Annotated in this window: 56 protein-coding genes (1 of these 56 running past the window's edge); 23 read left to right on the top strand and 33 right to left on the bottom strand. The window is 67.2% G+C overall.

Annotated elements, in window-relative coordinates; genetic code table 11:
- Positions 1-1,117: the 5' portion of an NADP-dependent isocitrate dehydrogenase gene (gene icd, locus AC1RGU_RS09120; protein WP_062471491.1), read on the bottom strand. The gene continues 143 nt to the left of window position 1, outside the view; only the first 1,117 of its 1,260 coding nucleotides appear in the window; its start codon is at positions 1,115-1,117; its stop codon lies off the left edge, out of view.
- Positions 1,118-1,336: 219 nt separating this feature from the next.
- On the opposite strand from icd, the gene AC1RGU_RS09115 reads away from it, so the two are divergent.
- From AC1RGU_RS09115 to AC1RGU_RS09105, 3 genes are all read left to right on the top strand, one after another.
- Positions 1,337-1,675, top strand: coding sequence for a hypothetical protein (locus tag AC1RGU_RS09115; RefSeq protein WP_062471494.1), 339 nt, complete (start codon positions 1,337-1,339; stop codon positions 1,673-1,675).
- Between the two features lie 152 nt (positions 1,676-1,827).
- Complete coding sequence (locus AC1RGU_RS09110) at positions 1,828-2,016, top strand: hypothetical protein (RefSeq protein WP_070060553.1); 189 nt, start codon at positions 1,828-1,830, stop codon at positions 2,014-2,016.
- A gap of 91 nt (positions 2,017-2,107) precedes the next feature.
- Positions 2,108-2,578, top strand: coding sequence for a DUF192 domain-containing protein (locus tag AC1RGU_RS09105; RefSeq protein ID WP_492696061.1), 471 nt, complete (start codon positions 2,108-2,110; stop codon positions 2,576-2,578).
- Positions 2,579-2,647: 69 nt separating this feature from the next.
- Here the strand turns inward: AC1RGU_RS09105 and AC1RGU_RS09100 are convergent, their stop codons facing one another.
- The gene (locus AC1RGU_RS09100; RefSeq protein ID WP_095745206.1) at positions 2,648-3,229 is read right to left on the bottom strand and encodes a superoxide dismutase; all 582 of its coding nucleotides are present in this window, start codon (positions 3,227-3,229) and stop codon (positions 2,648-2,650) included.
- A gap of 50 nt (positions 3,230-3,279) precedes the next feature.
- Complete coding sequence (gene xseA, locus AC1RGU_RS09095) at positions 3,280-4,593, bottom strand: exodeoxyribonuclease VII large subunit (RefSeq protein WP_492696059.1); 1,314 nt, start codon at positions 4,591-4,593, stop codon at positions 3,280-3,282.
- A 312-nt stretch (positions 4,594-4,905) separates the two neighbouring features.
- Between xseA and AC1RGU_RS09090 the strand changes: the two genes are divergently transcribed.
- The 6 genes from AC1RGU_RS09090 (at position 4,906) to adk (ending at position 8,699) form a co-directional block, all read left to right on the top strand.
- On the top strand, positions 4,906-5,538 hold the full coding sequence (locus AC1RGU_RS09090; RefSeq protein ID WP_070060550.1) for a MotA/TolQ/ExbB proton channel family protein: 633 nt from the start codon (positions 4,906-4,908) through the stop codon (positions 5,536-5,538).
- Between the two features lie 14 nt (positions 5,539-5,552).
- Positions 5,553-5,978: an ExbD/TolR family protein gene (locus AC1RGU_RS09085; protein ID WP_062471507.1), complete on the top strand. Its 426-nt coding sequence runs from the start codon at positions 5,553-5,555 to the stop codon at positions 5,976-5,978.
- Positions 5,979-6,974 (top strand): tetraacyldisaccharide 4'-kinase, encoded by a 996-nt coding sequence (gene lpxK / locus AC1RGU_RS09080; protein WP_492696057.1) that lies wholly within the window; start codon positions 5,979-5,981, stop codon positions 6,972-6,974. It abuts the gene before it with no gap.
- Positions 6,955-7,137 (top strand): Trm112 family protein, encoded by a 183-nt coding sequence (locus AC1RGU_RS09075; RefSeq protein ID WP_013541700.1) that lies wholly within the window; start codon positions 6,955-6,957, stop codon positions 7,135-7,137. The genes lpxK and AC1RGU_RS09075 overlap by 20 nt, the downstream gene beginning before the upstream one ends.
- Entirely contained in the window at positions 7,134-7,907 is a 774-nt protein-coding gene (gene kdsB / locus AC1RGU_RS09070) for a 3-deoxy-manno-octulosonate cytidylyltransferase (protein ID WP_492696055.1), read from the top strand. Before AC1RGU_RS09075 ends, kdsB begins: the two co-directional genes overlap by 4 nt.
- Before the next feature lie 135 nt (positions 7,908-8,042).
- Positions 8,043-8,699: an adenylate kinase gene (gene adk / locus AC1RGU_RS09065; RefSeq protein WP_062471515.1), complete on the top strand. Its 657-nt coding sequence runs from the start codon at positions 8,043-8,045 to the stop codon at positions 8,697-8,699.
- Between the two features lie 30 nt (positions 8,700-8,729).
- On the opposite strand, the gene AC1RGU_RS09060 is transcribed toward adk, so the two are convergent.
- Complete coding sequence (locus AC1RGU_RS09060) at positions 8,730-9,716, bottom strand: asparaginase (RefSeq protein WP_492696053.1); 987 nt, start codon at positions 9,714-9,716, stop codon at positions 8,730-8,732.
- A 73-nt stretch (positions 9,717-9,789) separates the two neighbouring features.
- Here AC1RGU_RS09060 and lexA point away from each other — a divergent pair, with 73 nt between their 5' ends.
- From lexA to AC1RGU_RS09015, 9 genes are all read left to right on the top strand, one after another.
- Positions 9,790-10,473 (top strand): transcriptional repressor LexA, encoded by a 684-nt coding sequence (gene lexA / locus AC1RGU_RS09055; protein WP_062471522.1) that lies wholly within the window; start codon positions 9,790-9,792, stop codon positions 10,471-10,473.
- Positions 10,474-10,616: 143 nt separating this feature from the next.
- Entirely contained in the window at positions 10,617-10,997 is a 381-nt protein-coding gene (locus tag AC1RGU_RS09050) for a hypothetical protein (protein WP_492696051.1), read from the top strand.
- Positions 10,998-11,165: 168 nt separating this feature from the next.
- A complete protein-coding gene (locus AC1RGU_RS09045; RefSeq protein WP_062471528.1) occupies positions 11,166-12,173 on the top strand; it encodes a D-2-hydroxyacid dehydrogenase family protein in 1,008 nt (335 codons plus the stop codon).
- Positions 12,174-12,177: 4 nt separating this feature from the next.
- Positions 12,178-13,338: an MFS transporter gene (locus AC1RGU_RS09040; RefSeq protein WP_492696049.1), complete on the top strand. Its 1,161-nt coding sequence runs from the start codon at positions 12,178-12,180 to the stop codon at positions 13,336-13,338.
- A gap of 133 nt (positions 13,339-13,471) precedes the next feature.
- Complete coding sequence (locus AC1RGU_RS09035; protein WP_369647157.1) at positions 13,472-14,992, top strand: 3-hydroxyacyl-CoA dehydrogenase; 1,521 nt, start codon at positions 13,472-13,474, stop codon at positions 14,990-14,992.
- Between the two features lie 11 nt (positions 14,993-15,003).
- Complete coding sequence (locus tag AC1RGU_RS09030) at positions 15,004-15,783, top strand: oxepin-CoA hydrolase, alternative type (RefSeq protein ID WP_492696046.1); 780 nt, start codon at positions 15,004-15,006, stop codon at positions 15,781-15,783.
- A 60-nt stretch (positions 15,784-15,843) separates the two neighbouring features.
- On the top strand, positions 15,844-16,563 hold the full coding sequence (locus tag AC1RGU_RS09025; protein ID WP_062471540.1) for a Crp/Fnr family transcriptional regulator: 720 nt from the start codon (positions 15,844-15,846) through the stop codon (positions 16,561-16,563).
- Between the two features lie 12 nt (positions 16,564-16,575).
- Positions 16,576-17,682: a phosphotransferase gene (locus AC1RGU_RS09020; protein WP_159271910.1), complete on the top strand. Its 1,107-nt coding sequence runs from the start codon at positions 16,576-16,578 to the stop codon at positions 17,680-17,682.
- 33 nt (positions 17,683-17,715) lie between these two features.
- Positions 17,716-18,993, top strand: coding sequence for an acyl-CoA dehydrogenase family protein (locus AC1RGU_RS09015; RefSeq protein WP_139706559.1), 1,278 nt, complete (start codon positions 17,716-17,718; stop codon positions 18,991-18,993).
- 103 nt (positions 18,994-19,096) lie between these two features.
- Here the strand turns inward: AC1RGU_RS09015 and AC1RGU_RS09010 are convergent, their stop codons facing one another.
- The 5 genes from AC1RGU_RS09010 to AC1RGU_RS08990 form a co-directional block, all read right to left on the bottom strand.
- Positions 19,097-19,591 carry a GNAT family N-acetyltransferase gene (locus tag AC1RGU_RS09010; protein ID WP_492696044.1) on the bottom strand — a complete coding sequence of 165 codons (495 nt, stop codon included), beginning with the start codon at positions 19,589-19,591 and terminating at the stop codon, positions 19,097-19,099.
- Positions 19,588-20,925: a phosphoglucosamine mutase gene (glmM, locus tag AC1RGU_RS09005; protein WP_492696042.1), complete on the bottom strand. Its 1,338-nt coding sequence runs from the start codon at positions 20,923-20,925 to the stop codon at positions 19,588-19,590. The genes AC1RGU_RS09010 and glmM overlap by 4 nt, the downstream gene beginning before the upstream one ends.
- Complete coding sequence (gene folP, locus AC1RGU_RS09000) at positions 20,922-21,734, bottom strand: dihydropteroate synthase (RefSeq protein ID WP_492696454.1); 813 nt, start codon at positions 21,732-21,734, stop codon at positions 20,922-20,924. The genes glmM and folP overlap by 4 nt, the downstream gene beginning before the upstream one ends.
- A gap of 115 nt (positions 21,735-21,849) precedes the next feature.
- Positions 21,850-23,766, bottom strand: coding sequence for an ATP-dependent zinc metalloprotease FtsH (gene ftsH / locus AC1RGU_RS08995; RefSeq protein ID WP_062471558.1), 1,917 nt, complete (start codon positions 23,764-23,766; stop codon positions 21,850-21,852).
- 166 nt (positions 23,767-23,932) lie between these two features.
- A complete protein-coding gene (locus tag AC1RGU_RS08990; RefSeq protein ID WP_390344147.1) occupies positions 23,933-24,601 on the bottom strand; it encodes an RlmE family RNA methyltransferase in 669 nt (222 codons plus the stop codon).
- A gap of 33 nt (positions 24,602-24,634) precedes the next feature.
- Here AC1RGU_RS08990 and AC1RGU_RS08985 point away from each other — a divergent pair, with 33 nt between their 5' ends.
- Together AC1RGU_RS08985 and AC1RGU_RS08980 are read left to right on the top strand one after the other, a co-directional pair.
- Positions 24,635-25,114 carry a YhbY family RNA-binding protein gene (locus AC1RGU_RS08985; RefSeq protein WP_062471564.1) on the top strand — a complete coding sequence of 160 codons (480 nt, stop codon included), beginning with the start codon at positions 24,635-24,637 and terminating at the stop codon, positions 25,112-25,114.
- A 41-nt stretch (positions 25,115-25,155) separates the two neighbouring features.
- Positions 25,156-25,875: a glycosyltransferase gene (locus AC1RGU_RS08980; RefSeq protein WP_167395020.1), complete on the top strand. Its 720-nt coding sequence runs from the start codon at positions 25,156-25,158 to the stop codon at positions 25,873-25,875.
- A 34-nt stretch (positions 25,876-25,909) separates the two neighbouring features.
- Here AC1RGU_RS08980 and AC1RGU_RS08975 read toward each other — a convergent pair whose 3' ends face one another.
- The 21 genes from AC1RGU_RS08975 to rpsB all read right to left on the bottom strand — a co-directional run bounded on the left by AC1RGU_RS08975 (position 25,910) and on the right by rpsB (position 47,628).
- Positions 25,910-26,332, bottom strand: coding sequence for a DUF4149 domain-containing protein (locus AC1RGU_RS08975; protein ID WP_095947721.1), 423 nt, complete (start codon positions 26,330-26,332; stop codon positions 25,910-25,912).
- Positions 26,333-26,337: 5 nt separating this feature from the next.
- Entirely contained in the window at positions 26,338-26,814 is a 477-nt protein-coding gene (gene greA, locus AC1RGU_RS08970) for a transcription elongation factor GreA (protein WP_056518766.1), read from the bottom strand.
- Positions 26,815-26,880: 66 nt separating this feature from the next.
- Positions 26,881-27,750, bottom strand: a complete 870-nt coding sequence (gene kdoO / locus AC1RGU_RS08965) for a Kdo hydroxylase KdoO (RefSeq protein WP_492696039.1) — start codon at positions 27,748-27,750, stop codon at positions 26,881-26,883.
- 12 nt (positions 27,751-27,762) lie between these two features.
- Entirely contained in the window at positions 27,763-31,011 is a 3,249-nt protein-coding gene (gene carB, locus AC1RGU_RS08960) for a carbamoyl-phosphate synthase large subunit (RefSeq protein WP_095745193.1), read from the bottom strand.
- Positions 31,004-32,188 (bottom strand): glutamine-hydrolyzing carbamoyl-phosphate synthase small subunit, encoded by a 1,185-nt coding sequence (gene carA, locus AC1RGU_RS08955; RefSeq protein WP_062471578.1) that lies wholly within the window; start codon positions 32,186-32,188, stop codon positions 31,004-31,006. Before carA ends, carB begins: the two co-directional genes overlap by 8 nt.
- A 142-nt stretch (positions 32,189-32,330) precedes the next feature.
- On the bottom strand, positions 32,331-33,116 hold the full coding sequence (locus AC1RGU_RS08950; RefSeq protein WP_492696037.1) for a TrmH family RNA methyltransferase: 786 nt from the start codon (positions 33,114-33,116) through the stop codon (positions 32,331-32,333).
- A gap of 7 nt (positions 33,117-33,123) precedes the next feature.
- Positions 33,124-33,855: a ribonuclease HII gene (rnhB, locus tag AC1RGU_RS08945; protein ID WP_492696036.1), complete on the bottom strand. Its 732-nt coding sequence runs from the start codon at positions 33,853-33,855 to the stop codon at positions 33,124-33,126.
- Positions 33,827-34,975, bottom strand: coding sequence for a lipid-A-disaccharide synthase (gene lpxB, locus AC1RGU_RS08940; protein WP_095947873.1), 1,149 nt, complete (start codon positions 34,973-34,975; stop codon positions 33,827-33,829). Before lpxB ends, rnhB begins: the two co-directional genes overlap by 29 nt.
- A 10-nt stretch (positions 34,976-34,985) precedes the next feature.
- Positions 34,986-35,774 (bottom strand): acyl-ACP--UDP-N-acetylglucosamine O-acyltransferase, encoded by a 789-nt coding sequence (gene lpxA / locus AC1RGU_RS08935; RefSeq protein ID WP_492696035.1) that lies wholly within the window; start codon positions 35,772-35,774, stop codon positions 34,986-34,988.
- 25 nt (positions 35,775-35,799) lie between these two features.
- Positions 35,800-36,255, bottom strand: coding sequence for a 3-hydroxyacyl-ACP dehydratase FabZ (gene fabZ, locus AC1RGU_RS08930; RefSeq protein WP_056582588.1), 456 nt, complete (start codon positions 36,253-36,255; stop codon positions 35,800-35,802).
- 23 nt (positions 36,256-36,278) lie between these two features.
- Positions 36,279-37,256, bottom strand: a complete 978-nt coding sequence (gene lpxD, locus AC1RGU_RS08925) for a UDP-3-O-(3-hydroxymyristoyl)glucosamine N-acyltransferase (protein WP_070060532.1) — start codon at positions 37,254-37,256, stop codon at positions 36,279-36,281.
- 14 nt (positions 37,257-37,270) lie between these two features.
- A complete protein-coding gene (locus tag AC1RGU_RS08920) occupies positions 37,271-37,816 on the bottom strand; it encodes an OmpH/Skp family outer membrane protein (protein ID WP_070060531.1) in 546 nt (181 codons plus the stop codon).
- Entirely contained in the window at positions 37,817-40,249 is a 2,433-nt protein-coding gene (bamA, locus tag AC1RGU_RS08915; RefSeq protein ID WP_062471595.1) for an outer membrane protein assembly factor BamA, read from the bottom strand.
- Between the two features lie 38 nt (positions 40,250-40,287).
- Entirely contained in the window at positions 40,288-41,661 is a 1,374-nt protein-coding gene (gene rseP, locus AC1RGU_RS08910) for an RIP metalloprotease RseP (protein ID WP_492696033.1), read from the bottom strand.
- Positions 41,662-41,685: 24 nt separating this feature from the next.
- Positions 41,686-42,873 (bottom strand): 1-deoxy-D-xylulose-5-phosphate reductoisomerase, encoded by a 1,188-nt coding sequence (gene ispC, locus AC1RGU_RS08905; protein ID WP_492696032.1) that lies wholly within the window; start codon positions 42,871-42,873, stop codon positions 41,686-41,688.
- A complete protein-coding gene (locus tag AC1RGU_RS08900) occupies positions 42,870-43,715 on the bottom strand; it encodes a phosphatidate cytidylyltransferase (RefSeq protein WP_070060528.1) in 846 nt (281 codons plus the stop codon). Before AC1RGU_RS08900 ends, ispC begins: the two co-directional genes overlap by 4 nt.
- Before the next feature lie 24 nt (positions 43,716-43,739).
- Positions 43,740-44,465, bottom strand: coding sequence for a polyprenyl diphosphate synthase (gene uppS, locus AC1RGU_RS08895; protein ID WP_159271921.1), 726 nt, complete (start codon positions 44,463-44,465; stop codon positions 43,740-43,742).
- An 8-nt stretch (positions 44,466-44,473) separates the two neighbouring features.
- Positions 44,474-45,034 (bottom strand): ribosome recycling factor, encoded by a 561-nt coding sequence (gene frr, locus AC1RGU_RS08890; RefSeq protein ID WP_062471609.1) that lies wholly within the window; start codon positions 45,032-45,034, stop codon positions 44,474-44,476.
- Positions 45,035-45,045: 11 nt separating this feature from the next.
- Positions 45,046-45,768: a UMP kinase gene (gene pyrH / locus AC1RGU_RS08885; protein ID WP_492696031.1), complete on the bottom strand. Its 723-nt coding sequence runs from the start codon at positions 45,766-45,768 to the stop codon at positions 45,046-45,048.
- 99 nt (positions 45,769-45,867) lie between these two features.
- A complete protein-coding gene (gene tsf, locus AC1RGU_RS08880; RefSeq protein ID WP_447743828.1) occupies positions 45,868-46,791 on the bottom strand; it encodes a translation elongation factor Ts in 924 nt (307 codons plus the stop codon).
- 81 nt (positions 46,792-46,872) lie between these two features.
- Positions 46,873-47,628, bottom strand: coding sequence for a 30S ribosomal protein S2 (gene rpsB, locus AC1RGU_RS08875; RefSeq protein ID WP_062471618.1), 756 nt, complete (start codon positions 47,626-47,628; stop codon positions 46,873-46,875).
- Between the two features lie 205 nt (positions 47,629-47,833).
- On the opposite strand from rpsB, the gene AC1RGU_RS08870 reads away from it, so the two are divergent.
- The gene (locus AC1RGU_RS08870) at positions 47,834-49,156 is read left to right on the top strand and encodes an amidase (RefSeq protein WP_492696029.1); all 1,323 of its coding nucleotides are present in this window, start codon (positions 47,834-47,836) and stop codon (positions 49,154-49,156) included.
- 57 nt (positions 49,157-49,213) lie between these two features.
- Positions 49,214-50,467 carry a D-amino acid dehydrogenase gene (locus AC1RGU_RS08865; protein ID WP_095745186.1) on the top strand — a complete coding sequence of 418 codons (1,254 nt, stop codon included), beginning with the start codon at positions 49,214-49,216 and terminating at the stop codon, positions 50,465-50,467.
- On the opposite strand, the gene AC1RGU_RS08860 is transcribed toward AC1RGU_RS08865, so the two are convergent.
- Complete coding sequence (locus AC1RGU_RS08860; RefSeq protein ID WP_492696027.1) at positions 50,457-50,876, bottom strand: hypothetical protein; 420 nt, start codon at positions 50,874-50,876, stop codon at positions 50,457-50,459. The two genes, AC1RGU_RS08865 and AC1RGU_RS08860, sit on opposite strands and share 11 nt — an antisense overlap.
- Before the next feature lie 43 nt (positions 50,877-50,919).
- Between AC1RGU_RS08860 and AC1RGU_RS08855 the strand changes: the two genes are divergently transcribed.
- Complete coding sequence (locus AC1RGU_RS08855; protein WP_492696025.1) at positions 50,920-52,383, top strand: NAD(P)H-hydrate dehydratase; 1,464 nt, start codon at positions 50,920-50,922, stop codon at positions 52,381-52,383.
- A gap of 9 nt (positions 52,384-52,392) precedes the next feature.
- Here the strand turns inward: AC1RGU_RS08855 and AC1RGU_RS08850 are convergent, their stop codons facing one another.
- On the bottom strand, positions 52,393-53,157 hold the full coding sequence (locus AC1RGU_RS08850; protein WP_492696023.1) for an SDR family oxidoreductase: 765 nt from the start codon (positions 53,155-53,157) through the stop codon (positions 52,393-52,395).
- A 67-nt stretch (positions 53,158-53,224) separates the two neighbouring features.
- Positions 53,225-55,495, bottom strand: a complete 2,271-nt coding sequence (gene rnr / locus AC1RGU_RS08845) for a ribonuclease R (protein ID WP_070060522.1) — start codon at positions 55,493-55,495, stop codon at positions 53,225-53,227.
- Positions 55,496-55,587: the final 92 nt, after the last annotated feature.

Genomic DNA, 55,587 nt, shown 5'->3' with positions numbered 1-55,587 from the left:
TCCAGCCCATGTGGCGCAGCATCATTTCGGCGGACAGGATCTCGGAACCCGGGTTCACATAGTCCTTGCCGGCGTACTTGGGGGCCGTGCCGTGGGTGGCCTCGAACATGGCGACGGTGTCGCTCAGGTTCGCGCCCGGTGCGATGCCGATGCCGCCGACCTGTGCGGCCAGTGCGTCGGACACGTAGTCGCCGTTGAGGTTCAGCGTGGCGATCACGCTGTATTCGGCGGGACGCAGCAGGATCTGCTGCAGGAACGCGTCGGCGATGCTGTCCTTGACGGTGATTTCCTTGCCCGTCTTGGGGTTCTTGAACTTCATCCACGGGCCACCGTCGATCAGCTCGGCGCCGAATTCCTTGGCGGCCAGGTTGTAGCCCCAGTCACGGAAGCCACCTTCGGTGAACTTCATGATGTTGCCCTTGTGGACCAAGGTGACGCTGGGCTTGTCGTTGTCGATGGCGTACTGGAAAGCCTTGCGCACGAGGCGCTCGGTGCCTTCGCGCGAAACGGGCTTGACGCCGATGCCCGAGGTGTTGGGGAAGCGGATCTTCTTGACGCCCATCTCGTCCTGCAGGAACTTGATGAGCTTCTTGGCCTTGTCGCTTTCGGCTTCGAACTCGATGCCCGCGTAGATGTCTTCCGAGTTCTCGCGGAAGATGACCATGTTGGTCTTGTGCGGCTCGCGCACCGGGCTGGGCACGCCCTCGAAGTACTGGATGGGCCGCAGGCAGACGTACAGGTCGAGTTCCTGGCGCAGCGCCACGTTCAGCGAGCGGATGCCGCCGCCGACGGGCGTGGTCAGCGGGCCCTTGATGGACACCACGTAGTCGCGCACCGCATGCAGGGTTTCCTCGGGGAGCCAGACGTCGGGGCCGTAGACCTTGGTCGACTTCTCGCCGGCGTAGACCTCCATCCAGTGGATCTTCTTCTTGCCGCCGTAGGCCTTGGCCACCGCGGCGTCCACCACCTTGAGCATCACCGGCGTGATGTCCAGCCCGGTGCCGTCGCCTTCGATGAACGGAATGATCGGCTGATCGGGCACATTGAGCGAATTGTCAGCGTTGACCGTGATCTTCTGGCCTTCGGTCGGGACTTTGATGTGCTGATAGCTGGACATGAGGGGGCTTGACTCCGGGAGTGACGTAATTCGAACGACTGTCTGCGAATTCAGACAGCGAGGGAGAATCGCTGTACAGCGCGCTAACAAATCGCTGTACATTTTAGACGCAACCCATCAGCGGACAATTGTCAACCGTAGGGCGATAGAGCCCGTTACTGGCTGACCTTCTGCTCGCCGGGAGGCGTTTCCAACCAATTCTCGATAGAGGAATCATCAATGAGCAAACTTCTCGCAGTCATGATCGCTGGCCTGTTCGCCGCTGGCGCGTACGCCCAGAACCCGGCCGGTACCACGCCCGAACAAGGCAACGCGACCAACAGCAAGCCGCAAGCTCGCGCTGAAGCCAAGAAGGAAGCCAAGCCCGCTGGTCAAGTGGCTCCCGCTGCTGGCGACATCGCCAAGACGCCTGAAGGCGGCGCCTTCGGTGCCGACAAGGCTGGCGTTGCTGGCGAAAAGCGCGCCAAGACCCGCGACGATCGTCGCCGCAACAAGGACGGCAGCGTGAAGCGCAAGGCCACCCAAGGCGGCACGCCTGACATGCCCGGCGCCAAGTAAGCTGGTTTGTCCCCCTAAGAAAAGCGCTCTCCGGAGCGCTTTTTTTCGTTCGCAGTTTTGTTCAACCACTGTCAACCGGGGTTCTTGAGGTCCGTTGAATGGAGGCCTTCCGCAGGGAGGTGATCCATATCAACAATCTCAAAGGATTTCTCATGAACAAGCTGATCGCAGCCCTGGTCGCCGGCCTCTTCGCAGCCGGTGCATTCGCCCAAGCCGCCGAACCCGCTCCCGCAGCGCCGGCCGCTCCCGCCGTCCACAAGGCCAAGGCCAAGCACACGGTCAAGAAGCACAAGGTGCGTCACGTCTCCAAGGCCCACGCGGCCGCCGCCAAGAAGGTGTAAGCTTTCAAGCTCCCGGCAATGCCCGCTTCAGCGGGCATTTTTATTGGTCACGGGCCGACCTCGTGTGTCGCGGCCCCGAAAGAGTCATCCGATGTTTCAGCGTCTCGCCGCGCTGCTTCTGGTGTCCGCGTCCTTCCTGGCGCCGGCCCACGCGCAGCAGCAAATCCAACCGCAACCCCAAACCGATCTGGCACGCACGCAGTTGTCGGTCGGCCTCTACAAGATCGATGCGCAGGTGGCGCAATCGCCCCGCGAGCGCGAGATCGGCCTGATGTTCCGCAAGACGATGCCGCAGGCCGAAGGCATGATCTTCGTCTTCGAGCAGCCGGCCACGCAGTGCTTCTGGATGCGCAACACCCTGTTGCCGCTGACCGCCGCCTTCGTGGCCGACGATGGCCGCATCGTCAATCTGGTCGACATGCAGCCGATGACCGAGAACTCGCACTGCTCCGAGGAGCCGGTGCGCTATGTGCTCGAGATGAACCAGGGCTGGTTCGCCAAGAAGAACATCAAAAAGGGCGCCAAGCTCGGTGGAGCGCTCTTCTTGGCCGCCAAGCGCTGAGCAATTGAGCGCCCGTAAAAAAGCCGACCCGCAGGTCGGCTTTTTTTATGGCGAGCGCCAGGTCCGGCTTCAGCCGAAGTTCTTCGCCGCGAAATCCCAGTTGGCCAGCTTGGCCAGGAAGGTCTCGACGAACTTCGGGCGCAGGTTGCGGTAGTCGATGTAGTACGCGTGTTCCCACACGTCCACCGTCAGCAGCGCGGTGTCGGCGGTGGTCAGCGGCGTGCCGGCGGCGCCGGTGTTCACGATGTCCACCGAACCGTCGGCCTTCTTCACCAGCCACGTCCAGCCCGAGCCGAAGTTGCCCACGGCCGACTTCACGAAGGCTTCCTTGAAGGCGTCGTAGCTGCCCCACTTGGCATCGATGGCCTTGGCCAGCGCGCCGGTGGGGGCGCCGCCGCCTTGCGGCTTCATGCAGTTCCAGAAGAAGGTGTGGTTCCAGATCTGGGCGGCGTTGTTGTAGATGCCGCCGCTGGACTTCTTGACGATCTCTTCGAGCGTCATCGCTTCGAACTCGGTGCCCTTTTGCAGGTTGTTCAGGTTCACCACGTAGGCGTTGTGGTGCTTGCCGTGGTGGTACTCGAGCGTTTCCTTCGAATACTCGGGGGCCAGCGCGTCGATGGCGTACGGCAGGGGTGGGAGCACATGTTCCATGGTTTTTTCTCGTGGGTTGGTTGTGGGGAATGAAGGATTCTAGGAAGTAATCAGGGGGGCGACGTCAGACGCGTTCCCGTCGCGCCGCCGGGCGTCACGGTCAGGTCGACCGAGCCATCCGCAAGGCGTGCGACCACGGCATCGCCGGCCTTCAGGCTGCCTGCACTGACGACCGCGCGGCCTTCGCCGTCGGTCAGCAAGGCATAGCCGCGCTGCAGCACCAGGGCGGGGTCAAGCAGCCGCAGGCGCAGGGCCACGCGTTCGAGCCGCTCGCGCCGCTGCGTCAGCGAACGCGTGAACTTCGCGGAGAAATCGGTGGCGATGACCTGCGGCACCTGCGCCAATCGCTCCCGACGCGACAGCACCGCGTAGTGCAGCCGCTGCGCGTGGTGCGCCAGCCGCAACTGCTGGCGCGCGACCAGGCCCGAGGGGCGGCCCAGCCGTGCGGCCGCCTGGTCCATCCGTTGGCCGAGCACGTCGAGGCGCCCGCCCAGCGCATCGCCGAGCCGTTCGTCAAGCAGGTCGAGCGCGCCGAGCCACAGGTCGCGCGGCGCGCTGACGAGTTCGGCGGCGGCCGTCGGCGTCGGCGCGCGCAGGTCGGCGCAGAAATCGGCGATGGTGAAATCGGTTTCGTGCCCCACGCCGCTGATTACCGGCACAGGACTCTGCACGATGGTGCGCGCCAGCGTTTCGTCGTTGAAGGCCCAGAGGTCCTCGATGGAGCCGCCACCGCGCACCAGCAGGATCACGTCGACAGCCGGCTCCAGCGTGTAGAGCGACTGCAAGGCGCGCACCAGTTCGGCCGGCGCGTTGGCGCCCTGCACTGCCGCCGGCGCCAGCACCACGGGAATATGTGGCACACGCCGCCGCAGCGCGGTCACGACGTCATGCAGCGCCGCAGCCCCCAGCGAGGTGACAACGCCCACGGCACGCGGCATGGAGGGCAGCGCCCGTTTGCGCGCCGGGTCGAACAGGCCTTCGGCCTCGAGGCGTGCCTTGCGCTGCAGGAACTGCTCGAACAGCGCGCCCTGCCCCGCGCGCCGCAGGCTTTCGACCACTAGTTGCAGATCGCCGCGCGGTTCGTACACCGCCAGCCGGCCGCGCACTTCGACCTGGTCGCCGTCGCGCGGCGTGAAGTCGAGCAGACTCGCCGCGCGACGGAACATCGCGCAGCGCAGCTGGCCGGATTCGTCCTTGAGCGAGAAATAGCAATGACCGCTCGATGCGCGCGAGAAACCCGAAATTTCCCCGCGCACCGAGACCGGGTTGAAGCGCGCATCGAGCGCATCGGCCACCGCGCGGCACAGCGCGCCCACGGCCCACACGCGCGGCCCGGGCACGGCATTCGGCTCCCTGAAGCTCATTGCGCCCCTCCGCCACCGAGCGCCACTCTTCCACAACGGGCGTCGCGCCCCCCACTTTGGAGGGGTATGGTGGAACAGATGCACGAGTTCTCGTGCAAGCTGTTGATTTCATTAAAAAAAGTGCTGCTCAAAATTCAATCGATCTAACGGAAAGCCCGTCCCATGCGGGTTCGGAGACATTGCGCGATGGGTTAATCACAAAGTTATCCACAGAATCTGTGCGTCCTTGCCGACACGCAAACAAGCCGCGAGCCGATGGTGGCTCGGTGGATAATCGCCGCGCATTTGCAGTCTACGGGCCGGAGGATTTTCTTGTTTTCCATCATTGTTGCCGCGGGCTGGCCAATCTGGCCATTGCTCGCCTGTTCGGTCATCGCACTCGCGCTGGTCATTGAACGTTTCACCAGCCTGAAGACCGTCAAGGTCCTGCCGCCGAAGCTGCTGGACGAGACCATCACCGTGTCGCGCGGCGCGGTTCCCGGCCCGGATGTCGTGACCAAACTGGAAAGCAACTCGATGCTCGGCCAGGTGCTCGCCGCCGGCCTGCGCGCGCTGAACGCCAACCCGCGCTGCACCGAAGAAGACCTGCGCGCCGCCATGGAGGCCTCGGGCCGCACCGTGGCGCACAAGCTCGAACGCTACCTGCCGGCGCTGGCCACCATCGCCTCGGCGGCGCCGCTGCTCGGCCTGCTGGGCACGGTGATCGGCATGATCGAGATCTTCGGCTCGCAGTCGCCCGGCAGCGGTGCGGTCGGTTCGGGCAACCCGGCGCAGCTGGCGCACGGCATCTCGATCGCGCTGTACAACACGGCCTTCGGCCTGATCGTGGCCATTCCGACGCTGATCTTCTGGCGCTACTTCCGCAGCCGCGTCGACGAGTACCTGCTGAACCTCGAACTCTCGGGCGAGCGCTTTGCCCGCCACCTGAACGCCCTGCGCAAATGAGCTCGCGCGGCCGCATGCAGTTTCGCCACGGCGCGCGCGACGAGCCGGAGATCAACCTGATCCCGTTCATCGACGTGCTGCTGGTCGTGCTGATCTTCCTGATGCTGTCGACCACCTACAGCAAGTTCACCGAGATGCAGCTGCGGCTGCCGACGGCGGACGTCGACGCCCAGCGCGACTACCCGAAAGAGGTGATCGTGGCGGTGTCGGCTGACGGCCGCTACGTGATCAACAAGTCGCCGCTGGCGGACCGCAGCGTCGACACCGTGGCCGCCGCGCTCGGCGCCGCCGCCACCGGCGGCAAGGACAGCGTCGTGATCATCAGCGCCGACGCCGCCAGCCCGCACCAGGCCGTGGTGACGGTGATGGAGGCCGCGCGCCGCGCCGGCCTGATGCAGATCACCTTCGCCGCCCAGTCGACGGCCCAGGCCGGTCACTGAGTGTCGACCGGCGCGCGGCTGCAGGACGCCTGGCTGCGCCGCGGTGCGCTGGCCTGCCTGCTGTGGCCGCTGTCGCAGGTCTACGGCGCCCTCTTCGCGCTGCGGCGCGCCTTCTACCGATGGGGTTGGCAGAAAACCGGGCGTGTGCCGGTTCCCGTGATCGTGGTCGGCAATGTGATCGCGGGCGGGGCCGGCAAGACACCGGTCGTGATGGCCGTCGTGCGCCACCTTCAGGCGCGTGGTCTGCGGGTGGGGGTGGTGTCGCGCGGCTATGGCCGCCGCACCGACGACTGCCGTGAAGTCCAGGCTGACAGCGATCCGCAGGACGTCGGCGACGAACCCGCGCTGATCCACCATGCCACTGGCGCGCCCGTCTTCGTGGCTCGGCAGCGCATCGAGGCTGCGCGCGCCCTGCTCGAACAGCACCCGGCCATGCAGGTCATCGTCAGCGACGACGGCCTGCAGCATCTGGCGCTGGCGCGCGACATCGAGATCTGCGTGTTCGACGACCGCGGTGTCGGCAACGGCTGGCTGCTGCCGGCCGGCCCCCTACGCGAGCCGTGGCCGCGCCATTGCGACCTGCTGCTGCACAGCGGCGAGCGGCCAGCCTTCGCCGATGGCTACACCGCCACCCGCGAACTGGCGCCGTACGCGCTCGCGAAGGATGGCCGACGCATCCCGCTCGAGACGCTCACCGGCCAGCCCGTGATCGCGCTAGCCGCCATCGCGCGGCCGGAGGCCTTCTTCACGATGCTGCGTGCTCGCGGCCTGACGCTCGCAGACACCCTCGCGCTGCCTGACCACCACGATTTCAGCGGCTGGCAACGACCAGCCGGTCCCGCCCTGCCCCTCGTCTGCACGGAAAAAGACGCCGTCAAGCTCTGGCAGCAGGCGCCCGACGCGCTCGCCGTGCCACTGCACTTCGAACCCTCGCCGGCGTTCTTCGCCGCCCTCGACGCGAAGCTATCATCGCTCGATGGATACCAAGCTGCTTGAACTGCTCGTCTGCCCCGTCACCAAGGGCCCGCTGACCTGGAACGCCGAGAAGCAGGAACTCTGCTCGCGCAGCGCGCGCCTGGCCTACCCGGTGCGCGACGGCATCCCGGTGCTGCTCGAGAACGAGGCCCGCACGCTGTCCGACGAAGAGCTGGGCCTGTGAGCTTCACCGTTCTGGTGCCGGCCCGGCTGGCTTCGACGCGACTTCCCAACAAACCGCTGGCCGACATCGCCGGCCTGCCGATGGTCGTGCGCGTGGCGCAACGTGCCCGCCAGTCCGCCGCCCTTCGCGTGGTGGTGGCCGGCGATGACGCTTCCATCATCGACGCCTGCAAGGCGCACGGCGTCGAGGCCCTGCTCACCCGCCAGGACCACCCCAGCGGCACCGACCGGCTGGCCGAAGCCTGCGAGCAGCTCGGGCTCGACGGTGACGCGATCGTCGTCAACGTGCAGGGCGACGAGCCGCTGATCGACCCCGCGCTGATCGACGCCGTTGCCGCCACGCTGGCCGCGCGACCGCAGGCCGCGATGAGCACCGCCGTCCACGCGATCGACTCGCTGGTCGACTTCATGAACCCGAACGTGGTGAAGGCCGTGCTCGATGCGCAGGGCCATGCGTTGTACTTCAGCCGCGCGCCGATCCCCTGGTGGCGCGACGGCTCGTCGGGCGGCGCGGCACCATCGGTGCTGCCCAGCCCTGCGCCGCTGCGTCACATCGGCATCTACGGCTATCGCGCAGGCTTCGTGCGGCAATTTCCGTTGCTGTCGCCCGCCCCTGTCGAAGCCACCGAGGCGCTCGAACAGTTGCGTGCGCTGTGGCACGGACACCGTATCGCGGTGCATGTCAGCGATGTGGCCCCAGGCCCCGGGATCGACACGCCCGAAGACCTGGCGCGCGTGCGCGCCGTCTTCGCGGCCGGCTCGCCTGCGTGAGCTGCAGGCCGCCCCGAGGGAGACGGCGGCAATTTGTCACGGGGACGCATGCTATCCTCGATGCAATTCCGCCTCGGCGCGCCTGAGGGCGCGCATGGGGCGCGACACAAAATCTAAGAACCTTCCGAGGACACCATGAGACTTATTTTGCTGGGCGCGCCCGGAGCAGGCAAAGGCACGCAAGCGACCTTCATCTGCCAGAAATACGGCATTCCCCAAATCTCCACCGGCGACATGTTGCGCGCCGCGGTCAAGGCAGGCACCCCCCTCGGGCTGCAGGCCAAGACGATCATGGATTCGGGTGCATTGGTCAGCGACGACCTGATCATCAACCTCGTGAAGGAACGCATCGCGCAGCCCGACTGCAACGGCGGTTTCCTGTTCGACGGCTTCCCGCGCACCATTCCGCAGGCCGACGCCATGAAGGCGGCCGGCGTCAAGCTCGACTACGTGCTCGAGATCGACGTGCCCTTCGGCGACATCATCGAACGCATGAGCGGCCGCCGCTCGCACCCGGCATCGGGCCGCACCTACCACGTCAAGTTCAATCCGCCGAAGGTGGAAGGCAAGGACGACGTGACCGGTGAAGAGCTGATCCAGCGCGAAGACGACAAGGAAGAGACCGTGCGCAAGCGGCTCGACGTCTACAGCCAGCAGACCCGTCCGCTGGTCGACTATTACTCGGCCTGGGCCAAGACCGATCCGGCCGCTGCGCCAAAGTACCGCGCCATCCAGGGCGTGGGCACGGTCGACGAGATCACGCAGCGCGCGCTTGCCGCACTGAACAGCTGATCCAGCGGCTGATTCGTCAGCCTCGTTCTCCTAGCCGCCCTCCGACTCCGGCAGGGCGGCCACTCCCAACAGTTCCAGCACCAGCGCGACCCGCGCCTTCACCGGCGTGAGTGCGCCCGCATCCCGCAGCCCGTCACCGGGTTTCGGCAGGATGCGTCCGTTCGTGCAGCGCGTGGCGCGCAGCACTGCCACGCCGCCGTCCTGCGCCTTCAGCGCCGCGCCTTCCAGCGCGTGGTGCACGGTGCCGTTGCCGGTCGTGGCCACGACCAGGCCGCGCAAGGGTTCCGCCGACGGGAGCAGCAAGGCCTCCACGATCGCACCGCTCGCGCCCGCGTGGCTCATGACAATCTCGACGCGGGGCCACGGCGTCGACACCGCCTCCAGCCGCGCCGCATCGAACGGCGCGCCCTGCGGCCACGCACGCACGCGCCGCACCTCGCCCTCTTCCACATAGCCGACCGGCCCCGCGTCGCCCGACGCGAAGGCCTCGAGGCGGTAGGTGTGCACCTTCTGCACATCGAGGCCACTGTGGATCGTGCCCGCGCACACCACCGTCACGCCCTGCGCGCCGGGCGTCGAGGCCACCGCGAGCGCGTCGCGCACGTTCTGCGGGCCATCGGGCGACAGGGCCGTCGCCGGGCGCATCGCGCAGGTCAGCACCACCGGCTTGGCCGGCGCGAGCACCGCGTGCAGGAAGAAGGCGGTCTCTTCCAGCGTGTCGGTGCCGTGCGTGACCACGATGCCGGCCACATCAGGCTGCGCCAGCCAGTGGGCGCAGCGCGCGGCCAGCTGGCGCCAGGTGTCGGCGTCCATGTCCTTGCTGTCGAGCTGCGCGACCTGCTCCGCCACCAGCGTCACGCCGGCCGGCGCCTCGATGCCGCCCAGCAGGTCCGCCACGCCCACCTGTCCGGCGGTGTAGCCGATGTTGTCGCCGCTGCTGGCGGCCTTGCCGGCAATGGTGCCGCCGGTGCCCAGCACGACCACGCGGCGCGTCTCGGACGAAGAGGAATGAGTCATGGCTTGTCAACTTTTGAAAACTGGTTAAAAATACAGGTACTGGATATCTAGCCAGTGCCGCAAGGAAACCACTATGCAGTTCGCAGTGAAGCTTACCGCCCGCCAGCAGCAGATCCTGGACCTGATCCAGGGCGCCATCGCACGCACCGGTGCGCCGCCTACGCGCGCCGAAATCGCCAACGAGCTGGGCTTCAAGTCGGCCAATGCCGCCGAGGAGCACCTGCAGGCCCTGGCCCGCAAGGGTGTGATCGAACTCGTCAGCGGCACCTCGCGCGGCATCCGCCTCAAGGGCGATGCGCTGCGCTCGCTCCACGAAACGCGCCACCGCGAAGGCAACCAGTTCTCGCTCTCGCTGCCCGGCATGGCCCAGCTCGCGCTGCCGCTCATCGGCCGCGTCGCAGCGGGTTCGCCCATCCTCGCGCAAGAGCACGTCGACCAGACCTACTACGTCGAGAACACGCTGTTCCAGCGCCAGCCCGACTACCTGCTCAAGGTGCGCGGCATGTCGATGCGCGACGCCGGCATCATGGACGGCGACCTGCTCGCCGTGCAGGCCACCAAGGAAGCGCGCAACGGCCAGATCGTGGTGGCGCGCCTGGGCGAAGAAGTCACCGTGAAGCGCCTGAAGCGCAACAAGCAGGTGATCGAGCTGCACGCCGAGAACCCCGACTACCCGACCATCATCGTCCAGCCCGGCGAGCCCTTCGAGATCGAAGGCCTCGCGGTCGGCCTCATCCGCAACACGATGCTGATGTAGCCCCGGGCCTGCTGCCCACACGCAGCAGCACCTCATCCGGCCGCGACAGGTGGCGGGCGTATGGCGCGAAGTCGCCATCACCCTGTCGTGGCCGACTCAAGAAATCCTGCCTGTGTTCAACCTCATACTTTTTTGGAGTTCACATGGGAATCGCCCTCCTCGCCATCGCCGACCTCTGGTCGCCCCTGCAATCGCTGGCCACCCGCTGGATGCCCGCTCGTCGCCCGTCGCATGGTGAGAGCGGCGACGCAGCGGCCGGCTTGCGCTACGTGGCCATTCGCCCGGCCTGCACGGCACGCACCCCCGGCAGCCCGGCGCCGGCCGCGTCACCGTCCGCCGCCACGCCCGCCCGACCGCTGCGCGTGGTCCGCGTGGTCGACCGGCAAGGCACGCAGCGCGGCTGCGCCAACCGGGTCGTGATCTCCGGCCGCATGGCCGACGTGTGCGCCGAACTCGACCGGCTCGCCGCACTGGAAGCCGCGGAAACCGGCAGCGGCGCGCCCCGCCCCAGCCACCTGCACTGAGAAAGTGCCAACGAACCCGCCGTGCCTGCGCACTCTGTGCGCCCCCTCATGCGCACGGCGGATTCACCTCCAACGGGCTGAAACAGGCCTCCCGGGCGCCATCCGGTGCCGGGTATCCAAACGTTCACACGTGCGACGTGCCGATGCTGCGAGGCACAATGGCATGCCATGAACATTGTGATCCTCGACGACTACCAGGACGCCGTGCGCAAGCTGCAGTGCGCTGCCAAGCTGGACGCTTACGCCGCCAAGGTCTACACCAACACGGTCAAGGGCATCGGTCAGCTGTCGGTTCGCCTCAAGGATGCGGACGTCATCGTGCTCATCCGCGAGCGCAGTCAGATCTCCCGCCAGCTGATCGAGAAGCTGCCCAAGCTCAAGCTGATTTCCCAGACCGGTCGCGTCGGCGGCCACATCGACGTCACGGCCTGCACCGAACGCGGTGTGGCGGTGGCCGAAGGCTCGGGCTCGCCGCAGGCACCCGCCGAACTCACCTGGGCGCTGATCATGGCGGCCATGCGCCGCCTGCCGCAGTACATCAGCAACCTCAAACACGGGGCCTGGCAGCAGTCGGGCCTCAAGTCGGCGTCGATGCCGCCGAATTTCGGCGTCGGCTCGGTGCTCAAGGGCAAGACGCTGTGCATCTGGGGCTACGGCCGCATCGGCCAGCTGGTGGCGCGCTATGGACAGGCCTTCGGCATGCAGGTCGTGATCTGGGGCCGCGAGGCCAGCTGCGCCAAGGCGCGCTCCGACGGCTTCCAGGTGGCGCAGAACCGCCACGAATTCTTTGCCGCCGCCGACGTGCTGTCGGTGCACCTGCGGCTCAACGAGGACACTCAGGGCCTCGTCAAGCTCGAAGACCTCTCGCGCATGAAGCCGACGGCGCTGTTCGTCAACACCTCGCGCGCCGAGCTGGTCGAGGCCGATGCCCTGCTGGCCGCGCTCAACCGCGGGCGCCCCGGGCTGGCGGCCATCGACGTGTTCGAGAGCGAGCCGCCGCTGCAGGGCCATGCGCTGCTGCGCCTCGAAAACTGCATCTGCACGCCGCACATCGGCTACGTCGAGCAGGAAAGCTACGAAAGCTACTTCGGCCAGGCGTTCGACAACGTCGTAAGCTTCATCAAGGGCAATCCCACGAACATCGTGAACCCCGGCGCGCTGCAGGTCCGGCGGTGAACGCATGAGCCGGCCCGCGCCGCAGCGAGGCGCGCTCTGGGCGCTGCTGGCCGGCAATTTCGTGATCGGCACGGGCGTGATGGTCGTGCCCGGCACCCTCAATGAGATCAGCGCCTCCTTGGCCATCAAGGTCGCCACCGCAGGCCAGCTGATCAGCGCGGCCGCCTTCGTGATGTGCCTGGGCGCCCCGCTGCTGGCCGCCGCGGTCGCCGGCTGGGACCGCCGCAAGCTGCTCGCCCTCACCCTGCTCTGGTACGCCGCGTGGCACGTGGTCGCGGCGCTCGCGCCCAGCTTCGGCGCGCTGCTGCCGGTGCGCATGCTCACGGTGATCGCGCCCGCTATCTTCACGCCCCAGGCCGCGGCCTGCGCCGGCATGCTGGTGCCGCCCGAGCAGCGCGGGCGCGCCGTCACCTTCGTCTTTCTCGGCTGGTCGGTGGCCTCGGTGCTGGGCCTGCCGATCGGCGCGCTGATCGGTGGCCACCTGGGCTGGCGCATGGCCTTCATGGCCATCGCGGCGCTCAGCGTCGTGAGCGCCGCCTCGGTCTGGCTCACGCTGCCCAGCGGCATCCGGCCCGCCGCGCTCACGGCCGCCGCCTGGTCGCGCGTGCTGCGCAGCCCGGTGCTGATGGGCATCGTGTCGGTCACGGCCCTGCAGGGCGTCGGCCAGTTCGTGCTGTTCAGCTATTTCGGCCCGCTGCTCAAGCAGGGCTTCGGCGCCGACGCCAACACGCTGAGCCTGATGTGGGCGCTGTTCGGCGCCTTCGGCCTGCTGGGCAACATGGTGGTGAGCCGCTACATCGACCGCGTCGGCGCCGGGCGCATGGTGCTGCTGACGACCGGGCTGATCGCGCTGAGCCTGCTGCTGTGGCCGCTGGCCAGCACGCTGGCGTGGCTGGCGGTGGTGCTCGTGCCCTGGGGCCTGGGCTGCTTTGCCACCAACTCCTCGCAGCAGGCGCGCCTCGTGGGGCTGGCGCCCGCCCTGGCGCCGGGCTCGGTGGCGCTCAACAGCTCGGGCATCTACATCGGCCAGGCCCTGGGCGCGGCGCTGGGCGGCTGGCTGCTGGCGAACGACGCCACCGAGTGGATGAGCCGGGTCGGTTTTGCACTGATGCTGCTGGCCATGGGCCTGAGCATCGCCATCGACCGCAGCCGCCGCCCGGCCTGATTCCGATGCCCCGCGTAACACCCGGGGCGCGGGTCTCCCGCGAGATTGCAAAATCGGAGCTTTCGTCCGCGTCGCGCACCCGCGCCGGCGCGGCCGCCCCGGACACCCACCAACCCATGAGAACCTTGATCCCATGACAGTGAACTACCCCCGAATCGGCGTGATCGGCGCCGGCGCCATGGGGCGCGGCATCGCGCAGATCGCCGCCCAGGCCGGCAGCGAAGTGCTGCTGCTCGACAGCTTCGCAGGCGCCGCCGAGCGTGGCCGCGAGGCCCTCGCCGCCCAATGGAACAAGCTGCACGAGAAGGGCAAGATCGACGCCCCCACGCGCGACGCCTACGTGGCGCGCGTGAAGGCGGTCGACGGCATGCAGGCGCTCGCCGGCTGCGACCTCGTGGTCGAGGCCGTGGTCGAGAACCTCGAGGTCAAGCGCACGCTGTTTCGCGAGCTCGAGGACGTGGTCGCGCCCACGGCCACGCTGGTCACCAACACCTCGTCGCTGTCGGTCACGGCCATCGCGGCCGGCCTGCAGCACCCCGCGCGTTTCGCGGGCTTCCACTTCTTCAACCCAGTGCCGCTCATGAAGGTGGTCGAGGTGGTGGCAGGCTTCAAGACCTCGCCCGAGGTCTGCCAGAAACTGGCCGGCTACGCCACGCAGATGGGCCACAGCGCGGTGCAGGCGCAGGACACGCCCGGCTTCATCGTCAACCACGCGGGCCGCGGCTACGGCACCGAGGCGCTGCGCATCGTCGGCGAAGGCGTGGCCGACTTCGCCACCATCGACCGCATCCTGAAGGACCAGGCCGGCTTTCGCCTCGGCCCGTTCGAGCTGCTCGACCTCACGGCGCTCGACGTGTCGCACCCGGTGATGGAGTCGATCTACCACCAGTACTTCGAAGAGCCGCGCTTCCGCCCGAGCGTGATCACCGCGCAGCGCCTGGCCGCCGGCGCACTCGGCCGCAAGACCGGCGAAGGCTTCTACCGCTACGACAACGGCGTGATGCAGCAGACGCCCGAAGCGCCGGCGCCGGTGATCGAAGGCACGCCCGCGGTCTGGGTGTCGCCGCGTGCCGCGCGCCGCGCCGAACTGCTGCGCCTGGTGAACACGCTGGGTGCGCAGATCGACAGCGGCAGCGCTCCCGCACCGCAGTCGATCATCCTGGTCGCGCCGCTGGGCTTCGACGTGACGACGGTCGCGGCGGTCGAGCGGCTGGACGCCACGCGCACCGTCGGCATCGACATGCTGATCGACGACGCCGCCACCAAGCGCCGCGTGCTCGCCACCAACCCGGCCACGCGCCGCGACGTGCGCGACGCCGCGCACGCCCTCTTCGCGCGCGACGGCAAGGCCGTGAGCGTGATCCGCGACAGCGGCGGCTTCGTCACGCAGCGCGTGATCGGCGCCATCGTCAACATCGCCGCCGACATGTGCCAGCAGCGCGTGTGCACGCCGGCCGACCTCGAGACCGCCGTGCAGCTGGGCCTGGGCTATCCGCGCGGCCCGCTCGCCATGGGCAACCTCTACGGGCCGACCAACATGCTCGAAGTGCTGTTCAACCTGCAGACCGTGTATGGCGATCCGCGCTATCGCCCGAGCCCGTGGCTGCGCCGCCGCGGCGCGCTGGGCCTGAGCCTGCTGCACGAAGAAGAATAAGCACGCACACCATGACCGCCGAACTCAAGAGCACCAGCGAAGGCAGCACCATGGTGCTGACCATCGTCAACCCGACCCAGCGCAATGCACTGGGCCCCGAGATCTATGCCGCCGGCATCGAGGCGCTGAACGGCGCCGAGAGCAGCGACGAGATCCGCAGCGTCGTCATCGTGGGCGAAGGCGCCTGGTTCTGCGCCGGCGGCTCGCTGCAGCGGCTGCTGGCCAACCGCCAGCTCGACCGCTCGGTGCAGGCCGAGAGCATCGAGGGCCTGCACAACTGGATCGACTCGATCCGCACCTTCCCCAAGCCGGTCATCGCGGCCGTCGAGGGCGCGGCGGCGGGCGCCGGCTTCTCGCTCGCGCTGGCCTGCGACTTCGTCGTGGCCGCGCGCGACGCCGTGTTCGCGGCCTCGTACAGCAACGTGGCGCTGTCGCCCGACGGCGGCCTCAGCTGGCACCTCGGGCAGGCGCTGCCGCGCCAGCTGGCGAGCGAATGGCTGATGAACGGCGAGCGCATCGAGGCCGCGCGCCTGCATGCCTTCGGCCTCGTCAACGAGCTCGCCGACAGCGGACAGGCGCTGGCCGGCGCGCTGGCCCTGGCCACCCGCCTGAACGCGCGCGCGCCGAACTCGCTGGCCAGCATCAAGGAGCTGCTGAGCGACGCGCGCGGCGCCACACTGGCGTCGCAGCTATCGCAGGAGCGCGATCATTTCGTGCGCAACCTGCACCACGCGAACGCGGGCATCGGCATCGCCGCGTTCCTCGACAAGACACCGCCACGCTACGAGTGACACCTCACGGCGTCGCTCCCGAGACACCCCACAGCTTTTCAGTCGCCGAGAGGACAGACCATGGACGACCCCATTCTTACCATCGAAGAACGTGAAGCGATCAACAGTGGTCGCTGGTTTTCTTCCCTATCTCCATCGCTACGGCACGACATCCTCCGATGCGCCTTTGTCAAACGCTACAAGGACGGCGACCTGCTCGCCGCGCGCGGCGACCCGCCCGAGCACTGGATCGCCTGTGCCAAGGGGGCGTTGCGCGTGAGCTCGACCGCGGTGTCGGGCAAGCAGGTGACGCTGACCTACGTCGAGCCGGGCATCTGGTTCGGCGACGTGGCGATGTTCGACGGGGAGCGGCGCACGCACGACACGTACTCGCACGGCGACACCACCGTGCTGTGCGTGGCGCGGGCCGATTTCCAGAAGATCCTGGCCACGCACGTCGAGCTGTACGAAGCGCTGATGCGGCTGCAGGCACGCCGCATCCGCACGCTGTTCGGGCTGGTGGAAGACCTCAACACCCTGCCCTTGCGCGCACGCCTGGCCAAGCAGCTCATCCACCTGGTGCGCAGCTACGGCGTGCCCAACCTGGACGACGGCAGCCAGACGCGCATCGGCCTGCAACTGGCGCAGGAAGAACTCGCGCAGCTGCTCGGCGCCTCGCGCCAGCGGGTCAACCAGGAACTCAAGACGATGGAGCGCGAGGGCACCATCCGGATCGAGCCGGCCGGACTGGTCGTGCTGGACCGCTCGGCGCTGATGCACATCTCTGAAGCAGACAACTAAAAAAGATTCGACATGAGCCAGGACTTCTCCAGTTTCATCGGCACCCGCGCGGTGTCCCAACAGCACACCTTCGACGTGGACGCGCTCGCGGCCTGGCTCGAAAAGAACCTCGAGGGCTTCCAGGGTCCGCTGACGGTCGAGATGTTCAAGGGCGGTCAGTCCAACCCGACCTACAAGCTCGTCACGCCCACGCAGAGCTACGTGATGCGCGCCAAGCCCGGCCCGGTCGCCAAGCTGCTGCCCTCGGCCCATGCGGTCGAGCGCGAATACAAGGTGATGCGCGGGCTGCAAGGTACCGACGTGCCCGTGCCGCGCATGTACTGCCTGTGCGAAGACGAGTCCATCATCGGCCGCGCCTTCTACATCATGGAGTTCATGCAGGGCCGCGTGCTGTGGGACCAGTCGCTGCCCGGCTTCAGCAACGCCGAACGCGCCGCCTACTACGACGAGATGAACCGCGTCATCGCGGCGCTGCACACGGTCGACTTCGCCGCCCGCGGCCTGGGCGACTACGGCAAGCCCGGCAATTATTTCGAGCGCCAGATCGGCCGCTGGAGCAAGCAGTACAAGGCCTCGGCCGACGGCGCCGGCGAACTGTCGCAGCCCATCGACGCCATGGAGCGCCTGATCGACTGGCTGCCCGCCCACATGCCGGCGAGCGCACGCGACGAGACCAAGGTCTCGATCGTGCATGGCGACTACCGCCTGGACAACGTGATGTTCCACGCCACCGAGCCGCGCATCATCGCGGTGCTCGACTGGGAACTCTCCACGCTGGGCCACCCGCTGGCCGACTTCAGCTACCACTGCATGTCGTGGCACATGCCCCCCACCACCGGCCGCGGCATCGGCGGCGTGGACGTGGCGGCGCTGGGCATTCCCACCGAGAGCGAATACATCGCCCGCTATTGCGAGCGCACGCGCATCAGCACGCCCGAGGCGCTGGCGCCCGACTGGAATTTCTACCAGGCCTACAACCTGTTTCGCATGGCCGCCATCCTGCAGGGCATTGCGAAACGCGTCGAAGCCGGTACCGCATCGAGCGAGCAAGCCGTGGCGTCCGCCCGTGGCGCACGGCCGATGGCCGAGATGGCCTGGCAATTTGCCCAAAAGGCATAGCCAGCCCTCCCCTTAACCCCACCAGGAGACAGCATGGATTTCGAATATTCGGCCAAAACCAAGGAGCTTCAGAAGCGCGTTCTCGCCTTCATGGAAGACCACATCTACCCGGCCGAAGCCGAGTACAGCGCCGAACTGGCCGCCAACACGGTCGCCGGCAAGCGCTGGAGCGCCCTGCAGACCGTCGAGAAGCTCAAGGCCAAGGCCAAGGCACAAGGCCTGTGGAACCTGTTCCTGCCGGTCGACAGCGCCTCGGCCTCGGGCTATGAGGGTGCCGGCCTGACCAACCAGGAGTACGCCCCGCTGGCCGAGATCATGGGCCGGGTGCCATGGGCCTCCGAAGCCTTCAACTGCTCGGCGCCCGACACCGGCAACATGGAAACCATCGCCCGCTACGGCTCGGAAGAGATCAAGGCGCGCTGGCTCAAGCCGCTGCTCGAAGGCCAGATCCGCTCGGCCTTCGCCATGACCGAACCCGACGTCGCTTCCAGCGATGCCACCAACATCGCCACGCGCATCGAGCGCCAGGGCGACGAGTACGTCATCAACGGCCACAAGTGGTGGATCTCCGGTGCCGCCGATCCGCGCTGCGCCGTGTTCGTCACCATGGGCAAGACCGATCCCGAAGCGCCCAAGCACTCGCAGCAGAGCATGGTCATCGTGCCCGCCGACACCAAGGGCATCCGCATCGTGCGCCCCCTGAACGTGATGGGCTACGACGACGCGCCGCACGGCCACGTCGAGATGTATTTCGAGAACGTGCGCGTGCCCGTCGGCAACATCCTGCTGGGCGAAGGCCGCGGCTTCGAGATCGCCCAAGGCCGCCTTGGCCCCGGACGCATCCACCACTGCATGCGCCTGATCGGCCTGGCCGAACGCGCGCTCGAGCTGATGTGCAAGCGCGCCTCGTCGCGCGTGGCCTTCGGCAAGACCGTCGCCTCGCAGACCGTCACGCAGGAACGCATCGCCGAAGCGCGCTGCAAGATCGACATGGCCCGCCTGCTCACGCTGAAGGCCGCCTGGCTGATGGACGTGGCCGGCAACAAGGTCGCACGCACCGAGATCGCGATGATCAAGGTCGTGGCACCCACCATGGCCTGCCAGGTCATCGACTGGGCCATGCAGGTCCACGGCGGCGGCGGCATGTGCGACGACTTCCCGCTGGCCTCGGCCTACGCACAGGCGCGCACGCTGCGCTTTGCCGACGGTCCGGACGAAGTGCACCGCAACGCGATCGCCAAGTGGGAGCTGGGCAAGTACGCCGCCGACAAGTCGGGTGCCACCGCCGACGCGCCTGTCACGCGCTTCTGATCCAGACAAAAGAAAGGGCGCGATCGCCGCGCCCTTCTCTTTCCAATCTGGCCATGCCGCCTACGCCTTGCGCGTCGGCGGCATTTTTATTTACCGCATTCGGTCAGAGCTTCTTCTGCAGGAAGACGGCGTGGCCGAATTCCGGGTCGAGCTGGTAGCTGACGAAGCCTTCGCGCTGGTAGCTGCGCAGCGCGGGGGCGTTGCCCGACAGCACCTCGAGCGTGAGCTTGCAGGCGCCGCGCCGCCGGGCTTCCTGCTCGACCTGCGCAAACATCTGCTGTGCCACGCGCTGGCCACGGTGGCTGGCGCGCACGACCACGTCGTGCACATTGACCAACGGCTGGCAGGCGAAGGTCGAGAAACCCTCGATGCAGTTGATCAGGCCCACGGGCGTGTCGCCGTCGAAAGCCAGCACGCTGAACGCCTGCGGACGCGCCGCCAACGCGGCGGGCAGGCCTTCGCGCACCGATGCGGGCAATGGCGTGCCGCCGCCGGCTGGGTCGCGCGCGTAGCTGTCGAGCAACTCGACCAGCGCCGCCGCTTGCAGCGGATCGCGGTAGTCGGCCAGGCGGATTTCGATGCGGCCCGCCGTCGTCATGCGGCGGGCTTGAGCGTGGCCGCGAGGCGCTCGGCGCAAGACTGCGATTGCTTCGGATCGCGCGCCTCGACCATCACGCGCACCAGCGGCTCGGTGCCACTCGCACGGATCAGCACGCGGCCCGCATCGCCCAGCTCGGCCTCGATGCGCTTGGTTTCGCTGGCGAGCGCCTGGTTGCTCTTCCAGTCCTGGTCGGGCGCGAGGCGCACGTTGATGAGCGTCTGCGGGAACAGCGTGACGCCTTCGAGCAGCTGCGCCACCGTCTTGCCGCTGCGCACGCAGGCCTGCAGCACCTGCAGCGCGCTGACGATGCCGTCGCCCGTGGTGTGGCGGTCGAGCGCCAGCAGGTGGCCGGAGCCTTCGCCGCCGAGCAGCCAGCCGCGCTTGTCGAGCTCTTCGAGCACGTAGCGGTCGCCGACCTTGGCGCGCACGAACTCGATGTCTTGTGCGCGCAGGGCCATCTCGACGGCCTTGTTGGTCATGAGCGTGCCGACCACGCCCGCCGGCTTCTCGCCGCGCGCGATGCGCTCGGCCACCATCAGGTACAGCAGCTCGTCGCCGTTGAACAGGCGGCCGCTGGCGTCGACCAGCTGCAGCCGGTCGGCGTCGCCGTCCAGCGCGATGCCGTAGTCGGCCTTCTGCGCCGTCACGGTGGCGACCAGCGCCTCGGGGTGCGTGGCGCCGAAACCCTTGTTGATGTTGAGGCCGTCGGGTGCGCAGCCGATGCTGGTGACGTCCGCGCCCAGTTCGTGGAACACGTTCGGCGCCACCTGGTAGGCCGCGCCGTGGGCGGCATCGACCACCAGCTTCATGCCGCGCAGCGACAGGTCGTTGGCGAAGGTGCTCTTGCAGAACTCGATGTAGCGGCCGTCCGCATCGTTGAGGCGGCGGGCCTTGCCCAGGTTGGCCGAGTCGACCCAGACGGGCTCCTCTTCGAGCGCGGCCTCGACAGCCAGCTCCCAGGCGTCGTCGAGCTTGGTGCCCTGCGCGCTGAAGAACTTGATGCCGTTGTCGGGAAAGGCGTTGTGGCTGGCGCTGATCACCACGCCCAGGCTGGCGCGCTGGGCGCGCGTGAGGTAGGCCACGCCCGGCGTGGGCAGCGGGCCGAGCAGCACCACATCGACGCCGGCGGAGTTGAAGCCCGACTCGAGCGCCGACTCGAGCATGTAGCCCGAGATGCGGGTGTCCTTGCCGATCAGCACCGTGGGACGGGCCTGGGTTTTCTTGAGCACGCGGCCGACGGCGTGCGCGAGGCGCAGCACGAAATCGGGGGTGATGGGCGATTGGCCGACCGTGCCGCGGATGCCGTCGGTGCCGAAATACTTACGGGTCATGTTGTTGCTCTTTGAAGGTGTTCTTGCGGTGCTTCCGCGCGCATGGCACGCCATACGGCGAGGGCGGCGACGGTGTCGCGCACGTCGTGCACCCGCACGACAGCCGCCCCCCGGTCCACGGCCAGCACGGCGGCTGCCACGCTGGGCACGGTACGCCCGGATGCATTGTCGATGCCGGTGACGGCCCCGATGGAGGACTTGCGGGACCAACCTAGCAACAAGGGGTAACCGGTTGCCAACAATTCCCGCTGTCGACCGAGGAGCGCGAAGTTCTGCGCCACGCTCTTGCCGAAACCGACGCCCGGATCGAGCGTGATGCGCGCGGGGTCGATGCCCAGCGCCGTCAGGGGCGCCAGTTGCGCGTCCCAGAAAGCCAGCACCTCGGGAACCACGTCGCCCTGCATAGGCAGCGCCTGCATGGTCTGAGGGTCGCGGTGCATGTGCATCAGGCAGATGCCGCAGGTCGGGTGCGCCGCCACGGCCTCGCGCGCGCCGGGTCGGCGCAGCGCCCAGATGTCGTTGACGATGTCCGCGCCCAGGTCGAGCACGGCGCGCATCACCTCGGGCTTGTAGGTGTCGATGGACAGCGGCACGTTCAGCTTCACCGCCTCGCGCACCACGGGCAGCACGCGCGCCAGCTCGGCGTCGAGCGGCACGGCGGGGCTGCCGGGGCGGGTCGATTCGCCGCCGATGTCGAGGATGTCGGCGCCCTCCTTCAGCAACTGCTCGCAGTGCTTCAGCGCCGTCTCGGTCGACGCGTGCGCGCCGCCGTCGGAGAAGGAATCGGGCGTGACGTTGACGATGCCCATCACGCGCGGCTGCGCGAGATCAATCCTGAAACGCGAGGTCTGCCAAACCGCACCATCTGGCTCACCATGGAAAACGGGGCCAGAGGCCCCGTTGTTGCTTGATTTCAAGTCCACCTCAAGCGGCGGTCGGCGCCGGGTCAGGATTGACGGCCGGCGTGCCACCACTGCCGCCGCTGCCCGAAGGCGGAATGCGCGGCGTCCAGTCCTTGGGCGGACGCGGTGCGCGGCCGGCCATGATGTCGTCGAGCTGTTCGCTGTCGATGGTTTCCCATTCGAGCAGCGCCTTGGCCATGGCGTGCATCTTGTCGCTGTTCTCTTCGATGAGGCGGCGCGCCAGGGCGTACTGCTCGTCGATGATGCGGCGCACCTCGCCGTCGACCTTTTCCATGGTCTGTTCGCTCATGTTGGTCGTCTTGGTGACCGAGCGGCCCAGGAACACTTCGCCTTCGTTCTCGGCATAGACCATCGGGCCCAGCGCGTCGGTCATGCCGTAGCGCGTGACCATATCGCGGGCAATGGAGGTCGCGCGCTCGAAGTCGTTGCTGGCGCCGGTGGTCATCTGGTGCATGAACACTTCTTCGGCGATGCGGCCACCGAACAGCATGCTGATCTGGTTCAGCATGTACTCGCGGTCGTAGCTGTAGCGGTCCTGCGACGGCAGGCTCATGGTCACGCCGAGGGCGCGGCCACGCGGAATGATCGTGACCTTGTGGACCGGGTCGCACTTGGGCAGCAGCTTGCCGATGAGGGCGTGGCCGGACTCGTGGTAGGCCGTGTTGCGGCGCTCTTCCTCGGGCATGACCATGCTCTTGCGCTCGGGGCCCATGAAGATCTTGTCCTTGGCCTTCTCGAAGTCCTGCATCTCGACCACGCGCGCATTGCGGCGGGCGGCCATCAGAGCGGCTTCGTTGCACAGGTTGGCCAGGTCGGCACCCGACATGCCGGGCGTGCCGCGGGCGATGACGCTCGGGTTCACGTCCTGGCCCAGCGGGACCTTGCGCATGTGGACGGCCAGGATCTGTTCGCGGCCGCGGATGTCGGGCAGCGTGACGTACACCTGACGGTCGAAACGGCCCGGACGCAGCAGAGCAGCGTCCAGGATGTCCGGGCGGTTGGTGGCAGCCACCACGATCACGCCGAGGTTGGTTTCGAAGCCGTCCATCTCGACCAGCATCTGGTTGAGGGTTTGCTCGCGCTCGTCATTGCCACCGCCGAGACCGGCGCCGCGCTGGCGACCCACCGCATCGATTTCATCGATGAAGATGATGCAGGGCGCGTTCTTCTTGGCGTTCTCGAACATGTCGCGCACACGGGCCGCACCCACGCCGACGAACATTTCGACGAAGTCGGAACCGGAGATCGAGAAGAACGGCACCTTGGCTTCGCCGGCGATCGACTTGGCCAGCAGCGTCTTGCCGGTGCCCGGAGGGCCGACCAGCAGCAGGCCGCGCGGAATGCGGCCGCCGAGCTTCTGGAAGCGCTGCGGGTCTTTGAGGAAGTCGACGACTTCACGGACTTCTTCCTTTGCCTCATCGCAGCCCGCGACGTCGGCGAAGGTCACCGTGTTGTTGTTCTCGTCCATCATGCGGGCCTTGCTCTTGCCGAAGCTGAACGCCCCGCCCTTGCCGCCGCCCTGCATCTGGCGCATGAAGTAGATCCACACGCCGATCAGCAGCAGCATCGGGCCCCAGCTGACCAGCAAGGTCATGAGGAGCGAGCCTTCTTCGCGCGGCTTGACGTCGAACTTGACGTTGTGGTCGATCAGGTCGCCCACGAGACCGCGGTCGAGGACCGTGGCGGTCGTGCGGATCTTGCGATCGTCGTTGGTGACGGCGACGATCTCGCCGCCGCCGGCACCTTCAGGAATGATGGCGCTCTTGATCTGGTTGTTGCGGACCTGGTCCAGGAACTCGGAATAGCTCACCGTTCCCGAGCCGACGCCACCGCGGGTGTCGAACTGCTTGAACACAGTGAACAACACCATGGCAATGACGAGCCATACGGCAACTTTGGAAAACCACTGATTGTTCAAACGAAGCTCCAGTCGAAAGCGCGTGACGGGAATATGAAATACGCGCTGAGGGTACGCAATTGCGCCCCATTTTAGGCTTTTCAAGCTGCGAAAAGCGGACATTTCCCTATAGCAGCCATAGGCTGACAAGGGTTTGCGCCCCTGGAGGGCACGCTGCGGCAAGGTATCAATGCGTATCGAGCGCCTTCAATCCCCTGCCGATGAGGAAGGTCTCGGCCGATTTGTCGCGCGATGCCTTGGGCTTGAGCGGCTTCACGACGCGGAAATTGGCCTTGAACATCTTGACCAATTCGTCGTACCCGCTGCCGTGGAACACCTTCGCCACCAATGCCCCTTCGGGCTTCATGTGGTGCTGGGCGAAGTCGATGGCCAGCTCGATCAGGTGCGCCACCCGGGCAGCGTCGGCCGAATGGATGCCCGACAGGTTGGGCGCCATGTCGGACACCACCAGGTCGGCCTTGCGGCCGTCCAGCACGGCCAGGAGCTGCTCCAGCAGTGCGTCTTCGCGGAAGTCGCCCTGCAGGAAGGTCACGCCTTCGATGGGCTCCATCGGCAGCAGGTCGAGCGAGATGATGGTGCCGTTGAGGTCGCCGACCGCCGCCCCGCCGGGCGACATGCGGCGCCGCAGGTACTGGCTCCAGGCGCCCGGGGTCGAGCCCAGGTCGACCACCAGCTGGCCGGGCTTGACCAGCCCGAGCGACTCGTCGATTTCCTTGAGCTTGTAAGCCGCGCGGGCGCGGTAGCCCTCTCTGGTCGCGAGCTTCACGTAGGGGTCGTTGATGTGGTCGTGAAGCCACGCCTTGTTGACTTTTTTGCTTTTGGCTTTGGTGCTCATGAGGGTGTTCGTGTACGCGTCGATAATACGGGGATGCCCGCCATTCAACTTACCCCTGCCGAGCGCAAGGTGCACCGCGCCGAAGCTCACCACCTGGATCCGATCGTCATGGTCGGTGGAGACGGGCTCACCCCTGCCGTGAAAAAGGAGGCCGACGCGGCCCTGAAGGCCCATGGCCTGATCAAGGTGCGCGTCTTCTCCGACGACCGCCTCGCGCGTGACGCCATGCTCCAGGAGCTCGCCGACGAGCTCGACGCCGCCCCGATCCAGCACATCGGCAAGCTGCTCGTGCTGTGGCGTCCGAAGCCCGAAAAAGAGCGTGTGATCGACGAAGACCGCATGCCCGGCCCGCGCGACGTGAAGATCGTCAAGTACAGCAAGCGCGGCGGCCAGCGCCCTGAAATCAAGACCCTGCGCGTGCTCGGCAACCAGCGCCTCACCCCGGGCGGCACCATCAAGCGCGCCAAGGCCAAGCGTCCGCTGTCGGCCAAGAAACGCAACCAGGCGGACTGAACTTGGTGGCAGCGCAAGGCGCCCAGCGCCATATCCTCTGCATGAAGTGGGGCACCAAGTACGGCCCCGAGTACGTCAACCGGCTCTACGCCATGGTGCGCCGCCACCTCAGCGGCGACTTCAAGTTCGTCTGCCTGACCGACGACGGTAACGGCATCCGCCCCGAAGTGACGTGCCTGCCCATTCCGCCGCTCAACCTCCAGCTGGCCCCGGGCCAGCGCGACGGCGCCTGGAAGAAGCTCACGACCTTCGAGCAGGACCTGCACGGCCTGCGCGGCACCGCCCTCTTCCTGGACGTCGACGTGGTGATCGTCGGCAGCCTGGACGCCTTCTTCGAGCAGCCCGGCGAGTTCCTGATCATTCACGACTACGCCCGCCCCTGGCGGCGCGAGCGGATCACGGGCAATTCATCGGTCTACCGCTTCGAGCTGGGCGCCCATGCCGACGTGCTGGCGTACTTTCGCGCCAACATGGACAAGGTGCAGGCCGAATACCGCAACGAGCAGGCCTACCTGTCGGACGTGCTGCACAAGCAGGGCAAGCTGGCCTACTGGCCGGCGGCCTGGTGCCCGAGCTTCAAGTACCACGGCATCCCGACCTGGCCGACCAACTACTGGGAAGAGCCCTTCGTGCCCGAAGGCGCCCGCGTGATGGTGTTCCACGGCGAGTGCAACCCGCCCGATGCGTTGGCGGGGCGGCGCAACCGCGCCTTCCGCTACATCCGGCCGGCGAGCTGGGTCGCCAAGCACTGGAAAGAGTGAAGCCGGAGGCGGCGATGCGTGTCGCCGCCCCGGTTCAGCGTGGCGCCCGAGCGGCGCCGCCCATGCGCCACAGCAACGTGCCGGCGCACACCCACTGAACGAAATACATGCCCGTGCCCACGGCGTGCCACAGCTTGAGGTTGTCGCGCGCCACGATGCGCGGCGCCACGGCGTACTGCTGCAACAGCGCCAGCAGCAGCGCCGCCAGCACCAGGAAGATGGCCGTCAACACCGGCCCGGTCATGCCGTCGTCGGCCTTCTGGCGGAAATGGATCAGCAGGATCAGCCCACAGCCGATGGCGATCCAGCTTTGCGCCTCGAACAGCTGGGCCGCGAAATTGCCCGCCACCGCCGGGTTGCCGAGCCGGGCGAACAGCATCGGCACCACCAGGAAGCCGATGGTGCTGAGGCTGCCCCACCAGAGGGCCGCCAGCATCAGCGCGACGCGGTCTTTCATCCGGCTCAGAGGTAGCGGACCGCCACGATCTCGTAGCGCTTGAGGCCGCCCGGCGCCTGCACTTCGGCCGTGTCGCCCTCTTCCTTGCCGATGAGCGCGCGTGCGATCGGGCTGGAGATGTTGATGAGGCCGAGCTTCAGGTCGGCTTCGTCTTCGCCCACGATCTGGTACTTGACGGCATCGCCCGACTCTTCTTCCTCGAGCTCGACGGTCGAGCCGAACACCACCTTGCCACCGGCATCGAGCTCGCTCGGGTCGATGATCTGCGCGGCCGAGAGCTTGCCTTCGACTTCCTGGATGCGGCCTTCGATGAAGCCCTGGCGGTCCTTGGCGACTTCGTATTCGGCGTTTTCGCTCAGGTCGCCCTGGGCGCGTGCCTCGGAAATGGCGTTGATGACCCAGGGACGGTCGACCGTCTTGAGCTGGTGCAGTTCGGCGCGCAGTTTCTCAGCGCCGCGCTTGGTGATCGGAATGGTGGCCATGTTGTTGGTTCTCCATAAAGCGAAACCGCCGAACGCTGCCGTTCGGCGGTCGATTGAGGGAATTGATCAGACGAGTGTGCGTCCGGTCAGCCGGCTCAGGATGGCGAGCGGGCTCGATTCGGGATTGTATTGCTTCGATGCGGCCAGATGAAGGGTCTGCTCGAGCATGTACTGGCCCGCCATCACGGCGTGCGAGGTCTGGTCCGAGAAGCACACCCACACCGAACCCGGCGGGAATTTCGCCGTTTCCTGCGGCGAGTTTTCCTGGTACGCCATGTCCGACTTCATGCCGTCGTGCAGCTGCAGCATCAGGTGGTCGTACTCGCTGCGGAACGACTTGGTGACGTGCAGCGCCTGCAGCAGCTTGGCCTGCCAGCGCGCATAGGGCTTGGCCCGCGGCAGAAAGCGTTTGGCGATGTCCTCGAAAGGCTCGCCCACGCGCCACACGCGCGGTGCGCCGTCGGGATTGACGTTGGTAAACACGCGCAGGATGCGCTCGCCGTAATTGGGCCGCGACGGGAACGCATCGACGTGCAGGCGCCGGTCGTCGGCGCGCCACGATTGCACGCGCGTCTCGACCTGGGCCGGCCTGTAGCTGGTCGGCGCCAGGCGCAAGGCCGGCGTGTAGTGCGGCAGCAGCCCATGGATGAGCTGCTGCGCCTGCGTGCGAAAACGCTTCACCATCGCCGCCGTGGCACGCTGCACCGCCTCATCACCCACGGCGCCCTTGAGCTTGCCGTGGGCGTCGAGGCTGATGTTGCGCACGTCGGGCGACAGCAGGCTGGGCGTCAGCAGGCTGCGCTCTTCAGGCAGCAGCTCGAAGCCCAGCCGCGGGAAGTACAGCACCTTGCCGGCTTCCAGTTCCGCGATCCACGCCTCGTTGGGCGTGGCCGCGTTCCAGTCCGCGAGGTCCAGTTCGACCAGCTGCGTTTCCATGGCGGTGCCCGGTCAGGCCGCGGCCAGCTGCGCGTGCATCTCCTGCACCGAGATCACGCCCAGCTCGTCCATGAAGCCCATGCCTTCGACCGCGGCTTCGGCGCCGAAGATCGTGGTGAAGGTGGTCACGCGCGCCAGCAGTGCCGAGGTGCGGATCTGGCGCGAGTCGGTGATCGCGTTGCGGCGCTCTTCCACCGTGTTGATGACCAAGGCAATCTCGTTGTTCTTGATCATGTCCACGATGTGCGGGCGGCCTTCGGTCACCTTGTTGACCGTCTCACAGGCGATGCCGGCGGCGCTGATGGCGGCGGCGGTGCCCTTGGTGGCAACCAGCTCGAAGCCCAGCTTGGCCAGACCGCGCGCCACTTCGACGGCACGCGCCTTGTCGTTGTTCTTCACCGAGATGAAAGCCTTGCCCGACTTGGGCAGCAACGTGCCCGCGCCCAGCTGCGACTTCACGAAGGCTTCGCCGAAGGTCTTGCCCACGCCCATGACTTCGCCGGTCGACTTCATCTCGGGGCCGAGGATGGTGTCCACGCCCGGGAACTTGACGAACGGGAACACGGCTTCCTTCACGCTGAAGTACGGCGGCGTCACTTCCTTGGTCACGCCCTGCGACGCGAGCGACTGGCCGGCCATGCAGCGTGCCGCCACCTTGGCCAGCTGGATGCCCGTGGCCTTGCTCACGTAAGGCACGGTGCGCGACGCACGCGGGTTCACTTCGAGCACGTAGATGACGTCCTTGCCGTCCTTCTGCTGGATGGCGAACTGCACGTTCATCAGGCCGACCACGTTCAGCGCCTTGGCCATGGCGGCGCTCTGGCGCTTCAGCTCGGCCACCGTGTCGGCGTTCAGGCTGTAGGGCGGCAGCGAGCAGGCGGAGTCGCCCGAGTGCACGCCGGCCTGTTCGATGTGCTCCATCACGCCGCCGATCAGCGTGCCGCCTTCGGCGTCGCGGATGCAGTCGACGTCGCACTCGACGGCGTCGTTCAGGAAGCGGTCGAGCAGCACCGGCGAGTCATTGCTGACCTTCACGGCCTCGCGCATGTAGCGCTCGAGGTCGCGCTGCTCGTGCACGATTTCCATCGCGCGGCCGCCGAGCACGTAGCTCGGGCGCACCACCAGCGGGTAGCCCAGGGCCGCAGCCTTTTCGAGCGCTTCGGGTTCGGTGCGCGCGGTGGCGTTCGGCGGCTGGCGCAGGCCCAGCTCGTGCAGCAGCTTCTGGAAGCGCTCACGGTCTTCGGCCGCGTCGATCATGTCGGGCGAGGTGCCGATGATCGGCACGCCGTTGGCTTCGAGGTCGAGCGCAAGCTTCAGCGGCGTCTGGCCGCCGTACTGCACGATCACGCCGAGCGGCTTTTCCTTGTCGACGATCTCGAGCACGTCTTCGAGCGTCAGCGGCTCGAAGTACAGGCGGTCCGAGGTGTCGTAGTCGGTCGACACGGTCTCGGGGTTGCAGTTGACCATGATGGTCTCGTAACCGTCCTCGCGCATGGCGAGCGCGGCGTGCACGCAGCAGTAGTCGAACTCGATGCCCTGGCCGATGCGGTTGGGACCACCGCCGAGCACCATGATCTTCTTCTTGTCCGTCGGGTCGGCCTCGCACTCGTCCTCGTAGGTCGAGTACATGTAGGCGGTGTTGGTCGCGAACTCGGCTGCGCAGGTGTCCACGCGCTTGTAGACCGGGCGCACGCCCAGGGCGCGGCGCTTCTCGCGGATGGCCGTGTCGGTGGTCTTGAGCTGCTTGGCCAGGCGACGGTCGGAGAAGCCCTTCTTCTTGAGCGCGAGCAGCGTGTCCTTGTCGATGTCGTCGAGCGACTTGGTTTCCAGTTCGAGTTCGATCTTCACGATCTCTTCGATCTGCACCAGGAACCACGGGTCGATCTTGGTCAGCGCGAACACTTCATCGACGCTCAGGCCCATGGCGAAGGCGTCGCCCACGTACCAGATGCGCTCGGGACCGGGCTCGCCCAGTTCCTTCTCGAGCACTTCGCGGTCCTGCGTCTTCTCGTTCAGGCCGTCGACGCCCACTTCGAGGCCGCGCAGGGCCTTCTGGAACGATTCCTGGAAGGTGCGGCCCATGGCCATCACCTCGCCCACCGACTTCATCTGCGTCGTGAGGCGCGAGTCGGCCTGCGGGAATTTCTCGAAGGCGAAACGCGGAATCTTGGTGACCACGTAGTCGATCGACGGCTCGAACGACGCGGGCGTGGCACCGCCGGTGATTTCGTTGCGCAGCTCGTCGAGCGTGTAGCCCACAGCCAGCTTGGCGGCGACCTTGGCGATCGGGAAGCCCGTGGCCTTGGAGGCCAGCGCCGAGGAGCGCGACACGCGCGGGTTCATCTCGATGACGACCATGCGGCCGTCCTTCGGGTTGATGGAGAACTGCACGTTCGAGCCGCCGGTGTCGACGCCGATCTCACGCAGCACGGCCAGCGAGGCGTTGCGCAGGATCTGGTATTCCTTGTCGCTCAGCGTCTGCGCGGGGGCCACGGTGATCGAGTCGCCGGTGTGCACGCCCATCGGGTCGAGGTTTTCGATCGAGCAGACGATGATGCAGTTGTCGGCCTTGTCGCGCACGACTTCCATCTCGTACTCTTTCCAGCCGAGCAGCGACTCTTCGATCAGCAGCTCGTTGGTGGGCGAGGCTTCGATGCCGCGCTTGCAGATGGTCTCGAACTCTTCCGGGTTGTAGGCGATGCCGCCGCCAGTGCCGCCCAGCGTGAAGCTGGGGCGGATGACGACCGGGAAGCCGACCGTCTTCTGCACGGCCCACGCCTCGTCGAGCGTGTGGGCGATGCCCGAACGCGCCGAGCCCAGGCCGATCTTGGTCATCGCGTCCTTGAACTTCAGGCGGTCCTCGGCCTTGTCGATGGCTTCGGGCGTGGCGCCGATCAGCTCGATCGGGCGGTTCGTGGCCGTACCGGTGTACTTGTCGAGCACGCCGTTGCGCCACAGGTCGAGCGCGCAGTTCAGCGCGGTCTGGCCGCCCATGGTCGGCAGGATCGCGTCGGGACGTTCCTTGGCGATGATTTTTTCAACCGTCTGCCAGGTGATGGGCTCGATGTAGGTGACGTCGGCCGTGGCCGGGTCGGTCATGATCGTCGCGGGGTTGCTGTTGATCAGGATGACCTTGTAGCCCTCTTCGCGCAGCGCCTTGCAGGCTTGCACGCCGGAGTAGTCGAACTCGCAGGCCTGGCCGATGATGATCGGGCCGGCGCCGATGATGAGGATCGATTTGAGGTCGGTGCGCTTAGGCATTCTTGTGCTCCGTCTTGTGCTTTTCCATGAGTGCCGTGAAGCGATCGAACAGGTAGCCGATGTCGTGCGGGCCCGGCGAGGCTTCGGGGTGGCCCTGGAAGCAGAACGCGGGCTTGTCGGTGCGCGCCAGGCCCTGCAGCGTGTTGTCGAACAGGCTGATGTGGGTGGGACGCAGGTTGGCCGGCAGCGACTTCTCGTCGACCGCGAAGCCGTGGTTCTGGCTGGTGATGCTCACGCGGCCGTTGTCCAGGTCCTTCACCGGATGGTTCGCGCCGTGGTGGCCGAACTTCATCTTGAAGGTCTTGGCGCCCGAAGCGAGCGCCATGATCTGGTGGCCCAGGCAGATGCCGAAGGTGGGAATGCCGGTTTCGATCAGTTCCTTGACGGCGCTGATGGCGTAGTCGCAGGGCTGCGGGTCACCGGGGCCGTTGGCCAGGAAGATGCCATCGGGCTTGAGCTTGAGCACGTCGGCCGCGGGCGTCTGCGCTGGCACCACGGTGATGCGCGCGCCGCGCTGCGCGATCATGCGCAGGATGTTCTTCTTGACGCCGTAGTCGAACGCGACCACGTGGAACTGCGGCGTGATCTGCACGCCGTAGCCCGCGCCGAGCTTCCACTCGGTCTCGGTCCATTCGTAGGTCTGCTTGACCGACACCACCTTGGCCAGGTCGAGGCCGGCCATGCTGGGCGCGGCCTTGGCGGCGGCGATGGCCTTGTCGATCAGCGCCTGCGTCACGGTCTCGCCTGCGGCCAGGCCCAGGATGCAGCCGTTCTGCGCGCCGTGGGTGCGCAGGTGGCGCGTGAGCTTGCGGGTGTCGATGTTCGCAATGGCCACCGTGTTGCCGGACACGAGGTACTCGGTCAGCGTGGCGGTCTTGCGGAAGTTGGACGCGACGAGGGGCAGGTCCTTGATGATCAGGCCCGCGGCATGGATCTTGTCGGCTTCGATGTCCTCGCCGTTGACACCATAGTTGCCGATGTGCGGATACGTCAGGGTGACGATCTGCTGGCAGTAGCTGGGGTCGGTGAGGATTTCCTGGTAACCGGTCATCGCGGTGTTGAACACCACTTCACCGGTCGTGGAGCCGGCGGCTCCGATCGAGTTGCCGAGAAAGACCGTGCCGTCTGCGAGCGCCAGGATGGCGGGCGGGAAACTTCCCTTGAGAGACAAAAGCACTGGGTTCTCCGGATGGTTACGGTCGCCCGGAGCCCCAGGCGCGTTGCCTGCGGACTGCTGCTTAAGGGGATTTTGGCGTTGAAGGCGGCCGGGCGACGCTGATTTGCGAGTAAGCCCCCGATTGTAGCCCGGACTGGGTGTGTTATTTGGCCTGCAGGGCTGCTCCGCTTGCGTGCAGGCAGATGGCGGCCGCCGCCGCCACGTTGAGCGACTCCTCGCCGCCCGGCTGCGCGATGCGGATGTGGTGGGCGGCCCGGGCCTCCAGCGCGGCCGAAACGCCCTGCCCCTCGTGGCCCATCAGCCAGGCGCAGGGGTGCGGCAGATCGGCCTTGTGCAGCCATTCGCCCCGGTGCGAACTGGTGGCCACCAGGGGCACCCGCAGCGCATCGAGCGCATCGATGTCCACGCCTTCGACCAGCCGCAGGCCGAAGTGGGCCCCCATGCCGGCGCGCAGCACCTTCGGCGCCCACAGGGCGGCCGTGCCCTTGAGCGCGATCACCTGGGTGAAACCGAAAGCCGCCGCGCTGCGCAGGATGGAGCCGGCATTGCCTGCATCCTGGAGACGGTCGAGCACCACGCTCGGGGCGTCGGGCAGGATTTCGGGCCGCGCCGGCAGCTCGAGCACGAAGCCCATCGGCGCGGGCGACTCCAGGCCGCTGACTGCGCGCAGCAGATCGTCGGCGACCACTACCGTTTTGATAGCGCTCTGCACCCATTCGGCGGGAGCCGAGGGCCAGAACGCCTCCGAAAACACCGCCACCGCCGGCCTGACGCCACGAGCCAGTGCTGCACGGCACAGGTGATCGCCTTCGAGCCAGAGCCGGCCGAGCTTGCGGTAGGCGCCCGGATCTTGCGCGAGCTTGCGCAGGTCCTTGAGCAAGGGGTTGTCGCGCGAGCTGATGTGGCTCGGACCGGCGTCGGTGCTCATGGCGGGCTCAGGGGGCGGCGCGCGGATCGAGGCGTGCGCTGTGGTTTTCGGCGGCGCCGATCACGTGGGCGACCGAAACCTCGCCGGCCAAGACGTCGACGCCTGAAGTTTCTGCGGCTGTGCGCGCCAGCGCCGCCGCCACCGGGCTGAACGACCGGCGGTGATGCACGCAGGCCCCGTGGCGCTGGAGCGCCTCGAGGTGCTCGCGCGTGCCGTAGCCCTTGTGGCCGGCGAAGCCGTAGTGCGGAAATTCGTCGTGCAGTTGCGTGCAGAGCCGGTCGCGGTGCACCTTGGCCAGGATGGAGGCGGCCGAGATCGCCTTGACCCGCGCGTCGCCCTTGACGATGGCCTCGGCCAGCACGTCGAGCCGGGGCAGGCGGTTGCCGTCCACCAGCACCTTGACGGGCTTGAGCCGCAGGCCTTCGACCGCGCGACGCATCGCGAGCATGGTGGCCTGCAGGATGTTGAGGCTGTCGATCTCCTCGACCGAGGCCTGGGCGATCGAGCAGCACAGCGCCTTGGCCAGGATCTGGTCGTGCAGGCGTTCGCGCTGCAGCGCCGTGAGCGTCTTGGAGTCGGCCAGGCCGCGGATCGGGCGCAGGTCGTCGAGGATCACAGCCGCGGCCACCACGGGCCCGGCCAGCGGCCCGCGCCCAGCTTCATCGACGCCCGCCATCAGGCCGGGCGCGTCCCACACCAGCGGGGCCTGCTCAGCCTTCAAGAACTTTCTGGATCGCATCGGCGCACAGTGTGGGCGTGTCGCGCTGCAATTGCACATGCAGCGCTGAAAATCTTTGTTGCAGCGCCTGCGTCTTTGCGGGCGCGTCGAGCCACTCGAGCGTGGCGTTGGCCAGGGCCTCGGGCGAGGCGGCTTCCTGCAGCAATTCGGGCACCACGAACTCGCGGCACAGGATGTTCGGCAGCCCGACCCAGGGCTGCAGTTGCTTGCGCTGCATGAGGCGCCACGAGAGCCCGTTCATGTTGTAGGCGATGACCATCGGCCGCTTGAACAGCGCCGCCTCCAGCGTGGCCGTGCCGCTGGCGATCAGCGTGACGTCGCAGGCCGCGAGCGCGGCGTGCGACTGGCCGTCGAGCAGTTTCACCCGCCCGGCCATGCCGGCGGCCTGCAGCAAGCTTTCGACCTCGGCGCGCAACCCCGGCAGGATCGGCGCGATGAACTGCAGCTTCGGCTTGGCCTTCTGCATCAGCGCCGCAGCCGCGAAGAAGCGGGCCGCGAGGTAACGGATCTCGGAACGCCGGCTGCCAGGCAGCAGCGCGACGACTTGCGCCTCGGGGTCCAGCCCCAGTGCGGCGCGGGCGGCGGCGCGGTCGGGCGTCATCGGGATCACGTTGGCAATCGGATGGCCCACATAGCTCGCAGCCACGCCCTGCTTTTCGAGCAGCTCGGGTTCGAACGGGAAGATGCACAGCACGTGGTCAGCCGCGGCGCGAATCTTGTCGATGCGGTCGGCGCGCCAGGCCCAGATCGAGGGGCAGACGAAGTGAACGGTCTTGATGCCCTCGCTGCGCAGGCCGGCTTCGAGGTCGAGATTGAAATCGGGCGCATCGACACCGATGAACAGCTCGGGGCGCTCGCGCAGCAGCCGGGCCTTGAGCTGGCGGCGGATGCCAGCGATCTCGGCGTAGTGCCGAAGCACCTCGATGTAGCCGCGCACCGCCAGCTTTTCCTGCGGCCACCAGCTCTGGAAGCCATGGGCCAGCATGCGCGGACCGCCGATGCCGACGGTCTGCAAGGCAGGCCAGCGGGCTTCGAGGCCGTCGAGCAGCAAGCCCGCGAGCAGGTCGCCGGACGCTTCGCCCGCGACCAGCGCGAAGCGGCGCTGTTCGTTCGTGCTCATCGCGCCCATGTCAGCGCGCGATGCCGCGCGTTGAATGAGCGAGGAAGGCCTCCATCAGCGCGACATCGCCGGCGGCCTCGGGCATTTCCGCCGCGAGCTCGGCGATGGCGGCGCGCGCCTCTTCGAGCGTCTTGCCCTGCCGATACAGCAGGCGGTGCATCTGCTTGACCGCCGCGAGCCGCTGCGCCGAGAAATCGCGCCGGCGCAGGCCCACGATGTTGAAGCCGCGCACGGCCAGCGGATTGCCGTCGACCAGCATGAACGGCGGCACGTCCTGCGAGATCGCACTCGCGAAGCCGACCATGGCGTGCGCGCCCACCGAGACGAACTGATGGATGCCCGTCAGCCCGCCGATCGTGACCCAGTCGGCCAGGTGCACGTGCCCGGCCAGCGTGGTGTTGTTGGACAGCGTCGTGTGGTTGTCGACCCGGCAGTCGTGCGCGATGTGCGTGTACGCCATGATCCAGTTGTCGTTGCCGACACGCGTGATGCCCCCTGCCCCGGGCACGCCGAGGTTGAAAGTGCAGAACTCGCGGATCACGTTGCGGTCGCCGATGGTGAGCTCGGTGGGCTCACCCGCGTATTTCTTGTCCTGGGGGATCGCGCCGAGCGACGAGAACTGGAAGATCCGGTTGTCGCGCCCGATGATCGTGCGCCCTTCGATCACGCAATGCGCGCCGATGGTGGTGCCCGCGCCGATCCGCACGTGCGGGCCGATCACGGTGTAGGGACCGACCGACACCGAGGCGTCGAGCTGGGCCTGCGGGTCGACGATCGCGGTCGAATGAACCTGGGTCATGCCTTGCAAGAGACGATGAGCCGGATCAGCTGTTGATTTGGCGCATGGCGCACATCAGCGAGGCTTCGCACGCCAGTTCGCTGCCCACGAGCGCACGGCCCTTGAACTTCGAGATGCCGGCCTTCATGCGCTCGATCTCGACTTCCAGCGTGAGCTGGTCGCCCGGCTCCACGGGGCGCTTGAAGCGCGCGCCGTCGATGGCCGCAAAGTAGTAGACCGTGTTGTCGTCGGGCACGATGTCCAGCGAACGGAACGACAGCAGCGCCGCGGCCTGCGCCATGGCTTCGAGCATCAGCACGCCCGGCATCACCGGACGGTGTGGAAAGTGGCCGTTGAAGAAGGGCTCATTCATCGTCACGTTCTTGAGGGCCGTGATTCGCTTGCCCTTCTCCATGCTCAACACCCGGTCCACCAGGAGAAACGGGTAGCGATGCGGCAGCAACTTGAGAATTTGGTGGATATCGAGCGTCGTGTCCGTCATGGTGTTCTGTTCCTGCATCGTCGTCATTGTTTCGAGGGGGCTTTTTCCAGCGCCTTCAGTCGTTCGCGCAGGCTGTGCAACTGCTTGAGTGTTGCCGCATTCTTTTCCCAGTTCGCATTGTCATCGATCGGAAACATGCCGGTGTACTGGCCGGCCTTGCGGATGGAGCGTGTCACCACGGTCGCCGCCGACACGTGCACGCCGTCGGCCACCGTGAGGTGACCCAGCACGATGGCGCCGCCGCCGAAGGTGCAGCGGGCACCGATGGTGGCGCTGCCGGCCACGCCGACGCAGCCCGCCATGGCAGTGTGCTTGCCGACGCGCACGTTGTGGCCGATTTGGATCAGGTTGTCGAGCTTCACGCCGTCTTCGATGACGGTGTCGTCGAGCGCGCCGCGGTCGATGCAGGTGTTGGCACCGATCTCGACGTCGTTGCCGATGCGCACCGCGCCCAGCTGCTCGATCTTGACCCAGGCGCCCTGGTGCGGCGCGAGGCCGAAGCCGTCGGCCCCGATCACCACGCCGGGATGCAGCAGGCAGCGCTCGCCGATGGTGCAGTCTTCGCTGACCGTGACGCGCGACTTCAGCACGGTGCCCGCGCCGATGCGCGCGCCCCGCTCCACCACGCACAGCGCGCCGATGCGCGCGGTGGCGTCGACATGGGCTTCGGGATGGATCACGGCGGAGGGATGGATGCGATCGGCTTCCGGGCGCGCATGGTGCGCTTTCCACAGCTGCGTCAGGCGCGCAAAGTAGTAGTACGGGTCGGGCGTGACGATGTAGGCGCCACGCGCCGCGGCAGCCTCGCGCATGGCGGGCGACACGATGACACAGGCCGCCTTGGAGGCGGCCAGTTCCTGCTGGTATTTGGGATGGCTCAGGAAGCTGAGCGCATCGGGCTGTGCATTCTGAAGCGGCGCGAGCCGCTCGATGGACAGCGTGGCATCTCCATGAAGCTCGCCCCCGAGGGCGTCAACGATGGCTCCGAGCTGCAGCGACACGCCGGTTCGCGGCGTTACTTGCCGGCCGCAGGCGCAGAGGAGCCGACCGACGCGTTGAGCGCCTTGATCACCTTGTCGGTGATGTCGTGCTTCGGGTTGATGTAGATCGCTTCCTGGAGGATGGCGTCGTACTTTTCAGCTTCGGCGACCTGCTTGACCACGCGGTTGGCGCGCTCGTAGACCTGCTGGAGCTCTTCGTTCTTGCGCGCGTTCAGGTCTTCCTGGAACTCGCGGCGCTTGCGCTGGAAGTCGCGGTCCTGGTCGACCAGCGAACGCTGGCGCGAGACGCGCTGGCTTTCCGACAGGGTCGGTGCCTCGCGCTCGAACTTCTCCGAGGCCGTCTTCAACGCATCGCCCTGCACGGTCAGGTCCTTTTCGCGCTTGAGGAATTCAGCCTCGAGCTTGGCTTGCGCGGTCTTGGCCGGCTGCGCTTCGCGCAGCACACGGTCGGGGTTCACGAAACCGATGCGAAAGCTTTCCTGGGCCTGCGCGGGCGCAGCCATGAGGGCAAAAGCGGGAATCAGGAACGCGCCGGCGGCGGCGCGAATCAAATGCTTCATTTAGAAAGACGTTCCGATCTGGAATTGGAGGCGCTGAATTCTATCCTTCGGGATCACGACGAACCCGGTGCTCGGATCCGTCACTTCCTTCTGGGACTTGACGGGGAAGGCGTAGGCCAGGCGCAGCGGGCCCAGCGGCGAGATCCAGCTGATGCCCAGGCCGACCGAGGCGCGCAGCTTCTTCTGGGCCTTCCATTGCTCGTCCGTCACGTTAGGTGCACGGGAACCGAACACGTTGCCGACGTCGAAGAAGCCGTACAGGCGCAGCGTGCGGTCGTTGCCGGCGCCGGGGAACGGCGTGCTCAGCTCGGCATTGAAGATGGCCTTCTTGGTACCGCCCAGTGCCGCGCCTTCGGTCTGGCCGAGCAGCGGCTGGTCGCGTGGGCCCAGCGAGTTCTGCTCGAAGCCGCGGATCGAACCCAGGCCACCGGCGTAGAAGTTCTTGAAAATCGGGTAGACCTTGCCACCGAAGGCCTTGGCATAACCCACTTCACCGTTGATGGCGAAGGTGTACTGCTTGTTGATTGCGAAGAACTGCTGGTACTGGTAGCTGGTCTTCAGGTACTTCATGTCGCCGCCCACGCCCAACTCGAGGTTGGCGCGCTGCAGGCGGCCAGTGGTCGGGACCAGCGCGCTGTCGCGGCTGTCGCGGCCCCAGCCCACGGTCAGCGGGATGCCCCAGACACTCTTCTGGTCGCAGCTGGTGACGAACCAGCCGGTCGCGTCCTTGCCGCAGTGGAAGTAGTTCAGGTACGACTGCGGCGTGGTGAGGCCGGCGAGCGCCGAGCGGTTCGGGTCGAACGCGTAGCGCTCCAGGCCGACGCCGAAGAAGACGGTGTCGAGTTCGCTGAACGGCACGCCGAAACGGATCGAGGCGCCCTGGTTCACCAGCTTGTAGTCGCCGTCTTCGTTCGTGGAGTACGGACGCGTCGTCGTGTGGTAGACGCTGATCGTGCGCGAGATGCCGTCCTTCGTGAAGTACGGGTCGGTGGTGGTCAGCGACAGCGTGCGGTTGTACTTGCTGGTGTTGACCTGCACGCCCAGGAAATTGCCCGAGCCGAACACGTTTTCCTGCGAGATGCCGAAGGTCAACGCGACCTTTTCCGCGCTCGAGTAGCCGGCACCCAACTGCAGCGTGCCGGTGGGCTTCTCGGCCACGTTGACGGTCAGGTCGACCTGGTCGGGCGAGCCGGGCACTTCCTGGGTCTCGACGTTCACTTCGGTGAAGAAGCCCAGGCGGTCCACGCGGTCGCGCGAGACCTTGATCTTGTCGCCGTCGTACCACGAGGCTTCGAACTGACGGAACTCGCGGCGGATCACTTCGTCGCGCGTCTTGTTGTTGCCGCCGACCGACACGCGGCGCACGTACACGCGGCGCGAGGGCTCGGCCTGCAGCGTGAGCGTGACGCGGTTGTTCACGCGGTCGATGTCCGGACGCGCCTGCACGCGGGCGAAGGCGTAGCCGAAGGTGCCGAAGTAGTCGCTGAAGGCCTTGGTGGTCTCGGTGACTTGCTCGCCGTTGTAGGGCTCGCCGGGCTTGATCGTGATGAGCGACTTGAACTCGTCGTCGCGGCCCAGGTAGTTGCCGTCGAGCTTGATGCCCGCCACCACGAACTTCTCGCCTTCGGTGATGTTCACCGTGACGCTCAGGTCCTTGCGGTCCGGCGAAATGGCGACCTGGGTCGAATCGATGCGGAACTCGAGGTAGCCGCGGGTGATGTAGTAGCTCTTCAGTGTCTCGAGGTCGGCGTTGAGCTTGGCGCGCGAGTACTGGTTCGACTTGGTGTACCAGCTCATGAAGCCGCCGCTGTCCTGGTCGAACAGGCTCAGCAGCGTCGATTCGCTGAAGGCCTTGTTGCCGACCACATGCACTTCGCGGATGCGGGCGGATTCGCCTTCGGTCACGGTGAACGTCAGGTTCACGCGGTTGCGCTCGATGGGCGTGACGGTGGTCACGACGTTCGCGTTGTAGAGGCTCCGGCTCACGTACTGGCGCTTGAGTTCCTGCTCCGCGCGGTCGGCCAGGGCCTTGTCGTACGGGCGACCGTCGGCCAGCCCGATTTCACGCAGCGCCTTCTGCAGCGCAGCCTTGTCGAATTCCTTGGCGCCGACGAAGTCGACGTCGGCAATGGTGGGCCGCTCTTCGACGATCACCACCAGCACGTTGCCGTTGACGTCGATGCGCACGTCCTTGAACAACCCCAGGTCGAACAGCGCGCGGATCGCGGCCGAGCCGCGTTCGTCGCTGTAGGTGTCGCCCACACGCAGGGGCAGCGATCCGAAGATCGTGCCGGCCTCGACGCGTTGCAAGCCTTCGACGCGGATATCGCGCACCGTGAAAGGCTCGACGGCCCAAGCGGCCGTGGCCGCCAGCGTGCTGGCCACCACCGCGGCAACGCTACGCAGGCGAAAGCGACTGAAGTTTGTGTTCATCTGTGAATTGGGCCGGCACGGAAAGGGCCGGCAGAAAGTTAACCAAAGAGCCGCGTGACGTCGTTGAAGAGTGCGACCGACATCATCACCAGCAGCAAGGCGACACCGCCACGCTGCAGCCGTTCCATCCAGGCGTCGGAGACGCTTTTCCCGGTCAGCCCCTCCCAAAGATAATACATCAGGTGCCCCCCATCGAGGACCGGCAGCGGCATCAGGTTGAGCACCCCGAGGCTCACGCTGATGAGCGCGAGAAAGACCAGGTACTGCGTCAGACCGAGGCTGGCGGACTTGCCGGCGTAATCAGCAATTGTTAAGGGACCGCTCAGGTTCTTGATCGAGGCCTCGCCGATCAGCATCTTGCCCATCATGCGAACCGTGAGCGCGGACACCTCCCAGGTGCGCACCACGCCGCGCCAGACGCCGTCGATGACGCCCTGGCGCACCGTGACCATCTCGGGCGGCGCGCCGACGTAGGCGCCGATGCGCGCGACCTTGGTAGCGCCCTCTTCGCGCACTTCCGGCTTGACTTCGAGCGAGAGCGGCTGGCCGCCGCGCTGGAGCTGCCAGGTTTGCGTGCGCGCCTGCCCGGAGGCATCGATCGAGGCACGGATGACTTCGCGCAGCTGCTGCCCGTCGAGGATGGGGGTGTCGCCAATGGCCAGGACCAGGTCGCCGTGGCGAAGGCCCGAACGCTCCGCCGCGCTGCCCGCCATGACCTCGCCGATCTCGGGACGGGTCAGCGGTGCGACCACGCCGATCTTGCGAAACATCTGCGGATCGGCGTCCTTGGCCTCCATGCGGCTCAGCGGCAGGACCAGCTGGCGACCGGGCCGACCGCCCTCGCCCGCCACTTCGAGCGTGAGGTCGCGGCCGTCGAGCGCGCCGCGCGTCATGCGCCAGCGCAGGTCTTCGAAGGACTGGACCGGCGACAGGTCGCCATCGAAACCGGCCTGGGTGATGTGTTCGCCGCCGCGCAGGCCGGCCGCCTCGGCCAGCGACGCCGCCACGGGCCGGGCCAGCTTGGCCACGGGCTCATCGACGCCGATCCAGTTGACCGCCGTGTACAGAACGACCGCCAGCAGCAGGTTGGCGATCGGACCGGCGGCCACGATGGCTGCGCGCGAGCGCAGTGGCTGGGTGTTGAAGGCGCGGTGCCGCTCCTCGGGCGCCACGGGGCCTTCGCGCTCGTCGAGCATCTTGACGTAGCCGCCGAACGGAAAGGCGCCAATCACGAACTCGGTCTGCTGCCCCGGATGCTGCCGCTTGGGCTGCCAGCGCAGGAGGGCCTTGCCGAAGCCGACCGAGAAGCGCTCCACCTTGACGCCGCAGGCCACGGCCACGCGGTAGTGGCCGTATTCATGGACCGCGATGAGGACGCCGAGAGCGACCACAAAAGCTATGACGGTGAGCATCGGGGTCCTCTGCGCAGTAGGGAATCAGGCCGCGAAACGTGCCGCGGCGGCATTGGCCGCCTCGCGGGCGCTGGCGTCGAGCGCCAGCAGGTCGGCCAGCGATGCCGGCTTGGAGGGCATGACCGCCTCCAAAGTTTCCAGGTTGACCGCATGAATGCGATCGAAACGCAGGCGCCGGTCGAGAAAGGCGGCCACAGCCACCTCGTTGGCCGCGTTCAGCACCGCCGTGGTGCCCGACGCGGCGCGCAAGGCCTGCCACGCCAGGCCCAGACCGGGGAACAGCGCAGGATCGGGCGCGTCGAAGGTCAGCGAGCCCATCTGGCGGAAATCGAGCCGTGCCGCCCCGCTTTCGATGCGCTCCGGCCAAGCCAGCCCGACCGCGATCGGCACCCGCATGTCGGGCGTGCCGAGTTGGGCGATGACCGAGGCGTCGGTGAACTGCACCATCGAATGGACCACGCTCTGCGGGTGGATGACGACCTCGATCTGCTCTGGCGACACGCCGAACAGGTGGCGCGCCTCGATCACCTCGAGCGCCTTGTTCATCATCGTGGCCGAGTCGACCGAGATCTTGCGGCCCATGACCCAGTTCGGGTGCGCACAGGCCTGCTCGGGCGTCACGGCGCCCAGTGTGTCGGGCGCGCGCGTGCGGAACGGGCCGCCCGACGCCGTGAGGATGATCTTGTCGATGCGACGCGCCCAGGTGGACGGGTCTTCGGGCAGCGACTGGAAAATGGCCGAATGCTCGCTGTCGATGGGCAGCAGCGTGGCGCCGCCCTCCTGCACCGTGCGCATGAACAGCTCGCCGCCGACGACCAGCGCCTCCTTGTTGGCCAGCAGCAGGCGCTTGCCGGCGCGCGCGGCGGCCAGGCATGGCGCGAGGCCAGCGGCGCCGACGATGGCGGCCATCACGGCGTCGACTTCGTCATCCGACGCTATTTTTTCGAGAGCATCGTCGCCCATCAGGACGCGGGTCGGCAGGTTGTTCTGCTTGAGCTTTTCGGCCAGCAGCGCGGCATGCGGCGCACTGGCCATGACGGCGAAGCGCGGCGAGAAGCGCGCGCATTGGGCCAGCAGCTCGTCGACCTTGGTGGCCGCCGAGAGCGCAAACACCTCGAAGCGTTCGGGGTGGCGGGCAATGACGTCGAGCGTGCTGACACCGACCGAACCGGTCGAGCCAAGCACCGTGACACGTTGTTTGGGAGTGTTCACAGGAAAGCCAGCATCATGGCAATGGGAAGTGCCGGCAAGAGGGCATCCACGCGGTCGAGCACGCCGCCGTGGCCGGGCAGCAGCCGGCTGCTGTCCTTGGCGCCGGCGCTGCGCTTGATCAGCGATTCGACGAGGTCGCCGACGACGCTCATCGCCGCCAGGAACACCGCCCCGATCAGCAGCAGCCACCAGCCGCGCTCATGCAGGCGGGTGTAGAGGCTGGGCACCGTGGCGCCCAGGCTCTTGTCGGCCCAGACCCAGGCGAACGCCAGCACGATGACGCCGGCCATGCCGCCCCAGACACCTTCCCAGCTCTTGCCGGGGCTGATGGCGGGCGCCAGCTTGGCGCGCGTGAACTTCAGGCCGAAGGCGCGGCCGGCGAAATAGGCGAACACGTCCGCCACCCAGACCAGCACCAGAATCGACAGCAGGAAGTTGATGCCGACCATGCGCGCCTGCACCGCCGCGAGCCATGCGACCCACAGCGCCAGCAGGCCGCCCACCAGCCGCAGCCCGCGCGGAATGCGGGGCCAGCCAGGCACCGCGACGCGCAGCAGCGCCGCGCCGCCGAGCACCCAGGCCGCACTGGCCAGGGACCACATGAGAAACAGGCGCTGCTCCAGCAGCCCCAGCCACCACGACAGCCCGCACAGCGCCACCATCTCGGCGCCCAGGAACAGCGACATGCCCTGCCCGTAGCCGTTCAGGCGCCCCCACTCCCACGCGGCGGCGCCGATCAGCACCAGCATCACGCAGGCGAAGGGAATGTGGTTTCGGTAGAACAGCGCCGGCAGCAGGATCGCGAGCAGCACGATCGCCGTGAGGATGCGTTGTTTGAGCATGCGGAAGGTGGTGTCGGGCCGTTGTCAGGCCGCGGAAGCCGAGACCTGCGCCGAGGTCTGGCCGAAGCGACGCTCGCGACCCTGGAACGCGGCAATGGCCTCGTCCAGCGCAGCCTCGTCGAACTCGGGCCACAGCTTGTCGCTGAAGAACAGCTCGGCGTAGGCACTCTGCCAAAGCAGGAAATTCGACAGCCGCTGCTCGCCACCCGTGCGGATGAACAGGTCGGGGTCGGGCACGTGGGCCAGCGCCATGGCGCGATCGAGGTTCATCTCGGTCATGGGCAGGCCCTGCTCGGCGAGCTTGGCCGCGGCGCGCGCGATGTCCCAGCGCCCGCCGTAGTTGAAGCAGATGTTGAGAATCAGACGCGAGTTGTGGGCCGTGGTCTGCTCGGCCGACACTAGGCCGGCCACCATCTTGTCGGACAGGCCGGCGCGTTCGCCCACGAAATGCAGCCGCACGCCATCGGCATTGAGGCGCGGCACTTCGCGCGCCAACGCCCCGACCATCAGCTGCATCAGACCGGAGACTTCTTCAGGGGGACGGTTCCAGTTCTCCGAGGAGAACGCGAACACGGTGAGCACGCCCACGCCACGGTCGGCGCAGGCCTTGACGCAGCGCCGCAGCGACTCCACGCCCTGCTTGTGCCCCGCCACGCGGGGCAGGAAGCGCTTGGTGGCCCACCGGCCATTGCCATCCATGACGATGGCAACGTGGTGCGGAGGGGGCGTCGTCTGCGGCGAGGAGGCCATGCGGAGCCTCAAACGGCCATGATCTCCGCTTCTTTCGCGGCGACCAGACGGTCGATTTCCGCGATGTGCTTGTCGGTGACCTTCTGGATGTCGCCTTCGGCGCGTTTCTGGTCATCTTCCGAGGCCAACTTGTCCTTCACGAGCTTCTTGACCGCCTCGTTCGCGTCACGGCGCAGGTTGCGCGTGGCGATCTTGGCGCTTTCGCCTTCGTTGCGGACCAGCTTGGTCATTTCCTTGCGGCGCTCTTCGCTCATGGCGGGCAGCGGCACGCGGATCAGGTCGCCCATCGACGCGGGGTTCAGGCCCAGGTCGCTTTCGCGGATGGCCTTCTCGATCTTGGCGCCCATGCCCTTTTCCCAGGGCTGGACACTGATGGTGCGCGAGTCGAGCACCGACACGTTCGCCACCTGGCTCAGCGGCACCTGCGAGCCGTAGTACTCGACATGGATCGAGTCGAGCAGCGCCGAGTTGGCGCGGCCCGTGCGGATCTTGGTGAGGTTGTTCTGGAAGGCGGCGAGCGACTGATTCATCTTCGCGTCGGTCGCACTGCGAATGTCTGCAATGGTCATCTCATTTACTCCTAGGCATGCACCAGCGTGCCCTCGTCCTCGCCCATCACGACGCGCTTGAGGGCGCCGTTCTTGAGGATCGAGAACACCTTGATCGGCAGCTTCTGATCGCGGCACAGCGCGAAGGCCGTGGCGTCCATGATGCCGAGGTTCTTGGCGATCGCCTCGTCGAAACTCAACGTGGCGTAGCGGGTTGCATTGGGGTCGATTTTCGGATCGGCCGTGTACACGCCGTCCACCTTGGTCGCCTTGAGCACCAGCTCGGCGCCGATTTCGGCACCGCGCAGCGCGGCGGCCGTGTCGGTCGTGAAGAAGGGGTTGCCGGTACCGGCCGCAAACACCACGACCTTGCCCTCTTCGAGGTACTGCAAGGCCTTGGGACGCACATAGGGCTCGACCACCTGCTCGATGGCGATGGCGGACATCACGCGGGCCACGAGGCCCTGCTTGTCCATCGCATCGGCCAGGGCCAGCGAGTTCATGACGGTGGCCAGCATGCCCATGTAGTCGGCCGTGGCGCGGTCCATGCCGACGGAGCCTCCCGCGACGCCGCGGAAGATGTTGCCGCCGCCGATCACGACCGCCACCTGGACGCCCATGTTCACGACCTCGGCCACTTCTTCGACCATGCGCACGATGGTGGCGCGGTTGATGCCGAAGGCGTCATCGCCCATCAATGCCTCACCCGACAGCTTCAACAAGATTCGCTTGTGGGCTGGGCGGGCATCAGACATGGGCATTTTCCTTAGAGGGTTGGCGGGGGCGAGTGTAAAACGTGGCGGCGAAAAAGCGGCGGCACGCTGTCGCGCACCGCCGCTTGGAGGCCTGCCGGATCAGGCGGCAGCCTTGGCAGCAGCGACCTGGGCAGCGACTTCGGCAGCGAAGTCGTCAACCTTCTTCTCGATGCCTTCGCCGACCACGTACAGGGTGAAGCCCTTGATCGTGGTGTTGGCGGCCTTGAGCATCTGCTCGACGGTCTGCTTGTCGTTCTTCACGAACGGCTGGTTGTGCAGCGAGACTTCCTTGAGGTACTTCTGCACGCCGCCTTCGATGCGCTTGGCAACGATGTCGGCCGGCTGCGGCTTCTTGCCTTCGGCTTCAGCGACCTTGCGGTCTTCTTCAGCCTTGCCAGCGGCCACGGCGCGCTCTTTTTCGATCAGCTCGGCAGGCACGTCCGAGGCCTGGATGGCGACCGGCTTCATGGCGGCGATGTGCATCGCGACGTCCTTCGCCGAGGTGTCGTCACCTTCGAATTCGACCATCACGCCGATGCGCGTGCCGTGCAGGTACGACGCCAGCTTGCCGTTGCCCGTGAAGTGCTTGAAGCGGCGGAAGCTCATGTTCTCGCCGATCTTGCCGATCAGGCCCTTGCGCACGTCTTCGAGCGTGGGGCCAAAGCCGTCCTGCTCGTAAGCCAGCGCGCCCAGCGCGGCGATGTCGGCGGGGTTGTTCTTGGCGACCAGCATCGCGGCAGCGTTGGCCATGGCCAGGAAGCTGTCGTTCTTGGTGACGAAGTCGGTTTCGCAGTTGATTTCGATCATGCCGCCGGCAGCGCCGTCGACGAAAGCCGTGACCACGCCTTCAGCGGTGATGCGGCCCGATGCCTTGCCAGCCTTGTTGCCAAGCTTGATGCGCAGCAGCTCTTCGGCCTTTTCCATGTTGCCGTCGGCCTCCGTCAGGGCCTTCTTGCATTCCATCATGGGCGCATCGGTCTTCGCGCGCAGTTCGCCGACCATGCTTGCGGTGATTGCAGCCATTTGTGTATCTCCGTAAATCCAAAAATCAGGTTAAAAAAAAGGGGCACCCAAGCCCCTTCTTCAGGCTCGCGAACGCGCCTATCAGGCCGAAGCGCCTTCTTCGACTTCGACGAATTCGTCGCCGCTGCCTTCGGCAACGGCCTTGACCACGTCACCACCGGCGCTGTTGCGGCCTTCGATGATGGCGTCGGCGATGCCACGGGCGTACAGCGTGACGGCCTTCGACGAGTCGTCGTTGCCGGGGATCACGTAGTCGATGCCTTCGGGCGAGTGGTTGGAGTCGACCACGCCGATCAGCGGGATGCCGAGCTTCTTGGCTTCGGCCACGGCGATCTTGTGGAAGCCCACGTCGATCACGAAGATGGCGTCGGGCAGCGCAGCCATGTCCTGAATGCCGCCGATGTCCTTCTCGAGCTTCGCGATTTCGCGCGAGAACGTGAGCTGTTCTTTCTTGCTCAGGCTGTCGAGGCCGGCTTCTTGCTGGGCCTTCATGTCCTTCAGACGCTTGATCGAGGTCTTGACGGTCTTGAAGTTGGTCAGCATGCCGCCGAGCCAGCGGGTGTCAACGAAAGGCACGCCGGCGCGGCGAGCTTCTGCAGCGACGATTTCACGGGCTTGACGCTTCGTGCCGACCATCAGGATCGTGCCGCGGTTGGCCGTGAGTTGCTTGGCGTACTTCATCGCGTCCTGGAACATCGGGAGCGACTTTTCCAGGTTGATGATGTGAATCTTGTTGCGGTGACCGAAGATGAACGGAGCCATCTTGGGGTTCCAGAAGCGGGTTTGGTGACCGAAGTGGACACCGGCTTCCAGCATTTCGCGCATGGTGGTCGACATTGAATTTACTCCAAAGGTTGGGTCTAAAATCCAGCCCGTTTTGCGCCCCTTCGACGGGGTCGCAACACCTTGATTGGGCCGGTTTGCGGATGTGCTTGACTGGCGGCGACAAAACTGTCGCATAACCAGCGAAACCCAAAGAGTATAGCACGGCGGCCACCCCCTCCTCTCTCGAACCGAGCCGTTCCAAGGTACCCTCGACGCCATGAACGACCTTCACGCCACCCGTCTCACCCTTCTGGCTGGCGGTTCCGATGCGCGCACCGAAATGGAGCGCGCCATCGCGCTCTCCGAATCCCCGGCCTGCGCCCACGTTTTCACCCGCACGATGTTCGACGAGGCCCGCGTGGCCGCCGCCGCATCGGCGCCCGAAAGCCGGCTAGCCGGGCTTGCCTTCACCAGCAAGGACCTGTTCGACGTCGCCGGCCAACCGACACCCGCCGGATCGGCCGTGCTCTCGCACGCACCGGCCGCCCCGGCCGATGCGCTCGCCGTGGCGCGGCTGCGCGCCGCCGGCGGCGTGCTGACCGGGCGCACCAACATGACGGAGTTCGCCTTTTCCGGCGTCGGCGTCAACCCGCACCACGGCACGCCAGCCAACGCGAGCGACACCGCCACGCCACGCATTCCGGGCGGCTCGTCGTCCGGCGCGGCGATTTCGGTGGCAAGCGGCGCGGCCTTCATCGGCCTGGGCTCCGACACCGGCGGCTCGATCCGCATCCCGGCCGCGCTGAACGGCATCGTCGGCTTCAAGAACACCGCCCGCCTCACGCCGGCCGACGGCGCGTTGCCGCTGTCGACCACGCTCGACACCGTCTGCGCCATGACCCGCTCGGTGCGCGACGCCGTCACCGCGCACGAGATCCTCTCGGCGCGGCAGGTGACGCCCGGCTCGGCGCCGCTGTCGGCCTACCGGCTGGCCGTCGTGAAGAACGTCTTCCTCGACGACCTCGAGCCCACCGTGGCCACGGCCTTCGAGCGCACCCTCGCGACCCTGCGCGCCACGGGCGCTCATATCCACGAGATCGAACTGCCCGAGCTGGCCGACCTGCAGGCCATCAACGCCACCGGCGGCTTCTCGGCGGCCGAGTCGTACGCCTGGCACAGGCTGCTGCTGGAGCGCAGCGGCGCCGGCTACGACCCGCGCGTGGCGCAGCGCATCCTGCGCGGCGCCGGCATGAAGGCACACGAGTACATCGACCTGGTCCGCGCCCGCCGCGAATGGATCGCCCGCGTCGAGAAGGCGCTGGCACCGTTCGACGCCGTGGTGTCGCCGACCGTGCCGATCACGGCGCCGTCCATCGCCAGCGTGGCACCGGGTGCCGAGCGCGACGACGAATTCTTCGGCGTCAACGCGCTGCTGCTGCGCAACCCGTCGATCATCAACATGCTCGACGGCTGCGCCATTTCGCTGCCCTGCCACGCCGACGGCGAACTGCCGGTCGGCCTGATGCTGTGGCACTGCGCGATGCACGACGACGCCGTGCTCGCGGTGGCCCTCCAGGCCGAACGCACGCTACAGAAATAACCGCTGTCACCGCCCGCCTCACGGGCGTCAGCCGCCTCTTTTATCTAGAACATTTCAATGAAAATCGCGATCGTGGGCGCCGGCATCGTCGGCGTCACCACCGCCTGGGAACTGGTTTCCGACGGCCATGAAGTGAGCGTGTTCGAGCGCCGAGGCGCCGCAGCCGAAGAGGCCAGCTTTGCCAACGCCGGCGTGGTCGCGCCGGGTTATGTCACGCCGTGGGCCGCACCGGGCATGCGCGGCAAGGTGCTGCGCTCGCTGCTGTCTTCGCACGGCGCCATCAAGCTGCGCTGGCCGCTGAGTTCGCGCGACCTCGGCTGGATGTCGCGCTGGCAGAAGGCCTGCAAGCTCGAGACCTACCTGGCCAACCGCGCCCGCATGCAGCGGCTGGCTTTCTACAGCCGCACCCGGCTGCACGCGGTGACGGAAGCGCGGGAGCTGAGCTACGAACGCAGCGATGGCTACCTGGTGCTGCTGCGCTCGAAGCGCGAGAAAAAACTGGTGCAACCCGGGCTGGAGGTGCTGCGTTCGGCCGGCAGCGTGTTCCGCGAAATCGACGCCGACGAGGCCCGCCTGATCGAGCCCGCGCTCAACCCCGACACCCCGCTGGCAGGCGCGATCCACCTGCCGGAAGACGAGGTCGCGAACTGCCGCCAGTTCGCGCTGCTGCTCAAGTGGGAGGCCGAGGCTTTGGGCGCGCAGTTCCACTTCAACTGCGATATCGCCCCCCTGAGCCGCGCCGCACCCACCTCGCTAACACTGGCCAGCGGCTCGGACGCGCTGCAGTTCGACGCCATCGTGGTCTGCGCCGGACTGTCGTCCGCCACACTGCTGCGCCCTCTGGGGCTGCGCATTCCGCTGGCGCCGGTCTACGGCCATTCGGTCAGCGCCCCGGTGCGCGAGCCGCTCAACGCGCCGCGCAGCGCGGTGATGGACGAGCGCTACAAGGTTGCGATCTCCCGCCTGGGCCAGCGCGTGCGCGTGGCCGGCAGCGCCGAGATCGGCGGCTCGCCCGACGCCATGAGCCCGGCCGCGATCCAGACGCTCTACAAGGTGCTGCACGACTGGTTCCCGGGCGCTGCCACATTGCAGTCGGGCATCCAGCAATGGAAGGGCGCCCGTCCGATGCTGCCCGACGGCCCGCCGGTGCTGGGCGCCAGCGGCATTCCCGGCGTGTGGCTCAACCTGGGCCACGGCTCGAGCGGCTGGGCACTGTCGTGCGGCAGCGCGCGCGTGCTCGGCGACCTGATTGGAGGGCAAGACCCCGGCATCGACCTCGAAGGCCTGGGGATCGAGCGGCTCAGTCTTTAGAACCCCAGCGGCGCAGTTGCTCGGGGGTGGCCGGTTTTTCCACCGGCAGTTCGGGCCGGGGCGCCCAGCGTTGGGCGATCAACCCCAGGACAGCCGGCGCAATCAGTCCGAAGAACACCAGCACCACCAGGTCCACGCCCAGCATCAGCCACTGCGTGCCGGACCCCGCTTCGACCGGCACGTCGAGCCACCGGATGACGCCGATGCCATAGCCTACGCCCAGCGCCCAGGCGACGTCGCGCAGCGGCACCCGGCGCAACAGCTCGGCCAGCAGGAACAGCCCCCACACCACGATCAGCAGGCCGACCGCCCAGGCCGCGCCGGCGATCATCGCTGCGGCCGTGCCAACGAACCCGGCCAGGCACGCCAGCAGCAAAACCAGCAACCAGCCGAAGGTCTTGAGCGTCATCGGTCGATGATAGGAGGCGCGGCGTCGGCGGCACAATGGCTCGATGCATCGCATCACGTCCGCCAGCGCCGCCGATCTGTTCGACATCGCCGCCACGCGCCGCATCGAGCAGACAGCCGCCTCCGCCCTACCCCGCCACACGCTGATGCAGCGCGCCGGCCTCGCTGCGGCACGGCTCGCAATGGCACTCGCGCCGCACGCGCGAACGATCTGGATCGCCTGCGGCCCCGGGAACAACGGCGGCGACGGCTTCGAAGCCGCGGCGCAACTGCGGCATCGCGGCTTCTTTCCGGTCGTCACCTTCGTGGGCGATGAAGGCCGGCTGCCAGCGGATGCCAAGGCGTCGCTGCAGCGTGCGCGCGATGCGGGCGTCGGCTTCGCCTCGGCGCCGCCATCAAGCTTCGAGCTGGCGGTGGATGCGCTGCTCGGCATCGGATCGACACGGCCGCCGTCGGGCGCAATGGCCGAATGGCTTGCGCGGATGCACACGGGCGCACCACCGGTGCTCAGCCTCGACGTGCCCTCGGGCCTCGACGCCGACACCGGCATGCTGGCCTCCAACACAGATCAAGCATCGGCATCGGTCCGCACCACCCTCACCTTCCTCACGCTGAAACCCGGCCTGTTCACGGCGCAAGGCCGCGACGCGGCCGGCACGGTGTGGTTCGACGACCTGGGCTGCAGCCCTTTCATCCAGGAGCGACCGACGGCCCGCCTCGCAGGCGCGCCCGATCTCCAACCGCGCACCCACGCCTCGCACAAGGGCAGCTACGGCGATGTCGCCGTGATCGGCGGCGCCTCGGGCATGGCCGGCGCCGCGCTGCTGGCCGGCTCGGCCGCGCTCCATGCGGGCGCGGGACGCGTGTTCGTCGGATTGCTCGATCCCCGCGCAGCGCCCGTCGACACCTCGCAGCCAGAGCTGATGCTGCGCGACGCCCACGCGCTGGACCTCGCCGGCATGACGGTCGTATGCGGCTGCGGTGGCGGCGATGCCGTGCGCGACCTGCTGCCGCGCGTGCTGTCGACGGCCGCCGCGCTGGTGCTCGACGCCGACGCGCTCAACGCCATCGCCGCCGATCCGTCACTTCAGGCGCAACTGATCGCGCGAGGCCAAGCCGGCGCTCCCACCGTGCTCACGCCGCACCCGTTGGAAGCCGCGCGCCTGCTCGGCGACACGACGGGTGGCGTGCAAGCCAACCGCCTCGCCGCGGCCCGTGCGCTGGCGTCGCGCTTCGGCGCGGTGACAGCGCTCAAGGGATCTGGAACAGTGATTGCCGACGCGAGCGACGGGCCGCCGGTCATCAACCCGACCGGCAATGCCCGCCTTGCCACCGCAGGCACCGGCGATGTGCTCGCCGGCATGATCGGCGCGGCGCTCGCGATGCGCCGCCCCGCATTCGAGGCGGCATGCGAAACCGTCTGGCAGCACGGCCGCATCGCCGACCTGTGGCCGGCCGATGCAGCCCCGCTCACGGCAGGCTCGCTGGCCCGCCGCGCGCCCGACTGAGCGCAGGACTCAGCCGCGCCCGACGAAGGGCATCTTCGTGGCCATGATGGTGTGGAAGAGCACGTTGGCTTCCAGCGGCAGGTTTGCCATGTAGAGCACCGACTGGCCGACGATCTTGACGTCGATCAGCGGCTCGATCGCGAGTTCGCCGTTGGCCTGCGGCACGCCGGTGGCCATGCGCGCGGCCAGCTCGGTCATGGCATTGCCCACGTCCACCTGCCCCACCGCGATGTCGTACTTGCGGCCGTCGAGCGAAGCAGTCTTGGTCAGCCCTTCGACCGCGTGCTTGGTCGAGGTGTAGGCGGCAGAATTCGGCCGCGGCGTGGTCGCCGAGATCGACCCGTTGTTGATGATGCGGCCGCCCCGCGGCGTCTGCGCCTTCATCGTGCGGAAGGCCTGCTGGATGCAGAAGAACATGCCGGTGAGGTTGATGTCCACCACGCCCTTCCACTGCTCGGGCGTCCAGTCCTCGAACGGTCCCGGCGGGTTGCCCACGCCGGCGTTGTTGAACAGCAGATGGACGCGCCCGAAGCGCTCGACCGTGGCGCCGAACAGCGCCTGCACCGAGTCGGCATTGGCCACGTCGGTCGGCACCGCGAAGGCACGCGCACCCGCGCCCGATTCTTCCGCCACCTGCTCCAGCGGCTCGAGGCGGCGCCCCGCAAGGGCCACGCTCCAGCCGTCCGCCAGCAGGGCCAGCGCGGCCGCACGGCCGATGCCCGACCCCGCGCCCGTGACGATCGCGATGCGGCCCTTGTTGTTTTCCACGCTCATGCTCCAAGTCTCCTTTTCAACTGATCCATACACACGGTAAGCAAACCGGTAGTGTGCACGGCGCGCCTCATCCGCGGCGGGGCTTGCGCCCCTTGCCCTGCATCTTGTTGGCGGCTTTCTTCACCGCCGACTTGAAGGCCTGCATGGCCGATTGCGGACCGGCGGGCACCGCAGCAGCGCCGCCGCCACCGTGCTCCGAACGCGACTCGCCACCGGCCTCCGCCTTGTGGCGGGAGCTTCGCTTGGCCGACGCCTTCACCGGCGCGCCGCCCTTGTCCTTCATGGCGCGCGAAGTCAGGTCCTCGCCTTCGCGCACGAGGCGGAAGTCGATCTTGCGGCCATCGAGGTCGACGCGGCTCACCTGCACCCGCACCCGCGTGCCGATGGCGTAGCGGATGCCGGTGCGCTCGCCGCGCAACTCCTGGCGCATCTCGTCGAACTTGAAGTACTCGCCGCCGAGCTCGGTGATGTGGACCAGGCCCTCGACGTACATCGCATCGAGCGTGACGAAGATGCCGAAGGTGGTGGCCGCCGTGACCACGCCGCCGTATTCCTCGCCGAGGTGCTCGCGCATGTACTTGCACTTGAGCCAGGCCTCGACGTCGCGGCTGGCCTCGTCGGCGCGGCGCTCGTTGGCGCTGCAATGCAGGCCGGCGGCTTCCCAGGCCAGCACTTCCTTGCTGGGCGCGACGGTCGCCTTCTGCGGCTTGTTGGTCGGCGCCTTGACGCGCGAAGCGAGCCGCTTGGCCAGCTTGGCATGCGCCTCGCCGGGCGTGGGCAGCATCGGCAGCTGGTAGCGCGTCTTGCCGAGGATCGCCTTGATCACGCGGTGCACCAGCAGGTCGGGGTAGCGACGGATCGGGCTGGTGAAGTGCGTGTAGGCCTCGTAGGCCAGGCCGAAGTGGCCGCTGTTGATCGGCGTGTAGATCGCCTGCTGCATCGAGCGCAGCAGCATGGTGTGGATCTGCTGCGCGTCGGGGCGCTCCTTGGTGGCTTCGGCAATCGCCTGGAACTCGCCGGGGCGCGGCTCGTCGGTGATGCTCAGGCCGACGCCCATGGCCTTCAGGTAGCCGCGCAGGATTTCCTTCTTCTCGGGCGTCGGGCCTTCGTGCACGCGGAATAAGCCCGGGTGCTTGCCTTCGGCGATGAAGTCGGCGCTACAGACGTTGGCGGCGAGCATCGCCTCCTCGATCAGGCGGTGCGCCTCGTTGCGCGTGCGCGGCACGATCTTCTCGATGCGGCCGGCGTCGTCGCAGATGATCTGCGTCTCGGTGGTTTCGAAGTCGACCGCGCCGCGCTTGCCGCGCTGCTTGAGCAGGGCCTTGTAGACGTCGGCGAGGTTCAGCAGGTCCTTGACGCGGTCCTTGCGCTTGGCCGCTTCGGGTCCGCGCGTGTTGCCGAGGATGGCGGCGACTTCGGTGTACGTGAAGCGCGCATGGCTGAACATCACGGCCGGATAGAACTGGTAGGCGTAGATCTCGCCATCGGCGGCAACCAGCATGTCGCACACCATGCACAGGCGCTCGACCTCGGGGTTCAGCGAGCACAGGCCGTTCGACAGCTTCTCGGGCAGCATCGGGATCACGCGGCGCGGGAAGTAGACGCTGGTGGCGCGGTCGTACGCATCGATGTCGATGGCGGAGCCGGTCTGCACATAGGCGCTGACGTCGGCGATGGCCACCAGCAGGCGCCAGCCCTTGCCGCGGCCCACCTTCGCGGGCTCGCAGTACACGGCGTCGTCGAAGTCGCGGGCGTCTTCGCCGTCGATGGTGACGAGCGGCACGTCGGTGAGGTCGATGCGGCCCTTCTTGTCGGCGGGGCGCACCTTCTCGGGCAGGGCCTTGGCCTGCGCCAGGCACTCCGCAGAAAACTCATGCGGCACGCCGTACTTGCGCACGGCGATCTCGATTTCCATGCCGGGGTCGTCGATCTCGCCCAGCACTTCTCTCACGCGGCCCACGGGCTGGCCGAACAAGGCCGGCGGCTCGGTGAGCTGGACGACCACGACCTGGCCGACCTTGGCGGGGCCGGTCGCGCCCTTCGGGATCAGGACGTCCTGGCCGTAGCGCTTGTCTTCCGGTGCAACGAGCCAGATCCCGCCTTCGTGCAACAGGCGGCCGATGATGGGCTGCTCGGGTCGCTCGACGATCTCGACCACGCGCCCCTCAGGGCGGCCGCGACGGTCCTGTCGCACGATGCGCGCCTTGACGCGATCCTTGTGCAGCACCGCGCGCATCTCGTTCGGCGGCAGGTAGATGTCTGCCTCGCCGTCGTCACGCTGCACGAAGCCGTGCCCGTCGCGATGTCCTTGAACAGTTCCTTCGATTTCATCCAACAAGCTGCTGGAAGTGACATTATTTTTGATATGATCTCCTTCTTTCCTGAAATTCAAAACGTGGCTGCTTCTGCAGTCATGTGGGCCCAGATGGC

It is taken from the genome of Variovorax sp. GW823-FHT02B07 (assembly GCF_058797695.1).
The sequence above is the reverse complement of the archived record's forward strand: the minus strand, read 5'-3'. Positions and strand labels throughout refer to the sequence as shown.

Coding starts and splice junctions, on each gene's coding strand:
- AC1RGU_RS09115 (WP_062471494.1), top strand. CDS start 1,337: ATGAGCAAACTTCTCGCAGTCATGATCGCTGGCCTGTTCGCCGCTGGC.
- AC1RGU_RS09110 (WP_070060553.1), top strand. CDS start 1,828: ATGAACAAGCTGATCGCAGCCCTGGTCGCCGGCCTCTTCGCAGCCGGT.
- AC1RGU_RS09105 (WP_492696061.1), top strand. CDS start 2,108: ATGTTTCAGCGTCTCGCCGCGCTGCTTCTGGTGTCCGCGTCCTTCCTG.
- AC1RGU_RS09100 (WP_095745206.1), bottom strand. CDS start 3,229: ATGGAACATGTGCTCCCACCCCTGCCGTACGCCATCGACGCGCTGGCC.
- xseA (WP_492696059.1), bottom strand. CDS start 4,593: ATGAGCTTCAGGGAGCCGAATGCCGTGCCCGGGCCGCGCGTGTGGGCC.
- AC1RGU_RS09085 (WP_062471507.1), top strand. CDS start 5,553: ATGCAGTTTCGCCACGGCGCGCGCGACGAGCCGGAGATCAACCTGATC.
- AC1RGU_RS09075 (WP_013541700.1), top strand. CDS start 6,955: ATGGATACCAAGCTGCTTGAACTGCTCGTCTGCCCCGTCACCAAGGGC.
- adk (WP_062471515.1), top strand. CDS start 8,043: ATGAGACTTATTTTGCTGGGCGCGCCCGGAGCAGGCAAAGGCACGCAA.
- AC1RGU_RS09060 (WP_492696053.1), bottom strand. CDS start 9,716: ATGACTCATTCCTCTTCGTCCGAGACGCGCCGCGTGGTCGTGCTGGGC.
- lexA (WP_062471522.1), top strand. CDS start 9,790: ATGCAGTTCGCAGTGAAGCTTACCGCCCGCCAGCAGCAGATCCTGGAC.
- AC1RGU_RS09050 (WP_492696051.1), top strand. CDS start 10,617: ATGGGAATCGCCCTCCTCGCCATCGCCGACCTCTGGTCGCCCCTGCAA.
- AC1RGU_RS09045 (WP_062471528.1), top strand. CDS start 11,166: ATGAACATTGTGATCCTCGACGACTACCAGGACGCCGTGCGCAAGCTG.
- AC1RGU_RS09040 (WP_492696049.1), top strand. CDS start 12,178: ATGAGCCGGCCCGCGCCGCAGCGAGGCGCGCTCTGGGCGCTGCTGGCC.
- AC1RGU_RS09035 (WP_369647157.1), top strand. CDS start 13,472: ATGACAGTGAACTACCCCCGAATCGGCGTGATCGGCGCCGGCGCCATG.
- AC1RGU_RS09030 (WP_492696046.1), top strand. CDS start 15,004: ATGACCGCCGAACTCAAGAGCACCAGCGAAGGCAGCACCATGGTGCTG.
- AC1RGU_RS09025 (WP_062471540.1), top strand. CDS start 15,844: ATGGACGACCCCATTCTTACCATCGAAGAACGTGAAGCGATCAACAGT.
- AC1RGU_RS09020 (WP_159271910.1), top strand. CDS start 16,576: ATGAGCCAGGACTTCTCCAGTTTCATCGGCACCCGCGCGGTGTCCCAA.
- AC1RGU_RS09015 (WP_139706559.1), top strand. CDS start 17,716: ATGGATTTCGAATATTCGGCCAAAACCAAGGAGCTTCAGAAGCGCGTT.
- AC1RGU_RS09010 (WP_492696044.1), bottom strand. CDS start 19,591: ATGACGACGGCGGGCCGCATCGAAATCCGCCTGGCCGACTACCGCGAT.
- glmM (WP_492696042.1), bottom strand. CDS start 20,925: ATGACCCGTAAGTATTTCGGCACCGACGGCATCCGCGGCACGGTCGGC.
- folP (WP_492696454.1), bottom strand. CDS start 21,734: ATGGGCATCGTCAACGTCACGCCCGATTCCTTCTCCGACGGCGGCGCG.
- AC1RGU_RS08990 (WP_390344147.1), bottom strand. CDS start 24,601: ATGAGCACCAAAGCCAAAAGCAAAAAAGTCAACAAGGCGTGGCTTCAC.
- AC1RGU_RS08985 (WP_062471564.1), top strand. CDS start 24,635: ATGCCCGCCATTCAACTTACCCCTGCCGAGCGCAAGGTGCACCGCGCC.
- AC1RGU_RS08980 (WP_167395020.1), top strand. CDS start 25,156: ATGAAGTGGGGCACCAAGTACGGCCCCGAGTACGTCAACCGGCTCTAC.
- AC1RGU_RS08975 (WP_095947721.1), bottom strand. CDS start 26,332: ATGAAAGACCGCGTCGCGCTGATGCTGGCGGCCCTCTGGTGGGGCAGC.
- greA (WP_056518766.1), bottom strand. CDS start 26,814: ATGGCCACCATTCCGATCACCAAGCGCGGCGCTGAGAAACTGCGCGCC.
- kdoO (WP_492696039.1), bottom strand. CDS start 27,750: ATGGAAACGCAGCTGGTCGAACTGGACCTCGCGGACTGGAACGCGGCC.
- carB (WP_095745193.1), bottom strand. CDS start 31,011: ATGCCTAAGCGCACCGACCTCAAATCGATCCTCATCATCGGCGCCGGC.
- AC1RGU_RS08950 (WP_492696037.1), bottom strand. CDS start 33,116: ATGAGCACCGACGCCGGTCCGAGCCACATCAGCTCGCGCGACAACCCC.
- rnhB (WP_492696036.1), bottom strand. CDS start 33,855: ATGCGATCCAGAAAGTTCTTGAAGGCTGAGCAGGCCCCGCTGGTGTGG.
- lpxB (WP_095947873.1), bottom strand. CDS start 34,975: ATGAGCACGAACGAACAGCGCCGCTTCGCGCTGGTCGCGGGCGAAGCG.
- lpxA (WP_492696035.1), bottom strand. CDS start 35,774: ATGACCCAGGTTCATTCGACCGCGATCGTCGACCCGCAGGCCCAGCTC.
- fabZ (WP_056582588.1), bottom strand. CDS start 36,255: ATGACGGACACGACGCTCGATATCCACCAAATTCTCAAGTTGCTGCCG.
- AC1RGU_RS08920 (WP_070060531.1), bottom strand. CDS start 37,816: ATGAAGCATTTGATTCGCGCCGCCGCCGGCGCGTTCCTGATTCCCGCT.
- bamA (WP_062471595.1), bottom strand. CDS start 40,249: ATGAACACAAACTTCAGTCGCTTTCGCCTGCGTAGCGTTGCCGCGGTG.
- rseP (WP_492696033.1), bottom strand. CDS start 41,661: ATGCTCACCGTCATAGCTTTTGTGGTCGCTCTCGGCGTCCTCATCGCG.
- AC1RGU_RS08900 (WP_070060528.1), bottom strand. CDS start 43,715: ATGCTCAAACAACGCATCCTCACGGCGATCGTGCTGCTCGCGATCCTG.
- uppS (WP_159271921.1), bottom strand. CDS start 44,465: ATGGCCTCCTCGCCGCAGACGACGCCCCCTCCGCACCACGTTGCCATC.
- frr (WP_062471609.1), bottom strand. CDS start 45,034: ATGACCATTGCAGACATTCGCAGTGCGACCGACGCGAAGATGAATCAG.
- pyrH (WP_492696031.1), bottom strand. CDS start 45,768: ATGTCTGATGCCCGCCCAGCCCACAAGCGAATCTTGTTGAAGCTGTCG.
- tsf (WP_447743828.1), bottom strand. CDS start 46,791: ATGGCTGCAATCACCGCAAGCATGGTCGGCGAACTGCGCGCGAAGACC.
- rpsB (WP_062471618.1), bottom strand. CDS start 47,628: ATGTCGACCACCATGCGCGAAATGCTGGAAGCCGGTGTCCACTTCGGT.
- AC1RGU_RS08870 (WP_492696029.1), top strand. CDS start 47,834: ATGAACGACCTTCACGCCACCCGTCTCACCCTTCTGGCTGGCGGTTCC.
- AC1RGU_RS08865 (WP_095745186.1), top strand. CDS start 49,214: ATGAAAATCGCGATCGTGGGCGCCGGCATCGTCGGCGTCACCACCGCC.
- AC1RGU_RS08860 (WP_492696027.1), bottom strand. CDS start 50,876: ATGACGCTCAAGACCTTCGGCTGGTTGCTGGTTTTGCTGCTGGCGTGC.
- AC1RGU_RS08855 (WP_492696025.1), top strand. CDS start 50,920: ATGCATCGCATCACGTCCGCCAGCGCCGCCGATCTGTTCGACATCGCC.
- AC1RGU_RS08850 (WP_492696023.1), bottom strand. CDS start 53,157: ATGAGCGTGGAAAACAACAAGGGCCGCATCGCGATCGTCACGGGCGCG.